Raw genomic sequence first — 55,780 nt, 5'->3', positions numbered from 1 at the left:
GTGTTTTCAGCGCCAGTGTTTTCAGCGCCGGTGTCATCAGGGGTTGCACCGTCAGCAGCGAGGCTCATTTCTCCATCCATTCGCCGGCGGCGGCGAGGGTGATCGCTTCGCCGACGAGCACGATTGACCCGGTGACGAGCACGGCGCGCCTGGGCGCCTCGGCGGCCCACTCGCGGGCGCTGTCGAGGGCCGCGGCCACATCGTCGAAGCGAAAAATGGCTTGGTGGTTGGTCCACTCGGCGATGTTGTCGGCGAGGTCGTCCACGCGCACGGCACGTTCGGAGTGCGGCTCGGTCACGTAGAACCGGTCGACCTGGGTCGTGAGGGCCGAGACGATGCCCTGCGCGTCCTTATCAGCGAGGATTCCGATGACCACGGCGATTTCAGTGAAGTCGAAGTAAGCCTCGAGCGCGGCGGCGAGGGCCGTGGCGCCGTGCGGGTTGTGCGCGGCGTCCACGAGAACGGTCGGTTCGATGCCGACGAGCTGCAGGCGACCGGGCGAGGTTGTGGTGCCGAGGCCTTCGGCGAGGAGGTCACCGACCAGCGCCTGGCTGCCCGCACCGAGGAACGATTCGACGGCGGCAATGGCGACCGCGGCATTGTGGGCCTGGTGGGTGCCGTAGAGCGGCAGGAACAGCTCGTTGTAGGTGCCGGCGAGACCGCGCACCGAGATGACCTGGCCGCCGACGGCGACGGTGCTCGAGAGCAGTTCGAAGCCCTCGTTCTCGCGCGCGAGGGTGGACTCGCTCAGTTCGGCGGCACGATCGAGTTCAGCCTGAACCTCAGGGCTCTGGGCTGCAGAGACGACGGATGCCGCCGGCTTGATGATGCCGCTCTTGGTGCGCGCAATTTCGGCGACGGTATTGCCGAGGCGCTGCGTGTGGTCGAGCGCGATCGGCGTGAACACGGCAACCTGCCCGTCGGCGACGTTGGTGGAATCCCACTCGCCGCCCATACCGACCTCGACCACGGCAACATCGACCGGCGCGTCGGCGAAGCACGCGAAGGCGAGCACGGTGAGCGCTTCGAAGAAGGTCAGCGGCACGTCGCCGGCTGCTTCGAGTTCGGTGTCGACGAGCTGCAGGTAGGGCTGGATGTCGGCCCAGTTGGCGGCGAGGATCTGGTCGCTGATCGGCTCGCCGTCAATGACGATGCGCTCGTTCAATCGCACCAGGTGCGGGCTGGTCAGCAGGCCGGTGCGCAACCCGTAGGCCCGCACGATGCTCTCCACCATGCGGCTCGTGCTGGTCTTGCCGTTGGTGCCGGTCAGGTGAATGATCGGATACGAGTTCTGCGGGTCACCGAGAAAGTCGAGGGCGCGGCGGGTCGGCGCGAGGCGCGGTTGCGGCTGAGCCTCCCCCACCCGCTGCATCAGCTCGGCGAAGACGGCATCGCCGGCCTCGCGGAAAGCGTCCAGCGGGGCCGGCTGGTTCATCGGCTCCTCGTCGTCGCCGCGCCCGGTGATGTTCTTCCAGTCGGCGCTGTCGGCGTCGTTATTCTGTGCTTCGGGGGTGTCGTTCTCAGACAAGGATGGCTCCGTTCACGCGTGCGACGGCCACGATGACGGCGCCCAGATTGACATAGTGGTCGGCTTCGAACCGCACGTAGTGTTCGACGGGAGCGCCGACTCGGGCTTCCAACCACTCCGACGGCAACTCGGCATAAAATTCCCCGGTCGACGGGCGGTGGGTGGAAAAGTTCGTGGCGAGGGTTTCGGCGGCCACATCGACCCCGCCGGCGAGGTCGAAAGAGTCGGCATCCGCTTCGTTCTGAAACACCACATCGAGACGGATGCGGTCGCTCACGTGAAAACCGGCCGACTTGCGGGTGTCCTGTACGGCCCGAATGAGGTCGCGGGCGAAGCCCTCGGCCTCGAGCTCGGGCGTGGTGCGCGTCGCGAGAAGCGCGAAACCGCCGCCGGGCAGTAGGGCGAGCGCTGCGGCCCCGTCTTCGACCGAGCTGTTCGCCTCGAGGGTCAGCTCGTACTCGTTCGGCTCAAGCGCGATCCCGCCCGCCGTGACACGGCCGTCGGTCTCGCTCCAGTCGCCGACACGAGCGGCTTTGATGACCTGCTGTACCTGCTTGCCGAGACGCGGTCCGGCGGCGCGGGCGTTGACGACGAGCTTGCTCGTGACCCCGTAGGCGGCGGCGCTGTCATCTTCGAGCTCGATCAGGGTGACCGTTTTCACGTTGAGTTCGTCGCGCAAAATGCCGACAAACGCGTCAAGTTCGGCGGTGTTGCCCGTAACGACGGTGAGGTTGGTCAGCGGAAGGCGCACCCGCAGGCCGGCCTGCTTGCGGAGCGACAGCACGGTGGAGCTGATCAGGCGCACTTGGTCCATCGCGGTGACGAGTACCTCGTCGGCGGGAAACAGGGTGGCATCGGGCCAGTCTTCGAGGTGCACGCTGCGGCCGCCGGTGAGGCCCTGCCAGATGCGCTCGGTGACAAGCGGCAGCAGCGGAGCGGTGACCCGGCAGACGGTTTCAAGAACGGTGTAGAGGGTGTCGAAGGCTTCGTGGGCGGTGGCTCCGTCGGCAGCGCCACCCCAGAACCGGTCGCGGGACCGGCGCACATACCAGTTGGTGAGTACGTCGGCGAAGTCACGCAGGCGCGCGGCGGCGACCGTGCTGTCAAGGGCTTCGAGGTCGGCCGTGACGCCGACGATCAGGTCGCGGGTCTTGGCGAGCAGGTAGAGGTCGAGCACGTCGGTGGAATCGGTGCGCCAGGTGGCGTCGTAGCCCGCGCTACTTTCACCGTTCGGCCCAGACGCGTTCGCGTAGAGCGAGAAGAAATACCAGGTGCTCCATAGCGGCAGCATGACCTGGCGGGCGCCCTCACGAATGCCCTCCTCCGTGACGACGAGGTTGCCGCCGCGCAGCACCGGCGAGCTCATCAAAAACCAGCGCATGGCGTCGGCGCCGTCGCGGTCGAAGACCTCGCTGACGTCGGGGTAGTTGCGCAGCGACTTGCTCATCTTCTGGCCGTCGTTACCGAGCACGATGCCGTGGCTGACCACGTTCTTGAAAGCCGGCCGGTCGAACAGGGCGGTGGAGAGCACGTGCAGCAGGTAGAACCAGCCACGGGTCTGCCCGATGTACTCGACGATGAAGTCGGCCGGGTTATGCGCTTCGAACCATTCCCGGTTTTCGAAGGGATAGTGCACCTGGGCGAACGGCATCGAGCCGGAGTCGAACCAGACGTCGAGCACGTCGGTGATGCGGCGCATCGTCGACTGGCCGGTGGGGTCGTCGGGGTTGGGGCGGGTGAGCTCGTCGATGAAGGGGCGGTGCAGGTCGGTGGGGCGCACGCCGAAGTCGGCCTCGATCTCGTCGAGCGAGCCGTAGACATCCGTTCGGGGATAGTCGGCGTTGTCGCTCTTCCAGACCGGGATGGGCGAGCCCCAGTAGCGGTTGCGGCTGATCGACCAGTCGCGGGCGTTGCCGATCCACTTACCGAACTGGCCGTCTTTCACGTTTTCGGGAACCCAGTTCACCTCCTGGTTGAGCTCGACCATCCGCGGGCGAAATTCGGTGACGCGCACGAACCAGCTCGAGACGGCTTTATAGATGAGCGGGTTGCGGCAGCGCCAGCAGTGCGGGTAGGAGTGCTCGTAGCTGGCCTGGCGGATGAGGCGGCCGTTGGCTTTCAGCAGCGCGGTGAGCGGCTTGTTGGCCTCGCTCCAGAGCTGGCCGGCCACTTCGGGAATGTCGCTGAGAAACTTTCCGCCATCGTCGAGCGAGAGGATGACGGGGATTCCGGCGGCCTCCCCGATCTTCTGGTCCTCCTCGCCGTAGGCGGGAGCCTGGTGCACGATGCCGGTACCGTCGCTCGTGGTGACGTAGTCGGCCACAAGGATGCGCCAGGCGTTCTGGGTGCCCCAGACCGATTCGTCGGCGTAGTAATCGAACAGGCGGTCGTAGCTGACGCCCTCCAACTCGCTGCCGAGCACGGTGCGGGAAACGGATGCGGTGGCGTCGGCCGCCGCGTCATAGCCCAGATCCGTGGCATAGTTGCCGACCAGGTCGATTGCGATGAGGTATTCCGCGCCAAGCACCTCGGCGGAGACGTCGGCCCCTTCCCTGAGTACCTCGGCATCGGGCGTGCCGTTCGGCCCGGCCGGCACGACGGCGTAGACGATTTCAGGGCCCACGGCGAGTGCGAAGTTCGTCGGAAGGGTCCACGGGGTCGTGGTCCAGGCCAGGGCGCGCACCGCGGTGAGACCGAGCGCTTCGGCCTTGGCACCGATCAGCGGAAAGGTGACCGTGACGGTCTGGTCCTGGCGCATCTTGTAGACGTCGTCGTCCATACGTAGTTCATGGTTGGAGAGCGGGGTCTGGTCGCGCCAGCAGTACGGCAGCACCCGGTACCCCTCATACGCGAGGCCCTTGGTGTGCAGCTGCTTGAACGCCCAGATCACCGATTCCATGAAGGTGATGTCGAGGGTCTTGTAGTCGTTCTCGAAGTCAACCCAGCGGGCCTGGCGGGTGACGTACTCTTCCCAGTCCTTGGTGTACTCGAGCACCGACTCGCGGGCGACGGCGTTGAACGCGGCCAGGCCCATCTCTTCGATCTGGCTCTTGTCGGTGATGCCGAGCTTGCGCTCCGCTTCGAGCTCGGCGGGCAGGCCGTGGGTGTCCCAGCCGAAACGGCGGTGCACCTGCTTGCCGCGCATGGTCTGAAAGCGCGGGAACAGGTCTTTGGCGTAGCCGGTGAGCAGGTGGCCGTAGTGCGGAAGGCCATTGGCGAAGGGCGGCCCGTCGTAGAAAGTCCACTCCTCGGCACCGTCGCGCGAGTCGATTGAGGCCTGGAAGGTTTCATCACTCTTCCAGAACGCGAGCACCTCGGCTTCGAGGTCGGGAAAGTTCGGGGACGGCACGATGGCCGCGCCGGTCGTGGTCTCGTCACCATTCGGGGCGTTACGGCTCTTGGGGTACAAAATGCTTCTCCTACCGGGACGGGTCACTGGGGCCCTGCTCCACGAGGACGAACGATTCTGTCGAAATCGCCGCGGTACCACCTCGCTTGCCACCCGTGGTTTCGACACGCTCAACCCACGACCGACCGCTTATTCACAGGCTGTAACGGGCCCGACTCGTTCGGTTCTACTGGAATGTCCACCCGAGGGTGGGCATCCGTTCTTCCGAAGACTTCCCGGTGATGGCCGGGTCACTGTCATTCGCGTTAATCGTACCGGATGAACAACCCGAACTCATCTGTTCTGAGCTACGCGGTGCTCACCTATCGAATGCCGGCCGGTCCTGTCACTGCCATCGATGAGCCGGGATACCGCCTGTCCCCCATTCGCCCGACGTGGCCTAACGTTGAGGAGTGCCCCGCACCGAACCCCTGTGACCAAATGCCCGGCGTGCACCCGCCGGGGAAAGAGAATCCTTATGCCCCTTCGGCACCCCGCCCGTACCCGCCGCCTTCTCGCCACCACCGCCGGCATCGTGGCCCTTGGCCTGTTCGTGGCCGGCTGCACCGCGACCGGCTCAGACAAACCCGTCGGTGAACCGATCAGCGGCGGCACGCTCACCTACGCCTCGGGCGACGCCGAACCGAGCTGCCTCGACCCGCACGTCGGCGGAAACTTTCCCCAGGCCCTGATCAGTGCGCAGTATTTGGAGTCGCTCGTCTCCCGCGATACCGACGGGCAGATCATCCCCTGGCTGGCCGAGTCGTGGACGGCGAGCGAGGACGGCCTGACCTGGGATTTCACCCTGCGTGACGACGTGACCTTCACCGACGGCACGGTTTTCGACGCCGCCGCTGTGCAGGCCAACGTTGCACACGTACAGGACCCGACGACACTGTCGTCAACCGGGTATCTCGCCCTCGGCAAGGTCACCGGCACCGAGGCGGTCTCCCCCACCGTCGTGCGCTTCACCCTCAGCGCGCCCGACAGCGCCCTGCTGGAGTCGCTGTCCCAGCCCTGGCTCGCGATCGAATCACCGACGGCGCTCGAACGCAGCCAGGACGAGAACTGTGCCGCCCCGGTCGGCACCGGCCCGTTCATCGTGGAAAGCTGGGTGAAGCAGAATGCGATCACCCTCGTGCGCAATGACGACTACGTCTCCCCGCCAGCGGATGCCGGCCACTCCGGCCCTGCCTACCTCGACAAGGTCATCTGGCGCTTCATCCCGGACTCGGCCTCCCGCTACGCGGCCGTGCAGTCCGGCGAGGTCGACGTGATTGACAATGCCCAGCCCGACACCATCGTGCAAGCCAAACAGAGCGATTCCCTCGAGCATCTCGATTCACCGCGCCCGGGGGCCTCCAACCGCATTGAACTGAACTCGGGCCGGGCCCCCTTCAACGATGTGCGCGTTCGTGAGGCATTCATGCGCTCCGCCAACGTCGACGACGCCGTGTCGAGCCTGTTCCTGGGCACCGCTACCCGGTCGTACTCGGCGTTGTCGAGTGTGGAAGCCACCGCCGTCTCGAATGCCGCACTGTTCGACTACGACCCTGCTGCCGCCGCGAAACTCCTCGATGCGGCCGGCTGGTCCGAAACGGATGCCGACGGCTACCGCGTCAAAGATGGCGTGCGCTTGACGGTGGAGTTTCCGGTGAGCACCAACCAGTCCATCCCGGCCGAGCAGAGTGTGTTCGAGCAGATTCAGGCCACGGCGAAGGAGACCGGCTTCGACGTGAAACTTCGCCCCCTGGACCTCTCCAGCTGGTACGCCGCCCTCGCCGCCAACGACTACGACGCGGTGAGCGCGCCGTACACCAAGGTCGGCCCGGACGTGCTGCGCATTCTGTACCACTCCGCCAGCATCGTGCCGGCGCCGAGCGGGTACTTCGCCAATCTCGCGCAGGTCAACGACCCCGCAATCGATGAGCTGCTCACGACGGCGGCCCGCGCAACGGATCCCGCCGCGCGCGCGTCCCTCTATTCCGACGCCCAGAACCGCATCCTGGAGGGCTTTTATATCCTGCCGCTCTATGACCAGCAGAACCACTACCTGCTGCGCAGCGACGTGGTGGGCCTGCGCACCCTGCCGACCGTGGCCGTGCCCACGCTGTACGACGCGTGGCTGAACCGGTAGGTCCCCGCGGGGCCACGCTGCGGGTGGTCCTGCGGGTGCTCGGCCGACTCGCTGCCCGCTTGGGTGGCGCGGTCTTTGTGCTGTGGGCGGTGGCCTCCGTGACCTTCTTTGCGGTGCGGCTCATTCCGGGCGACCCCGCCCAGGCGGTGCTCGGCGGCCCCGGATCGCAGGCCTCGCCCGAAGCCCTCGCGGCGGTGAGCTCCGAGTACGGCTTCGACCAGCCCGTGATCGTGCAGTACCTCACCCAACTCGGTCGACTCTCCACCGGTGACCTCGGCAGGTCTTACGCACTCAACATGGATGTCGGCCCGCTCGTGCTCAGCCAGCTCGGCAGCACCGTGCTGCTGGCCGTTCTCGCCCTCACCCTGGCCTGGCTGCTCGCCCTGGCTCTCGCCACCTGGTCGACCCGCGGCGGCACGATCGCTTTTCGGGTGGGGTCGAGCCTCGAAATCGTCGCGGCAGCGCTACCGCATTTCTGGCTCGCGACCTCACTGATCGTCGTGTTCAGTATCTGGCTGGGCGTGTTGCCACCGATCAGCACCAGCGGCGTCGCCGGACTGGTGCTGCCGGTGCTCACCCTGGCTGTTCCCCTCGCCGGCTTTCTGGGCCAGATCATGCGTGAATCGCTGCAGGTCGCCTTGGAAAGTCCGTTCGTGCTGTCGGCCCGCGCCCGCGGCGAGAGTGAGCGTGGAGTGCGCTGGGTCCACGCGCTGCGCCACGCCTCGCTGCCCGCGATCAGCCTATCGGGGTGGGCTTTCGGCTCGCTGATCAGCGGTGCGGTCGTCGTCGAGACCATTTTCGCTCGTCCCGGCCTCGGCCGCACCCTGCTCAATGCGGTCACCCTGCGCGACGTTCCGGTGGTGATCGGCGTCGTGATGATCGTCGCGGTCACCTACATTCTGATGACGCTGCTGACGGATGCCGCCAGTCGCCTGGTCGATCCCCGATTGCGTCTCCTGTGAGCGACCTCGAGGTACAGGCCGAGCTTGCGGCCCACTCCAGCCAGTCACGGCAAGCCGGCCCGGCGCGGCGCCTCGGCGTGGCCGAAGGAGCAGCCGGCGTGTTCGCCCTGTTCCTGCTGGTTGCAGCGGTCGCGCCTACGCTTCTCGCCCCGGGCGATCCCCTCCACATCGACCCGCTCTCAGCGTTTCAGTCGCCGAATTTCGCACACGGCTTTGGCACCGACGAATCGGGCCGGGACATTTACACTCGGGTCGTGCACGGCACCCAGTATTCGCTCGTCATCGGCGCCACCGCCACGGTGATCGGGTTGGGGCTCGGCATCGTGCTGGGCACCCTCGCCGGAATGCTCGGCCGCGTCGTCGACTTCACCGTGAACCGGTTTCTCGAGGTGTTGTTCGCCTTTCCCGGGCTGCTACTGGCACTGCTGTTCATCGTCATCTTCGGACCCGGCGTAGCGACCGCCACGATCGCCGTTGGGCTGTCGACGGCGCCCGGCTACGCCCGCATCATTCGCGCCCAGCTCCGTACCGTGCGCTCGGCCGCGTTTGTCGAGGCGGCGACCGTGCTCGGCCGCACCCGATGGCAGGTTCTGCTGCGGCACATTCTGCCGAACACCCTCGCGCCCCTGTTCGTGCTCGCGACCCTCGGCATCGGCCAGGCCATCGTCTGGGCGGCAACGCTCAGCTACCTCGGCCTCGGCGCCGAACCGCCAACCGCGGAGTGGGGCGCCATGCTCTCGGCCGGGCGCACGTACATCACCTCGGCCTGGTGGATGAGCTTCTTTCCCGGCCTGTTCATCGTGCTGACCGCCGTGACCGCCACGGTGCTAGGCCGCAGCATCGACCGTCGAATGAGGCACGCATGAGTGAGGTAGCGCTGACCGTGCGCAATCTGCGAGTCGTGTTCGGCGCGGCCGAACCCGTCGTTCACGGTGTGTCCTTCGACATCGCCCCGGGCGAGTGCCTCGCCATTGTCGGCGAATCCGGCTCGGGCAAGAGCGTGACCGCGCGCAGCCTGCTCGGGCTCGCCGGGGCGAACGCCCACGTCACCGCCGACCGTCTCGAGCTCGGCGGGCGCAGCGTGCTGGGCCTGACCGACCGCGCCTGGCGGGCTCGGCGCGGCAAGGACGTCGGCCTCGTGCTGCAGGATGCCCTGGTCTCGCTCGATCCGCTGCGACCGATCGGTCGGGAAATCGCCGACTCGCTGCGCCTGCACACCACCCTCGGTGCCGCAGCGCGGGTACGGCGGGTGCTCGAGCTGATCGAGGCCGTCGGGCTTCCTGACCCCGAATTGCAGGTGCGCAAACTTTCCGGGCAGCTCTCCGGCGGCGAACGCCAGCGGGCGCTCATTGCCGCAGCGATCGCAGTGGAGGCGCCGCTGCTCATCGCCGACGAACCGACGACGGCCCTCGACGTGACCGTGCAGGCGCAGATTCTGGGGTTGCTCGAGCAGATCGCCCTGGCGGGCACCGCGATACTGCTGATCAGTCACGACCTCGCCGTGGTGAGCCGCATCGCGCACCGGGTAGCGGTGATGCACGACGGCCGGCTCGTGGAGACCGGCGGCACCGCACAGGTTCTGGGGTCACCCCGGCAGGAGCAGACCCGGCGAATGGTGGCGGCGATCCCGACCGACAAGCCGCGCGGCACCCGGCTGTCTCTCACGGCCCGCCCGGCCGATGCCCCCGGCACGACCTGCGCTTTGTCCACACCGTTTCCCCGCGAGAGCACCGTCGTGCTCGAAGCCATCGGCCTGTCGAAGAGTTTTCGTCGCCCGGACGGCAGCCGACAGCTCGCCGTCGACGACGTCTCGTTCGCGCTACACCGTGGCAGCACCCTCGGAATCGTCGGCGAGTCCGGCTCCGGCAAGACCACGACCGCGCGCCTCCTGCTCGCGCTCCTGGCACCTGAGCACGGCGAGGTACAGGTGCGCGGCCAGCCGTGGAGCGCGGCCGGCGAGAAAACCCGGCGCGGGCTGCGGGCATCCGTTGGGGCCATTTATCAGGATGCCCTCGGCTCGTTCGATCCACGCTGGAACGTCGCCGAGATCCTCACCGACGCGCTGGGCTTGCGGCATGAGCGCCGCGCGCCGCAGACGACGGCGCGGCTCACCACCCTGCTCGACGAAGTGGGCCTCGCCGCTTCCGCTCTGCCCCGACGCCCGCTCGAGCTTTCCGGCGGGCAGCGGCAGCGGGTCGGCATCGCCCGGGCGCTGGCTGCCCGACCCGAGATTCTCATCTGCGACGAACCCGTCTCCTCCCTCGACGTGAGTGTGCAGGCCCAGGTACTCGATCTGCTCGACGACGTGCAGCGGGAGCACGCTCTGAGTCTGGTCTTCATCTCGCACGACCTCGGTGTCGTGGCGCATGTCAGCGACCAGATCGCTGTCATGCGGGCGGGACGCATCGTGGAGAGCGGGCCGGCGAGGCGTGTGTTCGCCGCGCCACAGCATCCGTATACCGCGCAGTTACTCGCCGCCGTGCCCCGCCTGCCAGCCTGAACCGGGTGCATTCGAGCGCCCGGGGAAGCCCCTATTCTGGGAAGAAGGCCCGATCGGGTAGATTGAATGGGCGCACTCAGGCACCTCACCATCGACACGGTGCCGAACATAACGAACCGGAGAGTCATGACCCACGCCGACCGCGTCCCCGAGAAGCCTGCCCTTGAGGGGCTTGAAGCCAAATGGGAGACCCGCTGGGAAAACGACGGCACCTACCGTTTCGCTCGCGAGAACGCCACCCGGGAGATGATCTACTCGATCGACACTCCCCCGCCGACCGCGTCGGGCTCGCTGCACATCGGCCACGTGTTCTCATACACGCACACCGACGTCGTCGCCCGTTTTCAGCGCATGCGCGGCAAGAACGTGTTCTACCCGATGGGTTGGGACGACAACGGGCTGCCCACCGAGCGTCGCGTGCAGAACTACTACGGCGTGCGATGCGACCCCTCCTTCGGCTACACCGAGAATTTCGTTCCACCGTTCGAAGGCGGCGACGGTAAGAGCTCGAAGGCCGCCGACCAGCTGCCGATCAGCCGCCGCAACTTCATCGAACTGTGCGAAACCCTCACCAAAGAAGATGAGAAGCAGTTCGAAGCGCTCTGGCGCACCCTCGGCCTGAGCGTCGACTGGACCCAGACCTACCGCACCATCGGCCAGGAGGCGCTGTTCACTTCGCAGCTGGCCTTTCTCGGCAACGTCGAACGCGGCGAGGCCTACCAGGCCATGGCGCCCACCCTGTGGGACGTCACCTTTCGCACTGCGGTGGCGCAGGCCGAGCTCGAAGACAAGGACATGCCCGCCGCGTACCATCGGGTGTCGTTCCGAAAAGCCGACGGCAGCACGATTGAGATCGAGACGACCCGCCCCGAACTGCTACCGGCCTGCGTGGCGCTCGTCGCGCATCCCGACGACGAACGATACAAGCACCTGTTCGGCACCACGGTGACGACCCCGGTGTTCGGTGTCGAGGTTCCCGTGCTCGCCCACCACCTTGCCCAGAAGGACAAGGGCTCAGGGATCGCCATGATCTGCACCTTCGGCGATGTGACCGACGTCGTCTGGTGGCGCGAACTCGACCTGCCCAACCGCGCCATCATGGGTTTCGACGGCCGCATCATCGCCGAGGCTCCTGAAGCGATCACGTCCGAAACCGGCCGTGCCGCCTACGCGCAGCTCGCCGGCAAGACCGTCTTCTCCGCCAAGCAGGCCGTCGTGGAGCTGATCCGGGCCAGCGGCGACCTGATCGGCGACCCCAAGCCGATTGTGCACGCGGTCAAGTTCTTCGAAAAGGGCGACAAGCCGCTCGAAATCGTCTCCACCCGGCAGTGGTATATCCGCAACGGGGCCCGCGACGAGAAGCTGCGCGCTCGATTGCTCGAGCACGGCACCGAGCTCGCCTGGCACCCCGAATTCATGAAGGTGCGCTACGAGAACTGGGTCAACGGTCTCACCGGCGACTGGCTCGTCTCCCGCCAGCGCTTCTTCGGCGTGCCGCTGCCGGTCTGGTACCCGCTCGACGCTGACGCCAACCCGGTGTTCGACCAGCCGATTGTCGCTACCCGCGACCTGCTACCGGTTGACCCCTCCTCGGATGCCGCACCCGGCTATACCGAGAGCCAGCGCGGACAGGCCGACGGCTTCATCGGTGAGGTCGACGTCATGGACACCTGGGCCACCTCCTCGCTCACCCCGCAGCTTGCCGGCGGCTGGGAGCGCGACCCGGAACTGTTCAACCTGGTCTTTCCGTACTCGCTGCGCCCGCAGGGCCAGGACATCATTCGCACCTGGTTGTTCTCCACCCTGCTGCGCGCGGAGCAGCAGCACGGCACGTCGCCGTGGCAGCACGCCGCGCTCAGCGGCTTCATCGTGGACCCGGACCGCAAGAAGATGTCGAAGTCGAAGGGCAACGTGGTCACCCCGGCCGACATGCTGGAACTGCACGGTTCCGACGCGGTGCGCTACTGGGCGGCATCCTCTCGCCTGGGCACCGACGCGGCCTTCGACCCGAAGAATCCGACGCAGATCAAGATCGGCCGTCGCCTCGCCATCAAGATTCTCAATGCGAGCAAGTTCGTCTCCATGTCGCAGGGCAGCCGTGACGCCCCGATCACCGAACCGGTCGATCAGAGCATGCTGGCCGGCCTCACCGCGGTCGTCGCCCAGGCCACGACCGCTTTCGAGAACTATGACCACGCTCGCGCGCTTGAGACCACCGAAAGCTTCTTCTGGACCTTCTGTGATGACTACCTCGAGCTGGTGAAGGAGCGCGCCTACGGCGAGCCCGGTCCGGAGCAGGCCTCGGCCGTCGCCGCGCTGCGCACCGCACTGGCCACCCTGCTGCGCCTGTTCGCGCCATTCGTTCCGTTCGCCACCGAAGAAGCCTGGTCTTGGTCCAACGACGGCTCGGTGCACACCGCGCCGTGGCCGGTCGCCGCCGATCTGCTCGGGAGCGACGAGGTGGCCGCCGGCAACATCGCCCTGCTCGATCTGGCCAGTCGCGCGCTGACCGGCATCCGTCGTGCTAAAACGGATGCGAAGGCGTCGCAGAAATCAGAAGTGGATTCCGCTGTAATATGCGGTGCACCCGCTGAGATCGCACTACTTACCCTGGCCGCCGCCGATCTCAAAGCGGTTGGTCGGATTCAAGAATTGACCTTTGTCGACGGCAGCGAACTCGCTGTGACCGACATCGTGTTCGCCACCGTGTTGGAAAGTTAGGAGACCAGATGTCAGTAACCGTGCGCCCGCTGGGCGACAAGGACTTTTTCGCTTGGCTGGGCCTGTTTGAGGGCTACAGCGCGTTCTACGAGAGCGAACTGACCGATCAGAAGGCTTTGCAGGTCTGGAGCTGGATCATTGACGCCGGCAACGACCTCAACGGTGCCGTGGCGGTCAACGACGATGGTGACTTCGTCGGTTTCGCGCACTACCGCAGCGTGCCGCGCACGCTCAGCGGCGACCTCGCCCTATTCCTTGACGATCTGTATGTTGCTGAGGACCACCGCGGTCAGGGGGTCGGCACACTGTTGATGGAATTCACCAAGAACTATGCGCGTCAGCACAAGCTGGCCCAGGTTCAGCTGTTGACCGCCGCCGACAACGCGACCGCGCAGGTGCTTTACGATCAGCTCGGCACTCGGACCGACTGGGTCACCTACGAGATCGACGTCTAGATCATGCAGCTGGGCACCCGGTGGACCCTCGGCGGAACTCTGCCGACCGGGCTTCCACACGTCGTCGAAATCGCCGTGCGCGCCGTCGAAGAGGATCTCACCGCTCTCGCCGTCGACACCAGTACGTGGCGCTGGACACTGACCTGGCTGGAGGCCAAACCGGTGATTGAGCTCGACGATGGGACCGTAATCCGCTTCAACCCGGTGGATGACAGCGCGACCATCACGCAGCCCTCAACCACCGCCGATGATGACGATGAGGAATGGATCTGAGCTCTCGGTCAGCCGCGGGCCAGAATTTCGCCGTGCGGTATTCCGAACCAACCGTTCGGGTCACGCACCCACTCGCGCCAGGCCACGGCTATCCGTTTGAGGTCGCCCAGGTCGGCCACTCCGGATTCGATGGCGTGTGCCGCGAAACTTGATTCGGTCACTCGCACCGCCCACGATTCACCCCACCACTCGCGTTCCGCATCGGAGGCAAAACACCAGACGGATGCGCTGCAGGTCACGTCGGTGAACCCGGCCCGTCGAGCCCAGGACTTGAGCGAACGCCCGGCATCGGGGTCGCCGCCGTTCCAGTAGTCCGGCGCGAGCCGACGCGCCAGATCGACGGTGATCGTGCCCGGGCCGCAGCCGACATCGAGCAGCACTCCTCCGGTGCACAACTCCGGAATCAGGTACGCGGCCGAGTTCGCCACCGTGCGCCAGGTGTGCGAGCGCAGCACGCTTTCATGTCGGCGGCCTTGGCTAGTGTGGAGGCATGGCTTCCACCGCGAACAATCCCTTTCTCGCCCGCAGCACCCTGCCCTACCAGCTGCCGCCCTTCGCCGAAATAGCCGACGAGCACTATCGGCCGGCCTTTCTGCAGGGCATGACCGAACAGCTCGCCGAGATCGGTGTCATCACCGGCACAGCGGATGCGCCCACCTTCAATAACACCCTCGTTGCTCTCGAGCGCAGCGGGCAGACGCTCGCGCGGGTCACCGAGGTCTTCTTCAACAAGAGCTCTTCCGACTCGAGCGACTTCACCAATGACCTCGAAGAGGAACTCGCGCCGCTGCTGGCCGCTCACGCCGACGCCATCCGGCTCGACCCCGCCCTGTACGCGCGCATCGCCGCCCTGCACGGGCAGCGTGCGAGCCTCGGACTCGACGCCGAGTCGCTCTACCTGATCGACCGCTACTTCACCGAGTCCACGCTCGCCGGGGCCGGCCTGGGCGACGACGAGAAGCACTCGCTGCGTGATTTCAACGCGCGGCTGTCGATCCTGACCACCCGCTTTGAGAAGAACCTGCTAGCCGATACGAATGCCCTCGCGCTCATCATCGATGACGTGGCCGAGCTCGACGGTCTCACCGACGGCGAGATCTCCGCCACCGCCGAAGCAGCCAGGGAGCGCCACCTCGACGGCAAATACCTGATCAGTCTCGTGCTCCCCACCTCGCACCCGTACCTCGCAAGCCTGACCAACCGGGGGGTGCGCGAGCGGTTGCTCGCGGCGAGCCGCGCTCGCGGCATCCGCTCTGATGCGGCCGGAGCGGCGAACGACAATCGGCCGCTCGTGATCGAGATCACACACCTGCGTGCCGAGCGGGCCCGGCTGCTCGGGTTCGACAGCCATGCCGCGTTCGTGACCGCCGACGAAACCGCCAAGAATCCCGGCGCGGTCTGGGAGCTGCTCGGCCGCCTCGCCCCGGCCGCTGCCCGCAATGCCCGGGTGGAACAGGCCGACCTGCAGGCTGTGATCGACGCCGAGGGCGGCGGTTTCGAGCTGGCCGCCTGGGACTGGGCGTTCTACACCGAAAAGGTGCGCCGGGCGAAGTACAACGTTGATGCCTCCGCCATGCGCCCGTACTTCGAACTTGACAGCGTGCTGGTCAACGGGGTCTTCTACGCGGCCAACCGGCTTTACGGCCTCACCTTCACCGCCCGGCCCGACCTGGTCGGCTGGCACCCCGAATCACGGGTCTTCGAGGTCAGTACCGAGACGGGTACCCCGGTGGGGCTCTACATTGGCGACTTCTACACCCGCGATTCCAAGCGTGGTGGGGCATGGATGAACGCTCTGGTCTCCCAATCCACCCTGCTCGGAACCGACACGACCGTGGTGTGCAACAACCTCAACGTGTCCAAACCCGCCACCGGCCAGCCCACGCTGCTCACCTACGACCAGGTCACAACCCTGTTTCACGAGTTCGGCCATGCCCTGCACGGGCTGCTCGCCCGCGCGACCTACCCCAAGTTCTCCGGTACCAATGTGTACCGCGACTTCGTTGAATTTCCTAGCCAGGTCAACGAAATGTGGATGCTCTGGCCCGAGATCCTCGCGAACTATGCCCGCCACCACGAAACGGGAGAGGCGATGCCGCAACAGCTCGTCGACCGCATCCAGGCCTCATCGGCCTTCAACGAGGGCTTTCTGACCAGCGAATACCTGGCCGCCGCGCTACTCGACCAGGCCTGGCACCGCATTGACGCCGGTACGACCGTCACTGACGTGGCCGGCTTCGAAGCGGATGCCCTCGCTTCCGTTGGCCTGGACAATCCCGTCGTTCCCACTCGCTACGCGAGCACCTATTTCGCCCACACGTTCTCGGGCGGGTACGACGCCGGGTACTACTCCTACATCTGGAGCGAAGTGCTCGACGCCGACGCGGTCGAGTGGTTCACAGAGAACGGCGGCCTTAACCGCACCAACGGCGATCGCTTTCGTGACCGCCTGCTCGGAGTCGGCGGCACCAAGGATCCACTCGAGGCCTACCGGCACTGGCGCGGCCGTGATGCTCACCTGCAGCCCCTGCTCGACCGACGGGGCCTGAACTAGGGTGCGAGTTCGCGTTCCGTTTTTCCCGCCTCGATCTCGGAGGGTTCCGGTCCCGACCAGAAACCCTCAAGAATAAGGATGCGCGGCTGGTCTGCCGCAGTGTAGTGTCTCCTGCCATGGACATTCCAGTGAGTCGAGACGAAGGTGCTGGTCGACGACGATTTCTGTGGATCACCGCCGTCGTTTTGGCCGCGATGCTCCTGATCGGACTCATCTTTCACTACCTCCGCGAGAATATCGACAGCTCGGTGCCGGGGTGGGGCGTTCTGAGCGGAGCGGCGAGTATGCTCTACGCAGATGGTGAAGCAAACCTCTGGGCCTGGATTTCCGGGCTTCTCCTGGCAGGCGTTGGTGTCGTCCTCTGCGTCATCGGTCTGAACGCCCGCAATGAGGGTGAGACCGGGCTTTCGTACGTTGTTCTCGGAGCTGTGGGCCTCGAGATGTCCGCCGATGAAATCGCTCAACTGCATGAGAAATTTGCCCGGTTCACCCCGGGGGCGACGTTCACCTTCGCCTGGCTAACCATCGGGGTGCCGCTGGCCATCGTCGCGGGCATCGTTGTGCTCTGGATTGCGCGAAGCATCGACCGACGTCTCCGTCGCCGCCTCATCGTCGCCGGCATCGTCTACCTGCTTGGCGCGGTCGGAGTCGAGGCAATCAGTGGCATTGTGGTTGGTGGGCAGCAGGACGACCTCGCTCGGGCCAGCCTTGAGTACCACGTGCTGCTCGGCATCGAGGAAGGGTTCGAGGCGACGGGTGCGCTCCTTGCCTTCGCCGCGGTTCTGTACGCGCTGAGCATCGAACGCACGGCGGCCGGAATCGTAATGCGCACAGGTTTCGGCGGCGCCAGCGCCGCACGCGGGCACCCTCGGCACATCGACTGAACACACGGGGCCAGCACTCGTCACAGTCGGCTACCCTGAGCGAGGCCGGTGCCAACCGAGCCACAGCATGCAGATACCTCCGACCACGAGGCCCCAGAACGCCGACCCGATTCCGACGATGGTCATGCCGGAGGCCGTCACTAAAAACGTCGCAATGGCACTGATGCGATGCTCGGGTTCCGCCAGCGCACCGGTAATACTTGTGACCAGGGCGCCGAGGAGCGCGAGACCGGCGACGGCGATGATGAGGATCGGCGGTGACGCCGCCACGAGGGCAGTCGCGAGCCCGGACCCGAGGCCGAGTATGAGGTAGCCACAACCCGACGCGACCGTCGCGACCCAGCGTTTCGCCGGGTCACGGTGGGCGTCTGGACTGGCCATCAGCGCCGCCGTGATCGCCGCCAGGTTGATGTTGTGCGCTCCAAACACCGAGCCAACCATGGTGCTCATGCCCGACCACACCAGCACCGAGCGCGGCGGAGGGCGGTAGCCGAAGGTCGACAACACGGCGAAGCCGGGCACGTTCTGGCCCGCCATCGTCACGACGAACAACGGAAGGCCCAGGCTCACGATCACCAGCGGGTCGAAGACCGGGGCGACCAGGGTCAGGGCTGGCGCGGATGTCGGTGCTGACAGCCAGTCCGTTCCAGCCGTGACCCCAATCCCGATCGCCGCGACGACCATCGCGGCCGGTACTGCCCAGCGCGGAGCCAGGCGGTACAGCACGAGCCAGACCAGCACGACGGGCAGAGCCAGTAGCGGTTGTTCAATCGATGCCTGGATGGGAGCCAGGCAGATGGGCAACAAAATGCCGGCCAGCATGGCGCCGGCGAGCGGTTTGGGGATGCTCGTGATGGCCCGGCCGAGCCGTGGCCACAAACCAGACACGACGATGAGCACACCACAGAAGAGAAAGGCCCCGACGGCAGCACCAAAATCATCGGTCGTGGCGCCGGCCGCGACGAGAAGGGCCGCGCCCGGGGTTGACCAGGCAAAAGAAAGGGGCATTCGAAAATACCAGGGCAGTGCAATGCAGAGCACTCCTACGAGAAGGCACAGCGCGAGAAGCCCCGACGACGCTTGAGACTCAGACGCACCAACGCCTCGCAGCCCGGCGATGACCAACACAAACGAGCTCGCAAAGCCCGTGATGGCCGCCACAATACCCGTCGACGCCGGCTGTAGGAGGCCACGTGGGCCGTCTCGCAGGCCACCACGCTGTGGCCGTTCGCTCATTCGTTGCTCCCCCAGTTAGGTTTTCCCAATCCAGGTCTGACGCCGCAGGCTGCCAAGTTCTCAGATCATCCTGTCGCGACCCCGCACACGGATAGTGGCGGAGCCTGTTTACCCTCCGCCCGGCCCAACGCCCGCAGACGGCGCAGTGCACCGGCCCGGTTGTCAGGCGGATTTTACCTGACGGGTCTTGTGGAGCACCATTTCAGCGGGTGCGTTGTTCAGCACGGTGTCGCGGGTGATGATGACACGCTCCACGTCGGTGCTGGAGGGCACCTCGAACATGACCGGGCCGAGAACCTCTTCGAGGATGGCCCGCAACCCGCGAGCACCGGTCTTTCGTAGTACGGCGAGGTCGGCGATGGCTTCCAATGCCGGCTCCTCGAATTCAAGCTCCACGCCGTCGAGCTCAAACATGCGCTGGTACTGCCGAACGAGCGCGTTCCTGGGCACGGTCAGAATCTGCATGAGTGCCACCTGATCGAGCTGGGTGACCGTCGTGACCACGGGAAGTCGACCGATGAACTCGGGAATCAGACCGAACTTGTGCAGGTCTTCGGGTAGAACCTCGCTGAACAGGTTGATGTCATCGCCCTTGATGTGCAGGGGCGCCCCAAAGCCGATGCCCTTCTTCCCGGCGCGGGACGAGATGATGTCTTCGAGTCCGGCGAAAGCGCCAGCCACGATGAACAGCACGTTCGTGGTGTCGATCTGAATAAATTCCTGGTGTGGGTGCTTGCGCCCGCCCTGCGGGGGGACCGATGCGATCGTACCCTCGAGAATTTTCAGAAGTGCCTGTTGAACGCCTTCGCCCGAGACGTCGCGGGTGATCGACGGGTTCTCGGCCTTGCGTGCAATCTTGTCGATCTCATCGATGTAGATAATGCCGGTTTCAGCCCGCTTGACGTCGTAGTCTGCGGCCTGAATAAGCTTGAGCAGAATATTCTCGACGTCTTCACCGACATAGCCGGCCTCGGTGAGGGCCGTCGCATCCGCTACGGCGAAGGGAACATTGAGACGCTTGGCGAGGGTCTGGGCAAGGTAGGTCTTGCCACAGCCGGTCGGGCCGATCAGCAGAATGTTGGACTTGGCGATCTCAACGTCGTCGTGAATGGCCTCGGCTGCGGTGAGCGTAGCGCGAGACCGCACGCGCTTGTAGTGGTTGTAGACGGCGACGGCGAGGGCACGCTTGGCGGGTTCCTGGCCAATGACGTATTCCTCAAGGAAGCCAAAAATTTCTCTGGGCTTGGGGAGGTCGAATTCACCGGGGGTGGCTTCAGAACCGGCTTCGGCCAGGCGCTCTTCGATGATTTCGTTGCACAGCTCGACGCATTCGTCGCAGATGTACACGCCGGGGCCGGCGATGAGCTGTTGTACCTGCTTTTGGCTCTTTCCGCAGAAGGAACACTTGAGCAGGTCGGCACTTTCGCCGATTCGGGCCATGTCAGCCTCCTCCATTGGTCTCTCTGCAATTGAGCCTAGCCTGTGCATCCGACAGTTACGTGCAGCACGCGACAAACCGAAACGGCGCGCCGCCCGAAGGCGACGCGCCGCTTGGACCGGTTCAGGTCACAGACTATTTGACAAGCATCGGAAGGTTCTTCCGGCTGGTCAGATCCTGGTCGATGAGCCCGTATTCGAGGGCATCCGCCGCGCTCATGATCTTGTCGCGGTCAATGTCCTTATTGACCTGCTCGACGCTCCGGTTGGAGTGCTGCGCGAGCGTCTCTTCGAGCCATACCCGCATGCGCAGAATTTCGGCCGCCTGAATCTCAATGTCGGACGCCTGACCTCCGCCCTGGCCGCCAACGGACGGCTGGTGGATGAGGATGCGCGCGTTCGGCAGTGCGAGACGCTTGCCCGCGGTGCCGCCGGCGAGCAGCACGGCAGCAGCGGATGCCGCCTGACCCAGGCACACGGTCATAACGTGGGGGCGAATGTACTGCATGGTGTCGTAGATCGCCGTCATGGCCGTGAACGATCCACCGGGCGAGTTGATGTACATCGTGATATCGCGGTCCGGGTCCTGGCTCTCGAGCACGAGGAGCTGAGCCATCACATCATCGGCCGAAGCGTCGTCAACCTGTACACCAAGAAAGATGATGCGGTCTTCGAACAACTTGGCGTAGGGGTCCTGACGCTTGTATCCGTAGGCGGTGCGCTCTTCAAAGGTGGGCAGAATGTAGCGGGAATCGGGCATGTTCGTGGTCGAGCCGCCCATCGAGCTGTAGGCAGTGCCACCGAATGTGGGGATAGTCATGATTTCTTCCTGTTCAGTTTCGGTGGACTACTTGGTGGCGTCGGGGTCGGTGCCGCCGCCGCCGATGACATCCGAAGCGGATGCCCGAAGGTGGTCGACAAAACCGTATTCGAGGGCTTCCTGGGCGCTGAACCAGTTGTCGCGGTCACCGTCGGCGTTGATCTGCTCGGCGGTCTTGCCGGTCTGCGCTGCCGTGATCTCCGACAGTCGTTGCTTCATGTCGAGGATGAGGCGCGCCTGGGTCTGGATGTCGGCGGACGTGCCACCGAATCCGCCGGACGGCTGGTGCAGGAGCACGCGAGCGTTCGGGGTGATGTATCGCTTGCCCTTGGTACCCGAGGTGAGCAGGAACTGGCCCATCGACGCCGCCATGCCGATTCCGACGGTGACGATGTCATTGGGTACGAACTGCATCGTGTCGTAGATCGCCATTCCGGCGGTGATCGAACCGCCCGGAGAGTTGATGTAGAGATAGATGTCGCGCTTCGAGTCCTCGGCTGCCAGCAACAGGATCTTGGCGCAGATCTCGTTGGCATTTTCGTCACGGACCTCTGAGCCGAGCCAGATGATGCGGTCCTTCAGCAGTCGGTCAAATACACCGTTAGTGGGTGTCGGGTCGGCCATGTCGTGCTCCGTTTCAGTTGTCGCTTCTCAATGAATCTATCGGAGCGCGTGCGGCAAAACGGCTCTGTTCGCCCTCGGCAGATTACCGGCTGCCGCACACAGCTCCTGCAGCATGCGACAGGCCGACGGGAAAGAATCCAGCCGGCCCGTGCGTGCATTCAGACGCTACTTCTTGGCAGCGGCTTTCTTCTTCTTGGGCTTCTCGTCGATCTCAGCGTCAGCCTCGGCGACTGGAGCGTCATCGGCGTCGCCGGGTGCGGCATCCGCTACGGCTGCACTGTCGACGCCGGCGTCGACCGGGCCGGTGAACTCGCTCAGGTCGACCGGCTTGCCGTTGGAGTCAACGACCTCGGCCTTGCCCAGGGCAATGGCGAGAGCCTTGTTGCGGGCAACCTCGGCGACCATCGACGGAATCTGACCGTTGGTGTTGAGCGTCTGCACGAACTCGCTCGGGTCCATGCCGTACTGGCTGGCGCCCTGAATGAGGTACTGGGTGAGCTCGTCCTGGCTGACCTTGACCTGCTCCGCTTCGGCGATCGTATCGAGCAGAATCTGCTGACGGAACGTCTTCTCGCTGGCTTCGGTGACCTCGGCGCGGTGTGTGTCGTCTTCGAGGCGGCTTTCGCCTTCGAGGTGACGGTTCACCTCGTCGAGGATGATCGCGGCGGGAATCGGAACCTCGACCGATCCGAGGAGCGTCTCGATGAGACGCTCGCGGGCCTGGCTGCCCTGGCCGAAGACCTTGGACTTCTCAACCTGAACCTTGAGGCTCTCGGTCAGTTCGGCGATCGTGTCGAACTCGCTCGAGATCTGAGCGAAATCGTCGTTGGCCTCGGGAAGCTCGCGCTCCTTGACGGCGATGACCGTTATCGTGATCTCGGCCGTCTCACCCTCGTGGTCTCCACCCATCAGGTCGGAGTTGAAGGTGGTGGTCTCGCCGGCACTGAGCGAATCGAGCGCCTCGTCGATGCCGTCGATGAGGTCGCCGGAGCCAACCTCATAGGAGATGCCGCTCGCTGTGTCGACTTCTTCGCCGTCGATTGCGGCGTTCAGGTCGATCTGGGCGAAGTCGCCGGTCTTGGCGGGGCGGTCGACCGTGATGAGAGTGCCGAAGCGGCTGCGCAGCTTGTCGAGTTCTTCGGCAACTTCTTCGTCGGATACCTCGACGGCATCGACGGTGAGCTTGAGGCCGGCGTAGCTGGGCAGGTCGATCTCGGGGCGCACGTCAACCTCGATGGCGAGGAGCAGGTCACCAGAGAAGTCGGTGTTGCTCGGCCATTCGACAATGTCGGCCTCGGGGCGACCCAGCGGGCGAAGCTTGTTCTCTTCAACGGCCGCACGGTAGAAACCGTCGAGACCCTCGTTGACCGCGTGCTCCAGAACCGCAGCTTTCCCGACGCGCTGATCGATGATGGCCGGCGGGATTTTTCCCTTACGAAAACCGGGGACGTTGATATCTTCGGCAATGTGGCCGTAGGCGTGGGTGATGGCTGGCTTCAGTTCGTCGGGGCTCACCGTGATGGTGAGCTTGGCGCGCGTGGGGCTCAGTTTTTCGACCGTGGACTTCACTCGAGACTCTCCTGTGTATTGAAACGGTGTGCTGCGGGTAATGTCGGGGCGACAGGAGTTGAACCTGCGACTTCTCGCCCCCAAAACGAGCGCTCTACCAAGCTGAGCTACGCCCCGGATCTACTTCGACCCGTTGGTACTACTTTGTTGGGGAATCAATCTGGTGGCGCAGGCGAAAGCTCGCGACAGGCGGAATGACCTCAGTAAGTCTAATGCACGCCTTTCGAGCGGATGCGCCCGCACCGGCATCCGGTACCCGGTTTCCTGTACTACGATGTTTCCGTGCCCAGAAGTCTTGGGTCTGGGGATGTAGCTCAATGGTAGAGCCTCAGTTTTCCAAACTGATGGCGCGGGTTCGATTCCCGTCATCCCCTCCACACAACGAAAGTCGTCGGCCGAGAGCCCGCGGCTTTCCCCTTCTAACGGCCCCACGTCAGCTGCTGCGAACAAACTCAATGGCCGTGGGTCGGAGCGAGCAGCCGTGGCCCACTGCCGACGGCCAGGTTTGATTCCGACCTGACGGCGTCGTGCGCGGTCGGCGGAGTGCCGGCCTGGTCGCCGGGCTTGACCACAACGAACTGGCCCATCATTCCCGCGTCCTCGTGCGCGAGCATGTGGCAGTGGAACATATAGGGAAAGTTGGGATCGGTATATTCCGCGAACTGCATGATCAGTTCGTAACGCACGCCGGGCTCAAGGTAGATCGTGTCTTTCCAGCCCGAGAGCTCGGGTGGCGGAGACTCGGTACCCACCCGGAGCACCTGAAACTGCACGGCGTGTACGTGGAAGTTGTGCGGTAACGGCATGGCGTTGTCGACGGTCCACACTTCGGTCGCACCGGCCTCGACGGTCTCGTCGATGCGCGCCATGTCCATCAACCGGTTGTTGATGGTATATCCGTTGAGGGTGAAGGAACGGTCGGCGGAAGCATCCGTTTTCTTGAGCGGTTCGATGCTCGCCAGTTTCGTGGACACGGCGCCGATGCTGCTGAGCGTGTCGGCCGCGCGCAGCTCCATCACGTCGAGCGTGTCATCGCCGGCGTTGCGGGTTGCGGCTCCGGCCGAGGTGCCAAGGTCGGGTGGGGTGGACTGCAGGTTCACGGTCTCGCCCGGCACCAGCCGCACGAGCACTTCGGCGCGCTCCCCCGGTGACAAGCGGATGCCCTCCATCGCTGCCGCCTCGTTCAGCAGTCCCCCGTCGGTTCCGATCAGGTCAAACGACCGGCCGTCGCTGAACCCGAAGTCATACATGCGCGCCGTCGACCCGTTGACGAGGCGAAGGCGCACCACCTCGGTTGTCACGTCGAGGTACGGCGCGCGGGTACCGTTGACGAGCAGCTGGTCGCCGATCGGGCCGATGTAGCCGCGCACGTCGGTGACGAACTGACCGTTCGCATCGAAGCGACGGTCCTGCAACATCACGGGAATGTCATCGACGCCATAACTGCGGGGCAGGGTGAGCGCCGCCTCAGCGGCATCCTGCACCAGGAACAGACCAGCCAGGCCCATTTCGACCTGGTGCTCGGTCTTTCCGGCGGGGTGCGGGTGGTACCAGAGCGTCGATGCGGGCTGGTCGATCGAGAAGTTCGGGCTCCACTCTGCGCCCGGCTCGACCATCTGGTGCGGGCCGCCATCCATTTCGGCGGGCAGGTTCATGCCGTGCCAGTGCACGGTCGTGGCCTCATCGAGGTGGTTCTTGACGTTGATGCGCACGTTCTCGCCGCGCTCGGCAACGAGGGTCGGGCCGAGATAACTGCCGTTGTACCCCCAGGTGTCGGTGACTACTCCCGGCATGAACTCGGTCGTTCCGGCCTGGGCCGTGAGATCGAAGACGCGCTCACCGTCGTCAGTGACGGTTGACTCGGCAAGCGGCGGGATTGCGAGCGGGTTCACGAAGTCAATCGTGCCGACGGTGTCGATGACGCCGGCGCCGTTGTCGCTTGAGCAGGCGGTCAGGCCCACGGCGAGTACGACCGCGCCGACCACGGCACCGCTAATCAGGGTGGCAACACGACGGCGCGGCCGGGTAAATCGACGAAAGATCATGAGCTTATTTTCGCAGCTTGCCCGACGCACTCACACCACGGAGCCGTGGAGCCTGGGCGAGGTCAGGCCTGGCACCGCGGGCACCAGTACAGTTTGCGGGCCGCCATCTCTTCGAGCACGATATGGGTGCCGCAGGCCCGGCAGGGCAGGCCTTCCCGCTTGTAGACCCAGTGCCGGTCAGCGCGATTCTTCATGGCGAGCCGGTATCCGGCACCCTCAAGCTTGTCCATCGTCATCATCTGGCCGGTCGCGACGCCGATGTGCAAGAGGTGTGCCCAGTCCTGCCAGAGCGCCCGCACGGTCTCGTTACTCAGCGACTTGCCGGGGGTGTGCGGGTTCAGACCGGCACGAAAGAGCATCTCGGCACGGTAGACGTTGCCGATGCCGCTGACCACGCTCTGGTCCATCAGCAACCGGCCAATCGGCGTGGGCTTCGTGCGCACAACGCTCACGAAGCGTTCCTCGGCTTCGGGGGTGTTGCCCAGCTCCGGGTCGGGTCCGAGCTTGCCGATGACCGCTTCGACCTGGGCCGGGTCGAGCACCTCACACGCGGTCGGTCCGCGCAGGTCGGCGCACACCGTGCCTGTCAGCAGGCGAACCCGCACCTGGCCGACCGGCTCGGGCGGAAAGGTGTCGGCGAGGTCGACCTCCTTTTCCTGCTCCGACATGCGCACCCGGGTGCGGCGTGGCGCTCCGATGCTGAAGATTGAATTTTCGCCGCCCGCGTCGAAGGTCGGGGCTGCAGCTTCTGCAGCGAGGTCGGTGCCGTGCTGATTGGTCTGGCCCATCCGGCCGTTGGCCGAGGCCATAGTGGCATCCATCAGAATCTCGCCGGTGAAATCCCACGCGCCGTACATTCCCAAGTGGATGCGCAACCACAGTCCGTGGTCAAACTCCAGAAACATTTGCTTTCCGACGGCGCGGGCATCCGTTATCGTGTGCTCGTTGAGCTGCGCTGCACCGGCCACAAATCGACCCTGCGGGGAGGAGACGGCGACCCGGCGACCGACGAAGTTACGTTGAAATTGCCGGGTAATGCGGTGGACGGAATGACCCTCTGGCACCTCAGCTCACCTGCCGTCGACGTTCACGCCTTTTCCGGCGATCGTTCCGGTTCGCTCGTATTCGCCGAGCTGACGGATGCGACGCGCGTGGCGCTCCCCGTCACTGAACGGCTCGGCAATGAACGCGTCGATGAACCCGGTGGCTTCCGCGATCGTGTGCTCGCGAGCGCCGATCGAGATGACGTTGGCGTCGTTGTGTTCGCGGGCGAGCCGTGCTGTGCTGAGGTTCCAGACCAGGGCTGCGCGGGCACCGGCTACCTTGTTGGCGGCCATCTGTTCTCCATTGCCCGAACCGCCGAACACGACGCCGAGCGCTTCGATGCCGCTCTCACGGTCGTCAACGGTGGCCTGTGCGGCGTTGATGCAGAAGGCCGGATAGTCGTCGAGGGCATCGTAGGCCTGTGGTCCGTGGTCGATGACGTCGTGGCCGGCCGCACGCAGGTGCGCGATCAGGTGGTGGCTGAGGTCGAGTCCGGCATGGTCCGTGGCGATGTGGATGCGCATGTGAGCAGTCTATTTAGTGCTGACCGCCGCTGTGAAAAATGGGTTCGCGGGTGCGGCTGCGCTTGAGCTCGAAGAATCCGTCGTAACTGGCGAGCGCCACGACGCCGTCCCACAGAGAAAGAGCAGCGTCACCCATCGGTGCTGGAGAGATAACGGGGCCGAAGAAGGCGACACCGTTGACCGCGATCACCGGGGTGCCGACGTCCTGGCCGACGCGGTTGATGCCGTCGAAGTGGCTGGTCCGCATCTCCAGGTCGTATTCGTCGCTGTCGGCGAAGGCTGCAAAGCCGGCGGGCAGGCCAACCTCGGCGAGCGCAGCCGGAATGACTTCGTCGGGATTGCTGTTGCCGCCGGGGTGAATTTGCGTACCAAGCGCGTCGTAGAGCGCCTTGATCATCGGCTGGCCGTGCAATGCGCCGGCGGCAGCAACGAGGCGAGTGTACCTGAGCGCCCGCGGAAAGAACGCCGCGTACTCCTCGCTCACCTCCTGGTCTTCATTGAGAACCGCGAGGCTCATCACGTGCCAGGTCACCTCGAAATCACGCAGGCGGGCGACCTCGTCAACCCACCGCGAAGTCATCCAGGCCCAAGGGCAGGAGGGGTCAAACCAGAAGTCAACGGAATCAGTCATGCCACCAGCCTAAGCAGAACTGCCTGAGTCATTCCCGACTCTGAGGATTGCCATTAGGGCAATGCCCCCCGTGTGGGGGTATTATAAGGAGGTTCAAAAAAATCTGCACCACGCAGTACAGCTTTGTCTTTGCACGCACAATATCTCCACGGGAGAATTTAACATGCCATTTGACCGAAGCACGCCCAAGACGAATTCGGGCGCAATGAGCGCCGCGGCCGCCCGGCTCAAGCCCACAAAAGCTCTCCGTCGCCGCCAAATCGCCGTATCCGACGTCAACGTCGTCGACAAACCCATCATGAAGCGCGCCCTCGGCGGCACCATCGTGGGAAACACCATGGAATGGTACGACGTGGGTATCTTCGGATACCTCATCACCACCATGGGTCCGGTCTTTCTGCCGGAGGCGGACGCATCCGTCCAAACACTCTTCCTCCTCGGCACCTTCGCCGCGACCTTCTTCGCCCGTCCCCTCGGCGGCGTGTTCTTCGGGTGGCTGGGCGACCGGATCGGCCGCCAGAAGGTGCTCGCGACCACGCTGATTCTGATGGCCGCCTCGACCTTCGCCGTCGGGGTTCTGCCCGGCTACGCACAGATCGGCATCTGGGCGGCGGTGCTGCTGGTGTTCGTCAAGCTCGTCCAGGGCTTCTCGACCGGTGGCGAGTACGCCGGTGCTACGACCTTCGTCAGCGAGCATGCTCCCGACAAACAGCGCGGCTTCTTCGCGAGTTTTCTCGACATGGGCAGCTACCTCGGTTTTGCCATCGGCGCCTCGCTCGTCTCGGTGCTGCAGCTCACGCTCGGTCAGAACATCATGCAGGAGTGGGGTTGGCGCCTCCCGTTCCTCATTGCCGGGCCGCTCGGCCTGGTCGCCATCTACTTCCGCATGAAGATTGACGAGTCTCCCGCATTCCAGGCCACCCTTGATGCCCAGGAGAAAGCGCAGAAGAACCCCGCTGGAGGCACAGCCGAGACCTCGAAGAGTCCGATTGCCGTCTTCAAGGCGCACTGGCGCAACATCGTCATCGCCATGATCCTCGTCGCGGCCGCGAACACCGTCGGTTACGCGCTGACGTCGTATATGCCCACCTACCTCACCGAGAACAAGGGCTATGACGAGCTGCACGGCACGGCATTGACGATTCCGATTCTCGTGGTGATGGCGCTGTGCATTCCGCTGGCCGGCCGTCTGTCGGACCGCATCGGGCGTCGCCCCGTGCTCTGGATCGGAGCCATCAGCACCGTCCTGTTGTCGTACCCGGCATTCCTGCTCATCGGCGTCGGCGCGGTCTGGTCGACCCTGCTCGGCTTGGCGCTCATCGCGTTCCCGGTCACGTTCTACGTCTCCAACCTTGCCTCCGCCCTGCCGGCCCTGTTCCCGACGGCGAGCCGTTATGGTGCCATGGGCATCTCGTACAACTTTGCCGTGGCCATCTTCGGCGGGACCACGCCGTTCATCATCGCAGCGCTCATCGCGGGCACCGGCAACGACATGATGCCGGCGTTCTACCTGATGGGCACCTCGTTCATCGGGGCGATCGCCATCTTCTTTCTACGGGAATCGGCCAACCGACCACTGCCGGGCTCCATGCCGAGCGTGAACACCGAGGAAGAAGCGCACGAACTGGTCAAGACGCAGGACGACAACCCCCTGCTCGACACCGACAAAATGCCGTTCGATCACACCTACGAGCCGCCGACGAACGCCATTCCGATTCGAGAGCCGGCCGAGCACTAGTATTCGTGTTCGCGGGCGTGCGTCGCCGGCTCCCGGTCACGCACGCCCGCTGCGTACACGTCAAACGGATGCTCCCAGTCGCCCGACGTAGAATTCTCGGATGACCACTGCACCAATCAGTACGGCGCCCATCGGTGCGGCGCCCACGAGCACTGCGCCCACCGCTGTCGAGTCAGACGCTGTCGAGTCAGGCGCTGCGGTCGAGTCAGGCGCTGCGGTCGATTCAGGCGCTGCGGAGTTGAGCGCGCCAGCAGCCGAATTTGCCGGTATTGACCCGCACGACCTCGAGGTCACCCTGCGGGTGCTCGCGTCCCTCAGCGACATCGACCCGGACAACGCCGACTTCGTCACCGTGCGCCAGGCCACCGCCAAGATGTTCAAGTCGGTCAAAATGGTGCGCCGCATCGAGAAGCGCGCGGTGATCGCCGACGCCGATCGCAGCGTCATCGCCGCCACGGCCACCGGTGCTCCCACCCGCATCGACGACGAGACCCGCGGCGCCCAGCTCTCCCTCGGCACGAACGCGGCGACGGCCGGCGAGTTGCTCGTTCCGCGCGCCTGCTATATCTGCAAGCAGAAGTACACCGTGGTCGACGCGTTCTACCACCAGCTATGCCCCAGCTGCGCCTTGTCGAGCCACGCCAAACGAGATGCCCGAACGGACCTCAGCGGCAAGCGTGCACTGCTCACCGGCGGCCGTGCCAAGATCGGCATGTACATCGCCCTGCGCCTACTGCGCGACGGCGCCCACACCACCGTCACGACCCGGTTTCCGCGTGATGCGGTGCGCCGCTTCGCCGCCATGCCGGATTCCAAGGGTTGGCTGCACCGTCTGCGCATCGTCGGTATCGACCTGCGCGACCCGGCTCAGGTGATCGCCCTCGCCGACTCGGTCGCCGCCCAGGGCCCACTGGATATTCTCATCAACAACGCCGCCCAGACCGTGCGCCGCTCGCGCGGGTCCTACTCCCCCCTCGTCGAGGCAGAGGATTCGCCGCTGCCCGATGGACCGCTGCCCGAGATCGTATCGTTCGGGCACACCAACGATGCGCATCCGCTCGCTCTCGCCGCGTCGGTCAGTGGTCACCCGCTGCTCGCGGCTGCATCCGGCGCCGGCGCCCTCACAGCGGATGACCTCACCCGGTTGGCCCTCACCGCCGGCTCCTCGTCGCTCGAACGCCTCGCCGCCGGCACCGCCATCGACGCCGGCGGCCTCGTGCCCGACCTGCACGAGGTGAACAGCTGGACCGCCAACGTCGAAGACATCGACCCGCTCGAGATGCTCGAAGTGCAGCTGTGCAACACGACCGCGCCATTTCTGCTGGTGAGCCGTCTGCGGTCCTCGCTCACGGCATCCGCTGCCCGGCGCACCTACATCGTGAACGTGTCGGCGATGGAAGGGGTGTTCGGTCGTGGTTATAAGGGGCCGGGCCACCCGCACACCAACATGGCCAAAGCCGCACTCAACATGCTCACCCGCACCAGCGCGAAGGAGATGCTCGACGACGGCATTCTTATGACCAGCGTCGACACCGGCTGGATCACCGACGAACGCCCGCACCCGACCAAGGTGCGTCTGGCCGAGGAGGGCTTTCACGCCCCGCTCGACCTGGTCGACGGTGCCGCCCGCGTGTACGACCCGATCGTGCGCGGTGAGGCCGGCGAAGATCTCTACGGCGTGTTTCTCAAGGATTACAAGCCCGGAGCCTGGTAGCGCGTCGTCGCCCTGCAGCTCGCGCGCCAGCATCTCTCGGGCGCGCGTGCAGTTTCCGACAGCGCCACCCGGCATCGAGCCGACGCCTGGCTCACGGTGATGCCGAGGAAACCAGAGGTCAGGGATTAAAAGATGCGGCTATCGGGTGCGGCGATACGGCTGTGTTATCTCGGCTCCGGGGGGCTACGCCGCGGTTGAAATTACGGTGAGCACCATCTTCTTCGGCATCGGCGAGGCCCACCGGTTCGCCTCTAACATGGGCGTGACAATCATTACGGGCTGTCAGGTTCGAGAGGAGCACGATATGACCGAGGACACCTTCGATCGAGACGTTGTTCGGGCCTTCAAGTCCTTCATGGACCGTGTGGTCAGTGCAGCGGATGACCGGGGCCGGCCGGGCCTGTCGCCCCTCGGCGAGGTGGTCACCGCGCACCTCGGTAGGGACGCGTCGACCCTGCCGGTCGTGTCGGAGTCTCTGGCCGATCATCGCCTCGTTGACGCCGACATTGCCCTGACCACCCTGACCGATTCGGATCCGGCCAATCTCCTCGGGGTGTCCGGTGGGCAGCAGCGGTTTCACTCGACACTGTCCGAGCTGGTGGCGAGCCCGTTTCAGGGCTTTGGTCCCGGTCCGGTGGACTACTCCGCTCGCGCGACCGGTGCGACGTCGACCCGTCAGGTGGTCTCGTTCGGACTCCGGCTCATCCGTTTCCATGACCAGCCGATCGCTGTGCTGCAACGCGCCGCGAACCCGCAATTCGGGCGATACTCCGCCGAACTCGAAATCATGGCGGTGTCACCGCAGATGGTCACGGACTTTCTCGAGCACCTGCGGAAGCTCATGATCGAGCACAGCGTGCTGCGCGGTCAGGTGCTGTCGTTCGTGCAAACCGAATACGGGGCCGGGGCCGGAATCACATTTTTGGAACGGCCCGTCGTACCGCCAGCGGCCATCGTGCTGCCGGAGGGAATCCTCGGCACCATCGCCGACCACGTCATCGGAATCGGTGAACAACGCCTCGCGCTGCTCGCCGCCGGGCAGCACCTCAAGCGCGGTGTACTGCTTTACGGACCTCCCGGCACCGGTAAAACCCTCACGGTGCGCCATCTGCTGAGCGAAACACCGGGTATCACGGCCGTGCTGCTTACCGGGGCCAGCATCGTGCACATCGCTGCGGCCGCCGAGATCGCGCGCACCTTCGCGCCGTCAATTGTCGTTCTGGAGGACATCGACCTCGTCGCGATGCAGCGCAACGCGACTCCGCAACCGCTGCTGTTTGAGGTGCTCGACGCCCTCGACGGACTCGACGGCGACGCCGATGTGGCCTTCGTCATAACCACCAACCGGGTCGAGGTACTCGAGCGGGCCCTCGCCGAACGTCCAGGCCGGGTCGACCTCGCCGTTGAAGTGCCGTTACCCGAGCTCGCGGAGCGCGAGCGGCTGTTTCGCCGCTACGCTTCCGGGCTGCCGTTCAGCCCGGCAGCCCTCGACGCGGCCGCCCTCCGCTCGGAGGGCGTGACCGGTTCCTTCGCGAAGGAGCTCATTCGCCGTGCCGTGCTGCGCGCGGCCCTCCGCGCCGAAACCGTCGACGATGACGACCTGCAGATCGCCCTCGACGACCTGTTGTCGGCGGGAGAAGACCTCACCCGACGACTCCTCGGCACGAGCAGCGGCGATACCCCGCGTTGGCAGCCGCACGATGCCCCGTTCGACGCCGACGTGTCACCGAATCCAGTGCAGTGACCGGCCGTGCGGCTGGGTGAAGGCGATCGGCTCACTGCCCTGCGCCAGAATGAAAGCGGATGACTCCGCCGGCGTCGCCGTGAGTCGCTCCGCTACCCCCGGCACCACGCTGTATCCCTCGTTCGAGAGCCAGCGCACCGGCAACCGCGTCATCTGCCCGGCGAACCGATTACGGTCTGTCTCGTTCAGGTAGGCAAGCACGGCGGTGTGGAATACGACGACGGTCGCCTCAGCCGGAGCCCGAGCCACGAGCGCCTCGATCTCGTCGTTGAGATCACCGCGCACGATCTCGACCGGGTGCTGCCGGGCCACCGCAACTGCGGCCCGCAGCCGGGACCGCCGATCGTCGTGCTCCGGCCAGATGAGCGCCTCGAGCCACGCCACGTCCGCGTCACTGTGCACGTCGAGCGGGTTGAGGTCGATGCCGGCGCGCCAGACGATGTCGGGCATCCGTTCGGGTAGTGGCACGGGGCCGCTGACCACACAGTCGAGCAGCACCGGGCTGGGACCATCGACAGGATGCAGCATCCGCTCGTCGCCGCCGCCACTGCCACTGCCACTGCCACTGCCACTGTCACTGTCACTGTCACTGTCGGCGAACCGATACCGGTAGCTGTACCGGTCGGGATGCAGGCAGAGACCAGCGGATGCCCTCACCTCGATGAGCGCAAGCGGTCCGGCGAGCGCCGCCAGAGCCGGCAGCAGCACGGCGCAGCGACCGGGCTCGTTGGTCTGCGTCGCGTGGGTCAGGCACGTCGCGGCGACGTCGGCCCAGTGTTTCGGCAGCCACGCGGCGAACGGTGCATACTCCCCCACCGGCGCCCCGTGAAACCGGGCCGCGCTGAACATCAGGTTCGGCTGCCGCTTGGCCGCGGGCAGCTCGTCTATCAATGACACGAGCTGGGGGTCGTCCGCAATGCCAACGGCCCACCGTTCGTAGCAGGCGCTCAAGCCGCGGGCTTCGACCTCGGCGAAGGCCCGGTAGCGCGCGCTGGTGGCGACCAGCGGATCGGTGCTCTCTCTCATGTGCACATCGTAATCATGGTTAGGCTTGCGAGGTGCGATGGCTCCACGAGTGCCAGAGCTTCACAATCGCGAATCGAATCGTGAATCGAATTGGAGAACCTGTTGCCTGGAGAAAACCTCACCCGCATTGAAGCGGCGGAGCGCGCAGCGCTCGTAACCGTAGCGAGCTACAACGTTGTGCTCGACCTCACCACCGGTCCCACCACGTTTGGCAGCACGACCACGGTCAGCTTCACCGCCACCCCAGGCGCCTCGACCTTCATCGACGCCATCACGGCGCAGGTTCACTCGGTGACCCTCAACGGTGCCGCGCTCGACCCGGCCGTCGTGAGTGACGGCATCCGTATTGCGCTTGACGGTCTGAAGACCGAAAACGAGCTCGTCGTCGTCGCCGACGCGCTGTACACCAACACTGGAGAGGGCCTGCACCGCTTCGTCGACCCGGTCGACAACGAGGTCTACCTGTACAGCCAGTTCGAGGTGCCGGACTCCCGCCGGGTCTTCGCCGTGTTCGAGCAGCCCGACCTCAAGGCTAAATTCTCCTTCACCGTCACGGCGCCGAGCGCGTGGCAGGTCATCTCCAACTCCACCACCCCCGAACCGACCGATGCCGGCAACGGTGCCAGTACCTGGGCGTTCGAGCCGACGCACACCATCTCGAGCTACATCACCGCGCTTATCGCTGGTCCCTACGCCGTCGTGCGCAGCTCACTCACGTCGAGTGACGGACGCACCATTCCGCTCGGTGTGTTCAGCCGCAAGAGCCTCAGCGAATACCTCGACGCCGACTACATCCTCGAGAAGACCCGCCAGGGCTTCGCCTACTACGAGGAGAAATTCGGCTACGCCTACCCGTTCGACAAGTACGACCAGCTGTTCGTGCCGGAGTTCAACGCCGGAGCGATGGAGAACGCCGGCGCGGTCACTTTCACCGAAACGTACATCTTTCGCTCCAAGGTGACCGACGCCATCAAGGAACGCCGCGTCGTCACGATTCTGCACGAGCTTGCCCATATGTGGTTCGGTGACCTGGTCACCATGACCTGGTGGAACGACCTCTGGCTCAACGAGAGCTTTGCCGAGTGGGCGTCGACCATCGCCACCGCTGAGGCCACCGAGTGGCACGAGGCGTGGACCACCTTCGCCGTGATGGAGAAGAGCTGGGCCTACAAGCAGGACCAGCTGCCGTCGACCCACCCGGTCGTCGCCACTATCCGCGACCTCGACGACGTGCTCGTCAACTTTGACGGCATCACGTACGCCAAGGGTGGGTCGGTGCTCAAGCAGCTCGCCGCTTGGGTGGGCATCGAGGCGTTCTTCACCGGCGTCGGCTCGTATTTTCAGAAGCACCAGTGGGGCAACACCGAACTGCGCGACCTGCTCGTCGAGCTGGAACTGGCCAGCGGTCGAGACCTCAGCGGCTGGGCCCAGCTCTGGCTGGAAACCGCGGGCGTCAACACCCTCAGCCCCGAGATCGCTGTCGACGACGCCGGCATCATCACCGGCTTCACGGTACTGCAGACCGCAGCGGCCGACTATCCCACCATTCGCCCGCACCGCCTCGCGATCGGCTTCTACACCTTCAACGATGCACACAAACTCGTGCGCACGCACCGGGTCGAGCTCGACGTCGACGGTTCGCGAACGGATGTCCCCGCCCTCGTCGGCCACGCGCGTGGTGACCTGATCCTGCTCAACGACGACGACCTCAGCTATGCCAAGGTGCGCCTCGACCCGGCCTCGCAGGCCTGCGCCCTCGAGCACCTCGCTGCTATTGAAAGCCCGCTCGCCCGCGCCTTGGTCTGGGGTTCGGTCTGGGACTCCACCCGCGACGCCGAAACCACGGCGCGCGACTTCGTGCATCTGGTGCTGAAGAACGTTGCCACTGAAACCGAGTCGACCACGCTGCGCACCGTGCTCGGCCAGGTCGTGCTCACCGCCACCTACTACGTGGCCGCACCGCACCGCACCGCCGTCACGACCGAGGTCGCCGACGCGCTGTGGACGCTAGCGCAGGGAGCGGCGGCCGGTAGCGATGCCCAATTCCAGTTCGTGAAGTTCTTTGCCTCCGTCGCGGCCACCTCGGCGCAGCTCGACAACGTAGCCGCCCTGCGCTCGGGCAGCACCATGCTTGACGGACTCACGGTCGACACCGACCTCGCCTGGGAGTTGCTCACCGCCCTCGTCGCCGGCGGCCACGCTGACGCGACCGAGATCGACGCAGCGCTCGCGGCCGACAACACGGCCACAGGCGCCCAGTCGGCCGCCCTGGCCCGGGCAGCTCTGCCCACCGCCGAGGGCAAGCTCGCCGCCTGGTCGTCGCTCATCGACGTCGATACGGCCGCGACGACCATCGTGCGCACGACGGCCGCCGGGTTCCTGAGGGTGAACGACTCGGGGCTGCTCGAGCCGTTCGTCGCGACCTACTTCGACATGCTGCAGGCGGTGTGGGCTGCCCGCAGCTTCTCGATCGGCGAGAAGCTCGTGATCGGCCTCTACCCGGCACCGCTGAACAGTCAGGCTCTCGCCGACGCGACCGGCGCCTGGCTCGATGCGAACCCCGAGCCGGCCGCCCTGCGCCGCCTCGTGGTTGAGAACCTGGCCGGTGTCGAACGTTCACTCAAGGTACAGGCGCGCGACGCCGAATAGTTCGCCAGTCCTGCACGACTGCGAACCCCGCGACCGTCCATAGGCTGGTCGCGGGGTTTTCACTTTCGCCCCGACGTTCACAGCAAACTCCACGCAAACCGAGAGGATGTCGCTGCTGTGCTGCCTGCATCGGGTTGCGCCGGCCGCATAGCGGGGCCCGGCTAGCAGCGCCGAGGCCACGTCACGGATGCCGCCGAAGCCCCTCGGTAGACTGGTTCTGATATGAACTGGAAAACTTTCTGGACCGACCTCGGTGCCTACTTCGCTCAAATTCGGTGGACTGCCTATGGGGAAAAGATCTTTGCCGTTGCGGCGATCATCGTCATCGCCTTTGCCCTGCGCTGGGCTCTGCAATTCGTCATTCGGCGGGTCGTGCAGCAGATCGTCTCCGGCGTCAAGAAGACGCAGAAGGTCGATGACACCCAGGCGCTGAACGTGTCGCCGATGGCGGCGGTGCGCGTCGTGCAGCGCTCGCGCACCCTCGGCGCCGTGCTGGCGAATATCGTGAACGTGTTTATTCTGATCACTGCTCTGCTGCTGATCGTCACCACACTGAACAAGGACATTCTCGGCTCCTTCGCGCTGCTCACGGCGGCAATCGGTGCCGGCCTCGGTTTCGGTGCGCAGAACATCGTCAAGGACATTCTCAACGGCCTGTTCATGGTCGTGGAAGACCAGATCGGCGTGGGCGACATTGTCGACGTGGGATTCGCATCCGGTATCGTAGAAACGGTCGGCATTCGCATCACCCAGGTGCGCGACATCGACGGCACACTCTGGTTCGTTCGCAACGGCGAGATTCTTCGAGTCGGCAACATGTCGCAGGGCTGGGCCCGCGTCATCATCGATCTCGCCATTCCCTACAGCTCCGACGTCGAGGCCGTGCAAGACGAGCTTCTGCGCGTGGCCAGAGCCCTCGCGTCGAGTCGCAAGTGGCGCGCGTTCATTCTCGAAAAGCCCGAAATCTGGGGCCTCGAGTCGATCAGCGCCGAAGCCCTCGTCACCCGGCTCGTGGTCAAGACCCGGGTTTCGGCCAAGTGGGACTTTGCCCGCGATCTGCGCCTGCACATGAAGAAGGCCCTCGATGGCATGGGCGTGCCGCTTACCCCTCTCAACAGCGTGGTCATGACCTCCGGCGACGGCACCATCGACGGATCGGCCATTGAACCGGCCGAGGGCGCCATCGACGCGGCCGAAGGGGCCGCGGCCGCCGTGCCCGACGTCGTTGACGGCGTGCGCACCGGCCCCGTCTCGGTGCGGAAGCCGCGCAAGGCCAAAAACGTTCCGGCTCCGATGAAGACGCCCGACCCCGAAACTCGCGGTGACGGCATTGGCTGACCCTGCCCCACAGAACGAACCCACAGAACGAGCCCACAGAAGAAAGCTGCCCCACGTGACCTCTGAACGACACCCCACCGATCAGCCGACTGCCCCCGCCGCCGTGCACCTGCGCGAGGGTGAGAACGGTACTGCCGCAGTGCCGACGTTCTTCGACGAGGTCGGCGGAACTTCGTTCTTTGAAAAGCTCGTGCACGACTTCTACGTGGGCGTGGCTACCGACCCGGTATTGAAACCGATGTACCCCGAAGACGACCTCGGCCCCGCCGAACACCGGCTGGTCATGTTCCTCGAACAGTTCTGGGGCGGCCCCGGGACCTACAGCGAGCAACGCGGTCACCCGCGGCTGCGCCAGCGGCATGTGCCGTTCAAGGTCAATCCGGATGCCCGCGACCGGTGGCTGGGCCACATGCGCGTTGCCGTCGACGCGGCCAATCTGCCGCCGTTACAGCAGGGCATTCTCTGGGATTATCTGGAGCGCGCCGCGTTCGCGATGGTGAACAGCTTCCAGGAGTAGACCGCACCGCGTTACCACAGGCGCATGGTCGCCCCTGATCGTGACCAGCTCTCGATAGGCTCGCCCTCGAGCGGCACGCTTCGCACACGCGGCCAGCTGACGCGCGGGATCCGCGTACACGAGCACCACGCCACACGGCAATCACGGTCGTCTTGCTTCGACTGCCCCGAGCACTGCCTCACTCCGGCCCTGACCCTGTTGCCGCCGCGATCGAGGCCGGTGACGACTATCGGTTCTCCGAACCAAAGGTGCTGCAGCGCGTCACGGCCCATCGCGCACCGGCCTGATGAACTGAACCTCGAGGTGGCCCGGCACCGGGCACGGTGAGTCCGTTGCAGCGCGAGAGGGGCTATCTGGCCCGCAACATCGCCGACGACGCGGTGGCGCTGCTGCTGGTCGTGGCGGTGCAGGCCGACCCGCCTTTTCATGAGGCTCGGTTCTTCGCGGTGGGGTTTGCAAGTGCCATCCTTCCGCTGGGACTTCCCGCCGCGGTGAACACGGCACTCACGCAGGCGGCGGGCGCGCTCGCGCAACAACGCCCCGGTCAAGCGGCTCAGTGCGGTCGAGACCCTCGGCGCCACCGAGGGCGAGGGCATCCGCTCCCGCCCGGGTTGCGATTCAGCCGACCAGAGACCTCACACGGTCGGGCTGGCGACCAGCTGGCGTGTGGCGATGATCGCCGCGGCAACGTCCTGCCCGACCCGGATGGCGCCGTCAACGTGCTGGTATCCCTTGCCGGCAATGTCGCTGCACGAGAAGGAGATCGGGCCGACGGGGCTGCGTAGTTCGGCACCGTACCGAACGAGTCCGCCCATGTCGAAGCTGGCCGCGTAGGCGCCGCGGGTCCATTCTTCGGAACCCCAGTCGCTTTCGTAGTAAACAACCGGGTGCAGCGCCTGCTCGCCGTAGTAGTGCGACAGTGACTCGAGGACACGCGCCTTGCGCTCGTCGGCGCTCAGCGCGAAGACGGCATCCGCTTCTTCGTCGGAGACGAAACCAACGAGGGTGCCGCGCGGGTCGTTGAAGTTGGTGTTGTCGTAGGCCTCATGAATGAGCTCGTAGGGGCTGAACGCGGTGCCCGAGAGGTCGTCGGCACGCCAGAACGGTGTCTCGTAGACGGCGTGCACCTTGATCACACAGCCCATCGAGAGGTGCTGGTGCAGCTGTTGCTGGCGTCGCGGCAAGGCTGGCACGAAGCTGATACGGCTGATCAGCGGCGGCGGAACGGCCACGATGGCGTGTCGGGCGGTCACCGTCATGCCGTCGGCGACGACCGTGACGTCCCCGTCGCTCCAGGCCAGGCTGCGCACCGGCTGCGCGAGGTAGACGTCGCCGCCGAGTTTCTCGGCCAGTAACAGCGGCACCTGCGCCAGCCCGCCGACAACACGCTCGTCGAGAATGAAATCTGCGTCGACGAGATTGCTGAACGACCCGGCACTGGCAGCCATGAGCAGAGCTTGCAACGCCGAGAAGGCGTGGGCGGGCTTGGTGAGCATGGCCCCGGCGATGAACATGCCGATGTTGTCGCGAGCTTCCTGGTCATCGGTCTGCTTCTCGAGCCAGCGGCTGAATGACACCTCGTCGAGTTCTTTGGCGAGCGGATGCTCCCACGGGCTATCCGGGTTGATTTCAGCCACGAGGGCGTCGAGTTTGTCGATCAGGCCGACGATCTGCGCCTCGGTCCGGGCCGGTACCGGAAAGATGTCTCCGTCGAACCGGCTGACCACGCCGGCACTGTTGATGTAGACGTTTCGACCGGCCCGGTAGCGCGGATAGGTGGCCAGGCCTAACTCGGCCAGCGTGCCTTTGAGTGCGTGCTGGTCGGGCGAGACCCACTGGCCGCCGATCTCGAGCATGGCTCCCTCGATCCGGTCGGTCAACAGGCGCCCGCCGACGCGGTCGCGGGCTTCGAGCACGGCAACGCTGAGGCCGGCTTTCTGCAGCGTGGTCGCGGCGGTGAGACCCGATGCCCCGGCGCCGATAATAACGACGTCACGATCGATCGTGGTCATGGTTGCTCCTGTATTGTCTGGCGGGTTAGGATCCGGGAATGAGGGTGTACTTGATCGAGAGGTATTCGTTGATGCCTTCAAGGCCGCCCTCACGACCGAGCCCGGACTGTTTGACACCGCCAAATGGTGCTGCGGCGTTCGATACGAGACCCGTGTTGAGGCCCATCATTCCGGTGTCGATACTGTCGATCATACGGTGCCCACGGGTCATATCGTTGGTAAAAATATAGCCGATCAGTCCATATTCGGTGTCATTTGCCAATTCAATGGCCTCTTCATCTGTTTCGAAGGTGGTGATTCCGACGACCGGGCCGAAGATCTCTTCCCGCACCATGCGACTGTCGGCACTTACGCCGGTCAGCACGGTGGGGGCGTAGAACGAGCCGGGCCCGTCGGGTCGAATGCCGCCGGTGAGCAGCGTGGCGCCGCGCGAGAGGGCGTCCTGCACGAGGGCAACGATGTTGTCGACGGCCGCGTCGGTCACGAGCGGCCCGAGATTCACTCTTGGGTCGGTGCCGGGTCCCTGCACGAGGGCGTTGACCCGGTCGGTCAGCTGACGGCTGAAGTCCTCGGCGATCGATGCGTGAACGATGAACCGATTGGCTGCCGTGCAGGCCTGGCCGGTGTTGCGAAACTTCGCGAGCATGGCGCCGGTGACGGCCTTCTCGATATCTGCATCGGCGAAGACGAGGAACGGGGCGTTGCCGCCGAGTTCCATTGACGTGCGCAACACGTTCTGGGCCGCCTGGGCGATGAGCGCTCGCCCGACAACCGTGGATCCGGTGAAACTGAGCTTGCGCAACCGGGGGTCGGCGATGATCGGGGCCGACACCGCTTGCGACTGCGTCGTCGTGATCACGTTGACGACGCCGGCCGGCACGCCGGCATCCTCGAGCAGCTGCACAAACAACAGTGTGGTCAGCGGAGTGAGTTCGGCGGGCTTGACGACGACCGTGCAGCCCGCTGCGAGCGCCGGGGCGATCTTGCGGGTGGCCATGGCGAGGGGAAAGTTCCACGGCGTGATCAGGTAGCACGGGCCGACCGGTCGATGGGTGACCACCATCGTGCCGGTACCCTCCGGGTTGGCACCGTATCGACCGCTGATGCGCACGGCTTCCTCGCTGAACCAGCGCAAGAATTCGCCGCCGTAGGTGACTTCCCCGTTGGCTTCAGCGATCGGTTTGCCCATTTCGAGAGTCATGAGCAAGGCGAAATCTTCGCGACGCTCCTGCAGCAGGTCAAATGCTCGGCGCAGTATCTCGCCACGCGCGCGAGCCGGGGTGGCCGCCCAGGAGACCGCGGCCGCAACGGCCGCATCGAGCGCGCGGGCGCCATCAGCGGCGGATGCGTTCTGAATTCGTTTGAGAACACGCCCGGTCGCCGGGTCGGTCACCACGATGGGTTCCCCGGTGCCATTTTGCCACTGCCCATTGATGTAGAGCTGGTCGGGTATGCGGGCGAGCAACGCAGTGCTGCGTTCCTTGACGGAGAAGGCAACGGCGCCCTCCAGCAGGACGCTCATGCGGCGGCCAGGCCGTCGGCCAAAACCTGCAGGCCCTCGAGCAGCAGGTGGTCCGGAATGCTGAGCGGTGGCAGAAAGCGTATGACGTTACCGTATGTCCCGCAGCCCAGCAGGATCACGCCCTGCGCGTGGGCGGCTGCGATGACCCGACCGGTCAGTGCGGCGTCTGGTTCCCCCGTGGCGGGGTCGACGAGCTCGATGGCCATCATGGCGCCGCGGCCGCGCACCTCGCCGATGCGGGGGTCGGACGCGGCGAGCGCACCGAGGCGCTTGCCCATGATCGTTCCGATGGTGGCGGCCCGTTCGACCAGGTGCTCAGCTTCATACGTGTCGATGGTGGCAAGCGCGGCGGCGCAGGCAAGCGGGTTACCGCCGTAGGTGCCACCGAGGCCACCGGCCTGCGGCGAGTCCATGATGTCGGCGCGTCCGGTGACGGCCGACAGGGGCAGTCCGCCGGCGATGCCCTTGGCGGTGCAGATCATGTCGGGCACGATCCCCTCGTACTCGCAGGCGAACATGTGTCCTGTACGGGCGAAGCCGGTCTGGATTTCATCGGCGATGAACACAACCTCGTTGGCGCGGCACCAGGCAAGCAGGGTGGCGAGAAAGCCCCGGGCGGGAACGATGAAGCCGCCCTCGCCCTGAATGGGTTCGATGATGACGGCGGCAAGGTTGCTCGCCCCGATCTGCTTCTCGATCTGCGAGATGGCACGGTTCGCCGCCACGACGCCGTCGAGGCCGCCGTCTCGCAACGGGTACGACATGGGTGCCCGGTACACCTCGGGCGCAAAGGGACCGAAGCCATTCTTGTAGGGCTGGTTCTTGGCTGTCAGGCCCATGGTCAGGTTCGTGCGGCCATGGTATGCGTGGTCGAAGGCCACGATGGCCTGCTTGCCGGTGAAGTGGCGGGCAATCTTGACAGCGTTCTCCACCGATTCGGCGCCGGAGTTGAACAGCGCGCTGCGCTTCTCGTGGTCGCCGGGCGTGAGACGGTTCAGTGCTTCGGCCACCTCGATGTAGGAGTCGTAGGGCGCCACGGTGAAGCAGGTGTGAGTGAACTGGGCCAGTTGGGCAGCAACGGCCTCGACGATGCGCGGGGCGCTGTTGCCAACACCGGTGACGGCGATCCCCGACCCGAGGTCGATGAGCGAGTTGCCGTCGACGTCGACGAGCACGCCCCCACCGGCGGCCACCACGTACACCGGCAGCGAGATGCCGACGCCGGCCGAAACCGCCTGGGCTTTGCGTTCACTCAGCGCACGCGATTTCGGCCCGGGGATGTTCGTGACCAGCGTGCGTTCCTGTGCCAGGGTAGGGCCGCCAAGCGGCGTGCCGGTGAGACGAGGAGTGTCTACAAGTGTCATAAGAGTGTCCGATCCAAAAAAAACGGCGGTATCGCGGCCACGATGCCAGTTCGGTAAGGCTAGACAGATGGGAGTTTCGATGACATGTCCCAGCTGTATAGTTGAATGACTAACTCTCGCCAACTCGTATAAGGCATCATGCTTCCCACCCTGCGCAGGCTCGTCGCCCACCCGAACCTCGGACTCACGGTGCTCGGCGACGCCGACCCGGCCGCGCTCGAGACGATGCTCGATAAAGCCGTCGACTGGGTGCACAGCTCCGACCTGGTCGATCCGACCCCGTTCCTGTCAGCCGACCAGGTACTGCTCACGACCGGTACACAGTTCGGCAGCGACCTGACAGCGCCCGCAGACTACCGCTCCTATATAGAGCGCCTGCAGGAGCGGGGCATCACGGCGCTCGGTTTTGGCACCGAGGTCATTAGGGACGGCACGCCCGACGGGCTGATCGCGGCCTGCCGCTCGATCGGGCTGCCGCTGTTTGAGGTTCCCTATCGCACTCCGTTCATTGCCGTGGCCCGGGCGGCCGCCGACCTGGTGGCCGAGGATCGGTATGCGCGCGCTACCTGGGCACTGCGGGCACAGCGTGCCATCGCGCTCGCCGCGCTCCGACCCGACGGTTTGAGTGCGACACTCGCCGAGCTGTCGGCCCAGCTCGGCCACTGGGTCGCGCTGTTCGACGCGAGCGGCACACTCGACCGGGTGTTTCCCCGCGCCACGTTCACCGCTGCCCCCGAAGCTCTTGCCACCGTTCAGCACGAGGCCCGGCGTTTGCTCGCCCGCGGGCAGCGTTCCAGCAGCGCAGTTAACGCGAATGGAGAGACCCTCACCCTGCAAACCCTCGGTGGCCACGACCGCCTGCGCGGTGTGCTCGCCCTCGGCGGTCCGCGAGCGCTCGACCGGGCCAGCACCGAAGTCGTCACGAGCGTTATCGCACTTGCCGGGTTGGCCCTGGAGCAGAACAACGCGCTCGATCGCGCTCAGGGATTGCTGCGCTCCGGCCTGATGCACACCCTGCTCGGGGGTGACCAGAAACTCGTCGATCAGATCTCCCGGCAGATGTGGGGTGCGCTCCCCGTTGCACCGGTGCTGGTCGCGGTCGTCGATGCGCCGGCTCTCCGCCGCGACGCGATCACCGAGTATCTGGAGCTACGCGTCGAGGACTCCCCCGGCCAGCTGTTCTTCGCCCGCCAGGACGACACCATCGTGCTGTGTCTGGACCGGGCGGCCCACGGCATCCTGGCAAATCTGTGCGCCTTGTTTGAGTTGCACGCCGGACTGTCTGAGCCGACCACCTATCGACAGCTGCCCCGCGCGCTCGATCAAGGCCAGCAGGCGCTGGCCCGGGCGCGGGAGAGCGCACCGGGCGTGACCGAGTTCAGTGTTGTCGCCCGCCAGGGTGTGCTGGCACTGCTGGCAAGAACCGATGCCCGCGAGGTCGGCCTGGCAACACTCGCACCGGTTCTGGCACACGATCGGGCGCACAACACCGAGCTTCTGAGCACCCTGCGGGTCTGGCTGCTCTGCAATGGGCATTTCGGCGAAGCCGCCACCCAGCTCGGGGTGCATCGCCACACGGTGCGCAGCCGCATTCAGCAGGCGGAACAACTGCTGTACCGCGATCTGGGGTCGTTTCCGGCGCGCGCGGATGTCTGGGCGGCGCTGCTCGCGACCGACACCGCCGGTCTGTAGCCGGCTAGGCCTTGAGGGTCCACGGCTTGCGCCGCACCAGAACATGGCCGCGACTCGTGCTGAGGCGGGTCCACAGCCCCGACTCGAAGAGCTGCACCGGTTCGTCTTCGGCGAGAAACCCCAGGCTGAACGCGGCAAAACCGGCGCCGGTCGGCACGAACTCGAGGCCGTCGACGTGACGGCCCCAGACCTCGGACCGCACGCGTTCGACGATCAGCTCTCCAGTGCCCTCCGGCAGGGCGGCGGCGACCTCGTCGATACCGGTCCGAGCGGCCGCTTCGAGGTGCGCTGCTGGCGTCTGGCCGTGCGGTTCCCAGCCGCCCTTCGGCGGTGAGATACCGGCCCAGGTGACGGTGTTCACCTCGAGGGGAACGGTCACGATGACCGGCCGGGTCAGATCAGGCGCGGTGGATTCGAGGCGTTTGAGGCGTTCCAGCAGGGACCGCACCGGCACGACCTTGTCGAGGTCAACCGGCTCCTGCAGGGAGAAGGTGCGCAGGCCGAGCACGGTCGGACTCGCGTCGAGCAGACCACGCGGATAGAAGATGGCGGTGTACACCGCAAGAACGCCCTCGGACGCCATGAGGCGCACGGAACCGTCGAGAACACGCCCGGAACGTGAGAGAAACACGATCAGGTCGCTGAGGGACTGGGAATCGGTAAGAGTAAATGACTGGCTCATCATCTCCTAAACTACCAAGATACGAAACACCCGCATGCCGCGGTCGCGAACTTGCCCGAGGAGACAGCATGCACAAGCCGATGGAAGGCCTTCTGGCCGTCCTCGATCTGACGGACACCGGTGCCCGCACCAACGAGGACATCTTCACCGGTCCGTCCCAGTGGATGCCGCTCGGCCGCGTGTTCGGGGGGCAGGTGCTGGCCCAGTCGCTCGTCGCCGCGATGCGTACCGTGCCCGACGAACGGCACGTGCACTCGATGCACGGCTATTTTCTGCGCCCCGGCGACGTCAACCAGCCGATCACCTTTTCGGTCGAGCGCATTCACGATGGTCGCTCGTTCTCCACCCGCCGCACGCAGTGCTACCAGGACGGCGTGCCGATCCTGTCGATGATCGCGTCCTTCCAGGACACCGACGAGGGTCTGGAACACCATCTGGAAATGCCGACGGATATCCCCGATCCGGAAGGCCTGCCGACGGCATCCGCCTCGCTTGCGCACATCGACCATTCGGTGGCGCGCTATTGGGCGAGCGAGCGCCCCTTTGACATGCGGCATGTTCCCTCACCGATCTATCTCAAGGTCAACGGTGAACACACCTCCCGCCAAATGGTGTGGATGAAGACCTTCTCTGCGCTGCCCGACGACCCCGACCTGCACCGCGCGGCGTTGGCCTATGCCAGCGACTACTCGATCATGGAACCGATCATGCGTCGGCACGGCGTCGCCTGGTCCTCTCCCGGCCTCAAGGTCGCGAGCCTGGACCACGCCATGTGGTGGCACCGCTTCGGTCGGGTCGACGAATGGCTGCTCTACGTGCAGGATTCCCCGAGCGCGCAGGGCGGTCGCGGTCTGGCCACGGGCAGCATCTTCAGTCGCGAGGGCGTACTTCTGGCCACCGTGGCGCAGGAAGGCATGCTGCGCGTCCCCATCGTTCTGGAGTAGCGCGCCAGCTACCAGCTCGGTCTGGACTTTAAGAGCACGCGTTCGTCGGGCATCCACCGAATATCAACCCTCGCAATGTCATTTTCGGCCACGGTCGTCGTGCCGGCCGCGCTGATTGTGGTGCCGGGCCCGAAGATCCAGCCGGCGACGATTGTCTCGCGGCCGGCCCGGTCGGTCACGAACAGGGCATAGGGCTGCGCACCGAAGTCAGCACTGTTGTGCGCATAGCTGCAGTTCGCGTCGATGCGGGTACCCCAGTCTTCCCCGGTGAGGCGGAATGTGGCTTTGAGTGGGCTGGGTACCATCGCGGTCATGGCCACGGCCGGTTCGCCTGCCCCGATGCCGGGCTGCTCGAGCCAGCCAGGCAGGACCAGTGCAGCGGATGCAGCGACCGCGGCGGCCACGACCACGCCTCCGGCGACCAGCAGGCGGGCCCGCCGAGAGCGACGAAGCGGTATCCGATGTCGAATCGGCGGAAAGGCCGAGCAGTAAGGCCTGTTCGCTCGGTACCTGGGCGAGCAGCCCGGGCAGACCCACGAGGTGCGCGACCGCCTGGCTGCAGCCGGCGCAGTCATTATTCGTTCGTAGTCATGGCGGTCCCCCGATACCAGGGCGCCGAGCACGTTGGCTCCATCCCACTCGCTGTACCGATCCGCTGGAGGGTTCCTCGCTCCGTCACTCCTCACTCCGTCGCTCCTCGCTCGTGCAGTGCGAGTCGCCGGGCTCGCAGGCCATAGTGCAGCCTCGATTTCACGGTGCCTTCGGGAATGACGAGGTCCCGCGCGGTTTCGGCCACCGACTGGCCCCGAAAATACGCACAGACGATGACCGCCCGGTGGTTGGGTGAGAGGTCATGGCGTGCGTCCGAGACCAGCCAGGCGTCCAGCAGCGCGTCGGTCTGGTCGCCGGTGGGCACGTCGGGTAGCTGATCTGTCACAATCTCATGCCGGGTCCTGGCCGAGCGCCGATCGTCGATCACGAGGTTGCGGGCCACCGTGAACAGCTAGGCCGCCACATCGGTCTGATCGACTGGTCGGGGCCGTAGCCGGGCACGCAGTAACGTTTCTTGCACGACATCGTCGGCGAGGGCAGAATAGTGGGTCACCCGTACCACGTAGTGCTACAGAAGTGATCCGTGTTCGTCATGGAGGGCCGGTAACAGTTCAGCGCGCTCAACCGTCATGGCCTACCTCCCCTGCTGACACGGTTACTGTGCGATTAAAGTTTAATTGCAGCGCTAATGTAGTGAACAAAATCGCCAGTCACTTCGTTATCAGCTGAAGCAGCAGCGATTTACCCGCGAACTCGTGTATTGAGGAGCACCATGACACCGGAACTCAACCTGACCCGTCGCAACATCATCGTGGCCGGAGGAAGCGCTGCTACAGCCGTGGCCTTGGCCGCCTGCAGCAGCACGCCGGACGCTGGCACCACCGATCCGAGTCGGTCGGGCACCGATTCCGGCTCGCCGACCACGGCAACCCAGATCGCCAAGCTCTCCGACGTCCCGGTTGGCGGCGGCATCGCGGTCACGCTGGATGGACAAGCAATTCTGCTCGCCCAACCGACATCCGGCACGGTCGTTGCTTTCAGCGCAATCTGCCCCCACCAGGGCTGCAAAGTGAAGCCGGCGGCGACCGAATTCGATTGCCCCTGTCACCAATCGCGGTTTGACTTCGCGACCGGGAATGTACTCGGCGGTCCGGCGCCGCGGGGGCTCGACACGGTGACCGTCACGGTCGACGGCAACGCCGTCATGTCTGGTTGACGACAAGCCTGACCAGTCGCCAGCGGGTCCTCAGCGCCGGGAAAACTCTACCGGGGCGTCGAGGTACGGCGCCCAGGCCGCGCGTTCGGTGTCGTTGATGCGACGCGGACGCTCGCTCGCAGCGTCGACGAGCACAATCGTGGTGTTCGCCCGCGCATACAACACCTCGGGTGAGACCCCTTCGGGGCTGCACACCTCGTAACACACCTCGAGGCTGGCCCCACCGAGCTTGCCGAGCCACAGTCGCACGTCCAGCGGCTGGCGCAGGTACGGCACCGGCGCCAGGTACTCGATCTCCTGCCGCGCTATCAGCGTCAGGGTCGCAGCTCCCGGTCGACCGTCGAGCACGGCCGTGCTCGCGCCGATCGCCCCGTCGTCGGTCGCCCAAAAAGCCAGGATGCGCGCCTCCTCGAGTAGGCGCAGCATCTCGGAATTGTTCACGTGACCGTACGCATCGAGGTCGGACCAACGCAGGCGAATCGGTACGTGCAGCTTCATAAGGTCTCCCGGTCTGTCTTAATCGCGGGTGAGCTTGCGGTAGGCGGAGCGGTGCGGCTTGGCCGCATCCGGGCCGAGCCGCTCGATCTTGTTCTGCTCGTACGACTCGAAGTTGCCCTCGAACCAGTACCAGTTGGCCGGGTTGTCGTCGGTTCCCTCATACGAGAGAATATGCGTGGCAACCCGGTCGAGGAACCACCGGTCGTGAGTGATCACCACGGCGCAACCGGGGAACTCGAGCAATGCGTTCTCAAGCGAACCGAGGGTCTCGACGTCGAGGTCGTTGGTGGGCTCGTCGAGGAGCAGCAGGTTGCCGCCCTGTTTGAGGGTGAGCGCCAGGTTCAGGCGGTTGCGCTCACCACCGGAGAGTACACCGGCCTTCTTCTGCTGGTCGGGGCCCTTGAAGCCGAAAGTCGACACGTAGGCGCGCGAGGGGATCTCGATCTTGCCGACCTGGATGTAGTCCTGGCCGTCGGAGACGACCTCCCACAGCGTCTTGTTCGGGTCGATGCCGCCACGGTCCTGATCGACGTAGGAGATGTCGACCGTTTCGCCGATCTTCAGCTCGCCGCCGTCGAGCGGTTCCTTGCCGACGATGGTCTTGAACAGGGTGGTCTTTCCCACTCCGTTCGGGCCGATGATGCCGACGATGCCGTTGCGCGGCAGGGTGAAGCTGAGGTTGTCGATGAGCATGCGCCCGTCGAAGCCCTTCTCCAGCTTGGTCGCGTCGATCACCTGGGCGCCGAGGCGCGGGCCGACCGGAATCACGATTTCTTCGAAGTCGAGTTTGCGGGTGCTTTCGGCGGCGGTGACCATCTCTTCGTAGCGAGCCAGGCGGGCCTTCGACTTCACCTGACGGCCCTTGGCGTTGGAGCGTACCCACTCGAGTTCGTCGGCGAGACGACGCGACAGCTTCGCATCCTTCTTGCCCTGCACGAGAAGGCGCTCCTGCTTCTTCTCGAGGTAGGTCGAATAGTTGCCCTCGTACGGGTACAGGTGTCCGCGGTCGATCTCTGCGATCCACTCGGCCACGTGGTCGAGGAAGTACCGGTCGTGCGTCACGGCGAGCACAGCGCCCGGGTACTTGGCGAGGTGCTGCTCGAGCCAGAGCACGCTCTCCGCGTCGAGGTGGTTAGTGGGCTCGTCGAGAAGCAGCAGGTCGGGCTTCTGCAGCAACAGTTTGGTCAGCGCCACCCGGCGCTTCTCACCGCCCGACAGGTTGGAGACTTCGGAGTCGCCCGGCGGAGTGCGCAGGGCGTCCATGGCCTGTTCGAGCTGGGAATCGAGATCCCAGGCATCCGCTGCATCGATGGCTTCCTGCAGTACGCCCATTTCCGCGAGCAGGGTATCGAAGTCGGCATCGGGTTCGCCGAGGGCGAGGCTGATCTCGTTGAAACGGTCGACCTTGGCCTTGATCGGCCCGACACCCTCCTGCACGTTCTCCAGCACGGTCTTGCCCTCGTCGAGCTGCGGCTCCTGCATGAGGATTCCGACGGTGTAACCCGGGGAGAGTCTCGCCTCACCATTGCTCGGGGTGTCCAGGCCCGCCATGATCTTCAGGATGGTGGATTTTCCGGCACCGTTCGGGCCGACCACACCGATCTTGGCGCCGGGAAAGAAGGACATGGTGACGTCGTCAAGAATCAGCTTTTCGCCGATCGCCTTGCGAGCGCGGACCATTGAGTAAATAAATTCGGCCATAGTGGTTACCAGTCTATTTGCCGGGTGGACCCGACAAGACACAATCCGGTCGACAGAATGGGCGCGACCACGCTGTGGAAGCCGTCGCTAGCCGGCCCAATCTGGCCGATCAGGCATTCGTTGGCGAAACGCAGCGAGAACTGGACCGAGTCCGCGGCGAGATCAGCCTGGGTGCGGTCGAAGGTCACTTCCATGGCGTTTCGGTCGAACCCGCCGGCCACGAGCGCGTCGATGTAGGCGCGTCCGTCGGCGGCAGGGTTCGCCTTGGTGACGGCGGCGGCGAGAAAGTTGAAATAGACGAGGTTTTCGGCGGCGGTTCCGGTCGGCAACAGGGTCGGGTCGGGCTCCGGTATGCTCGAGGGCTCCGGTGTGGGCGAGGGCTCCGGTATGGGCGAGGCGTCTGGTGTAGACGAAGTGGACGGCGCCGTCCCGCTGGCGGCGGGCTCGGCCGGGCCGCCGGTGCACGCGGTCAGGCTGAGACCGAGGATCAGCACCGCGCCCACCGCACCCACGGTGAACCACGAACAGCGGGCGCGCCGTTTTACCGTACTCGCGTTCATATTCTGCCGTGCTGCTTCTGCCACGCTCACGAACTGCCTCCCCCAGTCCACACGCGTGGACAATATTACGAGTCTAAACGCGCATACTCGTCCCGATCTGCGTCGGTGTCGATCGGAACAAAGCCGTCTCCGGAACGGTCGGTGTGCGCCCGCTCCGCCTCATCTGCGGTGGCCGATTCGACGGATTCCGCGGATTCCGCGGATTCGACCGGTTCCGGCCCGGTCTGCCCAGCACCCGCAGGGTCCGGCGCACCACTCCGCACCGACGTCGTGGTGTACCAGGTCAAATCGTGGCCGACGGAGTCAGCAACAATTTCAACGTCCGTTCCAGAGCGTTCTGCGTTGGTCCAGCTGCGAATGATCAACCGTCCCGACACGATGACATGCTCGCCCTTGCTGAGGGATTGAGCCGCATTCGTGGCCAGCTGGCGAAACATCGCGACGGAGTACCAGCTGGTGTCGTCGTCGACCCAGTCGTTCTTGGCCCGGTCAAAATGACGTTGGCGGGCGGCCAGCCGAAAAGACGTGATCGGAGCTCCGTTTTTGGCGAAGGTCCGGCGGGGGACGGTACCGATGATTCCGGATACCGTGATGTGCTCGCTCATAGTTTCTCCCGGCACGGTTATCGCGTAAACACGATCGCGCAAGCGCCGAACAAACAGTCGGCGCACACGCCCCGGGAACGGCAACTCGTGCCAGTCTTCGCCGTTCCCGGGTCGCACACTGCGAGTGTGCCGCCCGAAACGACCTCTCGGTTGAAGCCATCCCAATCAGTGGAGAATCCCGCAGCCGAGCGACTGTGGAGGAGAAACTAGCTCACGAGGTAGTGGGAGTACGACTTGCGAATCTTATTGACCTTCGGCACGGCGACCGCCATGCAGTAACCCTGACCGGGATGCTTATTGAAGAAGTCCTGGTGGTACTTTTCGGCCTCGTGATAGTCGCCGAGCGGCTCGATGGTGGTCGTGATGGCGGAGCCCCACCACTCGTTCGCCCGATCGCGGGCGGTTTCAAACAGCTGCTTCTGCTCGTCGTCGGTGAAGAACATCGCCGACCGGTATTGGGTACCGACGTCGTTGCCCTGGCGGTTGAGCTGGGTCGGGTCATGCAGCGTGAAGAACACGTCGAGAATAACACTCGCCGGAATGACGTCGGGGTCAAAGGTCACCGCGACGGCCTCGGCGTGACCGGTGCGCCCGCTGCAGACCGCTTCGTAGGTCGGGTTGGCGGTTGTACCGCCGGTGTACCCCGACACGACATCGCTCACTCCGCGCAGCACCCGATACACGGCATCGAGACACCAGAAACATCCACCTGCGACCACGAAAGTTTGCACCGGGCCAGCCTAACTGGTCGGTCGCTGCGGCCACAGGTCGAAGCGGCACTCGCGGAGCGCGTTCGCCCGAAGCGGATGTCAGTGGTCGCCCATACGGTGAAAGAAACACCCGCGGCCGGCTGAGTCGCCACCACGAAGGAGCACGTATGACCACTCTCAGCGCACCGATTGCTCACGCAGTAGTTCCCGAAGTTCGTGGCCGCAGTTTCATTCTCGTGCGCGACGGGCTGTGGCGCATCGTCGATCCGGCTGGCGCCGTCATCGGCTATCTCGAACGCCATGCCGGCGTCGACGGCGACCGATTCAGCGCCAGACGCGTGGTTTTCGCGACCCGCACCCGAGACCTCGGCGTCTTCTGTCGCATCGACGACGCGGTTGACTGTTTTCGCTAGAGCGTCATCTACTAGAGCGACATGTAATAGTGGCAACTGCGCGGGGGCACGCCGCGGCTGGTCCCCGCGAACAGGGTTCGACGCGGATAAAATCCACCACATGGAATGGTGGAATAGCTTCGTAGCCTGGTTTACCGATGTCAGCACCCAACCGATGGTTTTCACCGCGGTCGTGTTCATCGGCGCGATCGTCATTGCCAGCGTGCTGGCGGCGTTGATCTCCCGCGGGGCCGTCAAACGGCTCCTCACCCAGCGGGATCGTGAGATCAAGGTCGCCGCGATCTCGACCCTTATCGATGCCGCCACCGAAGCATCCGTCTGGAATTCTTTGACACCGCAGGAGCAGGTCATGAGTGACCGGGCGGTTGGCCAGGCCGACATTCAGGTGCGGTTGCTGCCGATCCGCGGATCGGGAATCGCCGCGAACTGGGCCGCCCACGAGCTCTATGAGCTCAAGCGCACCTCCGCCACCTTCGGGTACCAGCTGGAGCCGGCCCTGGTCGAGTTTCGTGACCGCTTGGTGGACTGGCAGAACAAGCCGGCCCGAGCACGCAAGATTTTTCAGAGCGATCTGGACCGCTGGAAGGCGCAGAACTCCTCCACCGAGAAGAGCCTGCTCGCTGAACAGGAAGCCTGGGTGGCCCAGCAGCACCACGACCAGTACAGCGCGACCGATTTCGCGCCGGCTCCGCTGCGGGCCGCGCCGCTCACGCCTGCGGCCGTCAACCGCACCCCGGCATCCGTTTCGACAACATCGCCATCAAGCGCGTCGCCGTCTACCGAGACCCAGCGCCTGCTCGACGACGTGAACAAGCTCGAGGTGCGCAGCACAGACCCGCTCACGCGGTCGTCGGCGGCCCCGACGCTCTAGAGGCAGCTCGACACGCTGGATGGTGTCGACATCACTGCCACCACTCGTCGAACAGCGAGGCGGGTACCCGCCGCTTATGCTCGGTGCTGAGGTAGCGCGTTTCGATCGCCGCGGCGACCTCGTCCTCGACCGGTTGGCCCTCGAGATAGTCGTCAATGTTCTCATACTGCAGGCCGAGATTGGCCTCATCGGTCTGGCCGGGAGTGTGGTCGAGCAGGTCAGCCGTGGGGTCTTTCAGATAGAGCTGTTCGGGCGCGCCCAGCTCCGTCAGCAGGGCGCGGCCCTGACGCTTGGTCAAACCAGTCAGCGGCAGAATGTCCGTGCCGCCGTCGCCGTACTTGGTGAAGAATCCGGTGACCGCTTCGGCGGCATGGTCGGTACCAACCACGAGCAGACCGAGCTGGCCTGCCAGCGCATACTGGGCGATCATGCGGGAGCGCGCCTTGACGTTGCCCTTGGTGAAGTCGGTCATCGCAACGTCGAGGCTCGCCAGGAACTCGCTCTCGAACCCGTCGACGGCGAGTTCGATATTGAAGGTGGCCTGCGATCGCGGGCGGATGAATTCCAACGCGAGTCGGGCATCTGCTTCGTCGCGCTGCACCGCGTAGGGTAGGCGCACGGCCACGAAGGTCGCCGGGTGGCCCTCGTCGACGAGTTCGTCGACTGCCAGTGCGCAGAGCCGGCCGGCGAGGGTGGAGTCCTGGCCTCCGCTGATGCCGAGCACGAGTCCCTGGGCGCCCGTGTCCTTGAGGTATTCCTTGAGAAACTTCACCCGGCGACGCACTTCTGAGGCAGGGTCAATGGTGGGTGAGACGTTGAGTTCCGCGATGATTCGCGCCTGAAGTTCTCGCATACTTGAATCTAGCAATCCTCGACAATTCGCGCAGCGACCGCACCCGAAAAAACGCCCAGAACAGGCCAACCACGCCTGGTCATCGACGAGCGCTCAAGGCACGCCGCACTCCGGCGCCCCGCACTCCGGCACCCCGCCGAAGCGAGAAACGATTCTCTCGCGGTGCCCTCGGTAGGAATCGAACCTACGACAATCGGATTGCGGCCGGCCCCTTTTGACCGAGCGACTCTCGTTCCGAAACCTAGACCAATCTCGTCTGATCTCAACCTGATCAGGAGTTCCCTGTGATATCTGCCACAATTCTATTTCGACACATCGGCGCGTCTCGGCCGGTCTCGACGTAATAAACGTTGAATAAACGTGCGCGCATCAAGTCCCAATGCTCGGCCCCAAACCCACGCGTTCGACATCTGATACCAAGCGCGAGCCGAACTCCTGGTCTCGGGCTGCACACCTGATGTGGTGACCGGCTCTGACTAGCACAGAGCTTCCGTACAACGGTCGCGACCGCGCTTGACCGATCTGGACAGGCGTCTAGGGAGATCGCGAAATCCGCCCACATCCAGAGTGTGGCAAGCCAAAGGCCAGTTACCCGACTGACCGTCGGTGAATCCGTTCGTCTCCCGCGTCCGGACGAGCTTGGAAAGACATCGCAATGCGCAGCTTCGCGACGTGGGCAGCGTTCCGAGCATCCTCGATTGTCAGCCTGTTCGTGGGCACGCGCCCAATGACCTCCTGCATCGCAAGCTGCACGACCAGTAATTCGACGGGCACACGAGGCTTTCCCCGATGAGTCCTAGCCTGGTTATCCATCTCCGCGTCGACGCGAAACCGCGCACTATTGCGGTGCGCATGGGTCACGACTGTTCTTATGAGTCCATCGAGCTGCCACAGCCGCTCTTTTCTCTGAACCTCCGCATTCGTACTCCGCACGGCCGCGGCGACGTCGCGGCTGGTCAGCAGGTCGACCCGCCGCATCCGCTCTGCAACGACCTCGGCAGCTCGGGCGTAGACGATGTCCTCCACCGACACCGACGGCAGCCCGATGCGGGCGCGCGACGATACATATGCCTCGGCGAACTCCTGCATGCGGGCGCCGTTCTTGAGAATCTGCTCGGTCAGTGATTCGGCGAAGACGGTGAACTGCAGCAGATGCTCGGGCCTCGACGGGTCATTGAAATACGCGTCGGCTTCGCGCTCGTTGGCCCGGCGCTCTGCCGCAGTCGTCGCGTGCAGAAGTTTCGGCGGGAGCCCGGCCCGACTGAGACTGCGCTTGAAGCGTCGCGCGGCAGCGTTGGCCTCTAGCTCGGACTGGTAGATCTCCGGATTGCTGCGCCGGGTGCGCTGCAGCTCGGCCCGGCGCTCCTTGTTGCGCTCGGCCCACTGCCGCGTGATCTGCTTCGTGCGCTCGGGATCCGCATCCCGCCTGGCCGAGGCCCGGGCATTCACCTCGTCGCGATGGGCCTCGTAGTAGCGGTTGTAGTACTCGCGTACCTTCTCGCGCTTCTCCGCCCCCCCCCCCGGCGG

46 protein-coding genes and 2 tRNA genes are annotated in these 55,780 nt (G+C 65.1%); 21 read left to right on the top strand and 27 right to left on the bottom strand.

Annotated elements, in window-relative coordinates; all coding sequences use genetic code 11:
* Positions 1-64: 64 nt before the first annotated feature.
* Together LH475_RS07935 and ileS are read right to left on the bottom strand one after the other, a co-directional pair.
* A complete protein-coding gene (locus tag LH475_RS07935) occupies positions 65-1,435 on the bottom strand; it encodes a folylpolyglutamate synthase/dihydrofolate synthase family protein (RefSeq protein WP_297413297.1) in 1,371 nt (456 codons plus the stop codon).
* Between the two features lie 85 nt (positions 1,436-1,520).
* Entirely contained in the window at positions 1,521-4,937 is a 3,417-nt protein-coding gene (gene ileS, locus LH475_RS07930; RefSeq protein ID WP_297413292.1) for an isoleucine--tRNA ligase, read from the bottom strand.
* A 457-nt stretch (positions 4,938-5,394) separates the two neighbouring features.
* Between ileS and LH475_RS07925 the strand changes: the two genes are divergently transcribed.
* The 7 genes from LH475_RS07925 (at position 5,395) to LH475_RS07895 (ending at position 13,964) form a co-directional block, all read left to right on the top strand.
* The gene (locus LH475_RS07925; protein WP_196843953.1) at positions 5,395-7,053 is read left to right on the top strand and encodes an ABC transporter substrate-binding protein; all 1,659 of its coding nucleotides are present in this window, start codon (positions 5,395-5,397) and stop codon (positions 7,051-7,053) included.
* The gene (locus tag LH475_RS07920) at positions 7,038-8,015 is read left to right on the top strand and encodes an ABC transporter permease (protein ID WP_297413289.1); all 978 of its coding nucleotides are present in this window, start codon (positions 7,038-7,040) and stop codon (positions 8,013-8,015) included. The genes LH475_RS07925 and LH475_RS07920 overlap by 16 nt, the downstream gene beginning before the upstream one ends.
* Positions 8,016-8,092: 77 nt before the next feature.
* Entirely contained in the window at positions 8,093-8,881 is a 789-nt protein-coding gene (locus LH475_RS07915) for an ABC transporter permease (RefSeq protein WP_196844013.1), read from the top strand.
* On the top strand, positions 8,878-10,515 hold the full coding sequence (locus tag LH475_RS07910) for an ABC transporter ATP-binding protein (protein WP_297413287.1): 1,638 nt from the start codon (positions 8,878-8,880) through the stop codon (positions 10,513-10,515). Before LH475_RS07915 ends, LH475_RS07910 begins: the two co-directional genes overlap by 4 nt.
* Positions 10,516-10,641: 126 nt before the next feature.
* Positions 10,642-13,236 (top strand): valine--tRNA ligase, encoded by a 2,595-nt coding sequence (gene valS, locus LH475_RS07905; protein ID WP_196844014.1) that lies wholly within the window; start codon positions 10,642-10,644, stop codon positions 13,234-13,236.
* An 8-nt stretch (positions 13,237-13,244) separates the two neighbouring features.
* The gene (locus LH475_RS07900; RefSeq protein ID WP_297413285.1) at positions 13,245-13,691 is read left to right on the top strand and encodes a GNAT family N-acetyltransferase; all 447 of its coding nucleotides are present in this window, start codon (positions 13,245-13,247) and stop codon (positions 13,689-13,691) included.
* A gap of 3 nt (positions 13,692-13,694) precedes the next feature.
* Positions 13,695-13,964 (top strand): hypothetical protein, encoded by a 270-nt coding sequence (locus tag LH475_RS07895; RefSeq protein WP_196843957.1) that lies wholly within the window; start codon positions 13,695-13,697, stop codon positions 13,962-13,964.
* Between the two features lie 8 nt (positions 13,965-13,972).
* Here the strand turns inward: LH475_RS07895 and LH475_RS07890 are convergent, their stop codons facing one another.
* Positions 13,973-14,419, bottom strand: coding sequence for a hypothetical protein (locus LH475_RS07890; protein WP_297413283.1), 447 nt, complete (start codon positions 14,417-14,419; stop codon positions 13,973-13,975).
* A 35-nt stretch (positions 14,420-14,454) separates the two neighbouring features.
* Between LH475_RS07890 and LH475_RS07885 the strand changes: the two genes are divergently transcribed.
* Entirely contained in the window at positions 14,455-16,518 is a 2,064-nt protein-coding gene (locus LH475_RS07885; protein WP_297413282.1) for a M3 family metallopeptidase, read from the top strand.
* A 128-nt stretch (positions 16,519-16,646) separates the two neighbouring features.
* Positions 16,647-17,402 (top strand): hypothetical protein, encoded by a 756-nt coding sequence (locus LH475_RS07880; RefSeq protein ID WP_196843960.1) that lies wholly within the window; start codon positions 16,647-16,649, stop codon positions 17,400-17,402.
* Between the two features lie 30 nt (positions 17,403-17,432).
* On the opposite strand, the gene LH475_RS07875 is transcribed toward LH475_RS07880, so the two are convergent.
* The 6 genes from LH475_RS07875 to LH475_RS07850 all read right to left on the bottom strand — a co-directional run bounded on the left by LH475_RS07875 (position 17,433) and on the right by LH475_RS07850 (position 23,205).
* On the bottom strand, positions 17,433-18,638 hold the full coding sequence (locus LH475_RS07875; protein ID WP_196843961.1) for a benzoate/H(+) symporter BenE family transporter: 1,206 nt from the start codon (positions 18,636-18,638) through the stop codon (positions 17,433-17,435).
* Between the two features lie 162 nt (positions 18,639-18,800).
* Entirely contained in the window at positions 18,801-20,078 is a 1,278-nt protein-coding gene (gene clpX / locus LH475_RS07870) for an ATP-dependent Clp protease ATP-binding subunit ClpX (RefSeq protein WP_196843962.1), read from the bottom strand.
* A gap of 133 nt (positions 20,079-20,211) precedes the next feature.
* The gene (locus LH475_RS07865) at positions 20,212-20,895 is read right to left on the bottom strand and encodes an ATP-dependent Clp protease proteolytic subunit (RefSeq protein WP_297413279.1); all 684 of its coding nucleotides are present in this window, start codon (positions 20,893-20,895) and stop codon (positions 20,212-20,214) included.
* 27 nt (positions 20,896-20,922) lie between these two features.
* Positions 20,923-21,519, bottom strand: coding sequence for an ATP-dependent Clp protease proteolytic subunit (locus LH475_RS07860; protein ID WP_196843964.1), 597 nt, complete (start codon positions 21,517-21,519; stop codon positions 20,923-20,925).
* Between the two features lie 165 nt (positions 21,520-21,684).
* Positions 21,685-23,088 carry a trigger factor gene (gene tig / locus LH475_RS07855; protein ID WP_297413276.1) on the bottom strand — a complete coding sequence of 468 codons (1,404 nt, stop codon included), beginning with the start codon at positions 23,086-23,088 and terminating at the stop codon, positions 21,685-21,687.
* Between the two features lie 43 nt (positions 23,089-23,131).
* Positions 23,132-23,205 (bottom strand) — tRNA-Pro (locus tag LH475_RS07850).
* 186 nt (positions 23,206-23,391) lie between these two features.
* Between LH475_RS07850 and LH475_RS07845 the strand changes: the two genes are divergently transcribed.
* A tRNA-Gly gene (locus tag LH475_RS07845) sits at positions 23,392-23,465 on the top strand.
* Between the two features lie 75 nt (positions 23,466-23,540).
* On the opposite strand, the gene LH475_RS07840 is transcribed toward LH475_RS07845, so the two are convergent.
* The 4 genes from LH475_RS07840 to LH475_RS07825 form a co-directional block, all read right to left on the bottom strand.
* Positions 23,541-25,133 (bottom strand): multicopper oxidase domain-containing protein, encoded by a 1,593-nt coding sequence (locus LH475_RS07840; RefSeq protein ID WP_196843966.1) that lies wholly within the window; start codon positions 25,131-25,133, stop codon positions 23,541-23,543.
* A 62-nt stretch (positions 25,134-25,195) separates the two neighbouring features.
* Complete coding sequence (locus LH475_RS07835) at positions 25,196-26,197, bottom strand: Fpg/Nei family DNA glycosylase (RefSeq protein ID WP_196843967.1); 1,002 nt, start codon at positions 26,195-26,197, stop codon at positions 25,196-25,198.
* Positions 26,198-26,203: 6 nt separating this feature from the next.
* Positions 26,204-26,701 (bottom strand): ribose-5-phosphate isomerase, encoded by a 498-nt coding sequence (locus LH475_RS07830; protein ID WP_196843968.1) that lies wholly within the window; start codon positions 26,699-26,701, stop codon positions 26,204-26,206.
* A gap of 13 nt (positions 26,702-26,714) precedes the next feature.
* Positions 26,715-27,332, bottom strand: coding sequence for a DsbA family protein (locus LH475_RS07825; protein WP_297413272.1), 618 nt, complete (start codon positions 27,330-27,332; stop codon positions 26,715-26,717).
* Between the two features lie 163 nt (positions 27,333-27,495).
* On the opposite strand from LH475_RS07825, the gene LH475_RS07820 reads away from it, so the two are divergent.
* The 3 genes from LH475_RS07820 (at position 27,496) to LH475_RS07810 (ending at position 32,528) form a co-directional block, all read left to right on the top strand.
* Complete coding sequence (locus LH475_RS07820) at positions 27,496-29,070, top strand: MFS transporter (RefSeq protein WP_196843970.1); 1,575 nt, start codon at positions 27,496-27,498, stop codon at positions 29,068-29,070.
* Positions 29,071-29,170: 100 nt separating this feature from the next.
* Entirely contained in the window at positions 29,171-30,784 is a 1,614-nt protein-coding gene (locus LH475_RS07815) for an SDR family oxidoreductase (RefSeq protein WP_196843971.1), read from the top strand.
* A gap of 304 nt (positions 30,785-31,088) precedes the next feature.
* A complete protein-coding gene (locus tag LH475_RS07810) occupies positions 31,089-32,528 on the top strand; it encodes an AAA family ATPase (RefSeq protein ID WP_297413270.1) in 1,440 nt (479 codons plus the stop codon).
* Here LH475_RS07810 and LH475_RS07805 read toward each other — a convergent pair.
* The gene (locus tag LH475_RS07805) at positions 32,508-33,554 is read right to left on the bottom strand and encodes a DUF2332 domain-containing protein (RefSeq protein WP_297413268.1); all 1,047 of its coding nucleotides are present in this window, start codon (positions 33,552-33,554) and stop codon (positions 32,508-32,510) included. The two genes, LH475_RS07810 and LH475_RS07805, sit on opposite strands and share 21 nt — an antisense overlap.
* A gap of 102 nt (positions 33,555-33,656) precedes the next feature.
* Here LH475_RS07805 and pepN point away from each other — a divergent pair, with 102 nt between their 5' ends.
* The 3 genes from pepN (at position 33,657) to LH475_RS07790 (ending at position 38,058) form a co-directional block, all read left to right on the top strand.
* A complete protein-coding gene (gene pepN, locus LH475_RS07800) occupies positions 33,657-36,203 on the top strand; it encodes an aminopeptidase N (RefSeq protein WP_196843974.1) in 2,547 nt (848 codons plus the stop codon).
* A 222-nt stretch (positions 36,204-36,425) separates the two neighbouring features.
* Positions 36,426-37,541, top strand: coding sequence for a mechanosensitive ion channel domain-containing protein (locus LH475_RS07795; RefSeq protein WP_297413266.1), 1,116 nt, complete (start codon positions 36,426-36,428; stop codon positions 37,539-37,541).
* A 109-nt stretch (positions 37,542-37,650) separates the two neighbouring features.
* Positions 37,651-38,058, top strand: coding sequence for a globin (locus tag LH475_RS07790; RefSeq protein WP_297413294.1), 408 nt, complete (start codon positions 37,651-37,653; stop codon positions 38,056-38,058).
* A 635-nt stretch (positions 38,059-38,693) separates the two neighbouring features.
* Here LH475_RS07790 and LH475_RS07785 read toward each other — a convergent pair.
* The 3 genes from LH475_RS07785 to gabT are packed head-to-tail and all read right to left on the bottom strand — an operon-like array spanning position 38,694 to position 42,956.
* Entirely contained in the window at positions 38,694-40,070 is a 1,377-nt protein-coding gene (locus LH475_RS07785; protein ID WP_196843976.1) for an NAD(P)/FAD-dependent oxidoreductase, read from the bottom strand.
* Positions 40,071-40,095: 25 nt separating this feature from the next.
* The gene (locus tag LH475_RS07780) at positions 40,096-41,592 is read right to left on the bottom strand and encodes an NAD-dependent succinate-semialdehyde dehydrogenase (RefSeq protein WP_297413261.1); all 1,497 of its coding nucleotides are present in this window, start codon (positions 41,590-41,592) and stop codon (positions 40,096-40,098) included.
* A complete protein-coding gene (gene gabT, locus LH475_RS07775; protein WP_196843978.1) occupies positions 41,589-42,956 on the bottom strand; it encodes a 4-aminobutyrate--2-oxoglutarate transaminase in 1,368 nt (455 codons plus the stop codon). The genes LH475_RS07780 and gabT overlap by 4 nt, the downstream gene beginning before the upstream one ends.
* A gap of 138 nt (positions 42,957-43,094) precedes the next feature.
* On the opposite strand from gabT, the gene LH475_RS07770 reads away from it, so the two are divergent.
* On the top strand, positions 43,095-44,648 hold the full coding sequence (locus LH475_RS07770; RefSeq protein ID WP_196843979.1) for a PucR family transcriptional regulator: 1,554 nt from the start codon (positions 43,095-43,097) through the stop codon (positions 44,646-44,648).
* Positions 44,649-44,652: 4 nt separating this feature from the next.
* Here the strand turns inward: LH475_RS07770 and LH475_RS07765 are convergent, their stop codons facing one another.
* The gene (locus tag LH475_RS07765) at positions 44,653-45,330 is read right to left on the bottom strand and encodes a hypothetical protein (protein WP_196843980.1); all 678 of its coding nucleotides are present in this window, start codon (positions 45,328-45,330) and stop codon (positions 44,653-44,655) included.
* 68 nt (positions 45,331-45,398) lie between these two features.
* On the opposite strand from LH475_RS07765, the gene LH475_RS07760 reads away from it, so the two are divergent.
* Positions 45,399-46,274, top strand: coding sequence for an acyl-CoA thioesterase II (locus LH475_RS07760; RefSeq protein ID WP_297413258.1), 876 nt, complete (start codon positions 45,399-45,401; stop codon positions 46,272-46,274).
* Positions 46,275-46,282: 8 nt separating this feature from the next.
* Here the strand turns inward: LH475_RS07760 and LH475_RS07755 are convergent, their stop codons facing one another.
* Together LH475_RS07755 and LH475_RS14550 are read right to left on the bottom strand one after the other, a co-directional pair.
* On the bottom strand, positions 46,283-46,678 hold the full coding sequence (locus LH475_RS07755) for a hypothetical protein (protein WP_297413256.1): 396 nt from the start codon (positions 46,676-46,678) through the stop codon (positions 46,283-46,285).
* A 278-nt stretch (positions 46,679-46,956) separates the two neighbouring features.
* Entirely contained in the window at positions 46,957-47,211 is a 255-nt protein-coding gene (locus tag LH475_RS14550) for a sigma factor-like helix-turn-helix DNA-binding protein (RefSeq protein WP_366145591.1), read from the bottom strand.
* A gap of 387 nt (positions 47,212-47,598) precedes the next feature.
* On the opposite strand from LH475_RS14550, the gene LH475_RS07745 reads away from it, so the two are divergent.
* On the top strand, positions 47,599-48,042 hold the full coding sequence (locus tag LH475_RS07745) for a Rieske (2Fe-2S) protein (RefSeq protein ID WP_196843982.1): 444 nt from the start codon (positions 47,599-47,601) through the stop codon (positions 48,040-48,042).
* Between the two features lie 30 nt (positions 48,043-48,072).
* Here the strand turns inward: LH475_RS07745 and LH475_RS07740 are convergent, their stop codons facing one another.
* The 5 genes from LH475_RS07740 to msrA all read right to left on the bottom strand — a co-directional run bounded on the left by LH475_RS07740 (position 48,073) and on the right by msrA (position 52,137).
* The gene (locus LH475_RS07740) at positions 48,073-48,540 is read right to left on the bottom strand and encodes a thioesterase family protein (RefSeq protein ID WP_196843983.1); all 468 of its coding nucleotides are present in this window, start codon (positions 48,538-48,540) and stop codon (positions 48,073-48,075) included.
* Between the two features lie 18 nt (positions 48,541-48,558).
* Entirely contained in the window at positions 48,559-50,241 is a 1,683-nt protein-coding gene (ettA, locus tag LH475_RS07735) for an energy-dependent translational throttle protein EttA (RefSeq protein WP_196843984.1), read from the bottom strand.
* A gap of 5 nt (positions 50,242-50,246) precedes the next feature.
* Entirely contained in the window at positions 50,247-50,831 is a 585-nt protein-coding gene (locus LH475_RS07730; protein ID WP_297413253.1) for a hypothetical protein, read from the bottom strand.
* A 35-nt stretch (positions 50,832-50,866) separates the two neighbouring features.
* Positions 50,867-51,406, bottom strand: a complete 540-nt coding sequence (locus tag LH475_RS07725) for a single-stranded DNA-binding protein (protein WP_297413251.1) — start codon at positions 51,404-51,406, stop codon at positions 50,867-50,869.
* Positions 51,407-51,612: 206 nt separating this feature from the next.
* Positions 51,613-52,137 (bottom strand): peptide-methionine (S)-S-oxide reductase MsrA, encoded by a 525-nt coding sequence (msrA, locus tag LH475_RS07720; RefSeq protein ID WP_297413249.1) that lies wholly within the window; start codon positions 52,135-52,137, stop codon positions 51,613-51,615.
* Positions 52,138-52,283: 146 nt separating this feature from the next.
* Between msrA and LH475_RS07715 the strand changes: the two genes are divergently transcribed.
* Positions 52,284-52,529 (top strand): DNA mismatch repair protein, encoded by a 246-nt coding sequence (locus tag LH475_RS07715; protein ID WP_196843988.1) that lies wholly within the window; start codon positions 52,284-52,286, stop codon positions 52,527-52,529.
* 100 nt (positions 52,530-52,629) lie between these two features.
* Positions 52,630-53,400, top strand: coding sequence for a hypothetical protein (locus LH475_RS07710; RefSeq protein WP_196843989.1), 771 nt, complete (start codon positions 52,630-52,632; stop codon positions 53,398-53,400).
* 31 nt (positions 53,401-53,431) lie between these two features.
* Here LH475_RS07710 and nadE read toward each other — a convergent pair whose 3' ends face one another.
* Together nadE and LH475_RS07700 are read right to left on the bottom strand one after the other, a co-directional pair.
* Complete coding sequence (gene nadE, locus LH475_RS07705) at positions 53,432-54,253, bottom strand: ammonia-dependent NAD(+) synthetase (RefSeq protein ID WP_196843990.1); 822 nt, start codon at positions 54,251-54,253, stop codon at positions 53,432-53,434.
* 588 nt (positions 54,254-54,841) lie between these two features.
* Positions 54,842-55,780: hypothetical protein (locus tag LH475_RS07700; protein WP_297413245.1), on the bottom strand; the 939-nt coding region annotated here is incomplete at its 5' end.

Source organism: Cryobacterium sp. (assembly GCF_026786305.1).
In the GTDB taxonomy this organism is placed as follows: Bacteria; Actinomycetota; Actinomycetes; order Actinomycetales; family Microbacteriaceae; genus Cryobacterium.
Note: the sequence above shows the minus strand (reverse complement) of the source record. Positions and strands in the feature narration are given on the sequence as shown.

Coding starts and splice junctions, on each gene's coding strand:
- LH475_RS07935 (WP_297413297.1), bottom strand. CDS start 1,435: ATGAACCAGCCGGCCCCGCTGGACGCTTTCCGCGAGGCCGGCGATGCC.
- LH475_RS07925 (WP_196843953.1), top strand. CDS start 5,395: ATGCCCCTTCGGCACCCCGCCCGTACCCGCCGCCTTCTCGCCACCACC.
- LH475_RS07910 (WP_297413287.1), top strand. CDS start 8,878: ATGAGTGAGGTAGCGCTGACCGTGCGCAATCTGCGAGTCGTGTTCGGC.
- valS (WP_196844014.1), top strand. CDS start 10,642: ATGACCCACGCCGACCGCGTCCCCGAGAAGCCTGCCCTTGAGGGGCTT.
- LH475_RS07900 (WP_297413285.1), top strand. CDS start 13,245: ATGTCAGTAACCGTGCGCCCGCTGGGCGACAAGGACTTTTTCGCTTGG.
- LH475_RS07895 (WP_196843957.1), top strand. CDS start 13,695: ATGCAGCTGGGCACCCGGTGGACCCTCGGCGGAACTCTGCCGACCGGG.
- LH475_RS07885 (WP_297413282.1), top strand. CDS start 14,455: ATGGCTTCCACCGCGAACAATCCCTTTCTCGCCCGCAGCACCCTGCCC.
- LH475_RS07875 (WP_196843961.1), bottom strand. CDS start 18,638: ATGAGCGAACGGCCACAGCGTGGTGGCCTGCGAGACGGCCCACGTGGC.
- clpX (WP_196843962.1), bottom strand. CDS start 20,078: ATGGCCCGAATCGGCGAAAGTGCCGACCTGCTCAAGTGTTCCTTCTGC.
- LH475_RS07865 (WP_297413279.1), bottom strand. CDS start 20,895: ATGACTATCCCCACATTCGGTGGCACTGCCTACAGCTCGATGGGCGGC.
- LH475_RS07860 (WP_196843964.1), bottom strand. CDS start 21,519: ATGGCCGACCCGACACCCACTAACGGTGTATTTGACCGACTGCTGAAG.
- LH475_RS07840 (WP_196843966.1), bottom strand. CDS start 25,133: ATGATCTTTCGTCGATTTACCCGGCCGCGCCGTCGTGTTGCCACCCTG.
- LH475_RS07830 (WP_196843968.1), bottom strand. CDS start 26,701: ATGCGCATCCACATCGCCACGGACCATGCCGGACTCGACCTCAGCCAC.
- LH475_RS07825 (WP_297413272.1), bottom strand. CDS start 27,332: ATGACTGATTCCGTTGACTTCTGGTTTGACCCCTCCTGCCCTTGGGCC.
- LH475_RS07820 (WP_196843970.1), top strand. CDS start 27,496: ATGCCATTTGACCGAAGCACGCCCAAGACGAATTCGGGCGCAATGAGC.
- LH475_RS07815 (WP_196843971.1), top strand. CDS start 29,171: ATGACCACTGCACCAATCAGTACGGCGCCCATCGGTGCGGCGCCCACG.
- LH475_RS07810 (WP_297413270.1), top strand. CDS start 31,089: ATGACCGAGGACACCTTCGATCGAGACGTTGTTCGGGCCTTCAAGTCC.
- LH475_RS07805 (WP_297413268.1), bottom strand. CDS start 33,554: ATGAGAGAGAGCACCGATCCGCTGGTCGCCACCAGCGCGCGCTACCGG.
- LH475_RS07795 (WP_297413266.1), top strand. CDS start 36,426: ATGAACTGGAAAACTTTCTGGACCGACCTCGGTGCCTACTTCGCTCAA.
- LH475_RS07785 (WP_196843976.1), bottom strand. CDS start 40,070: ATGACCACGATCGATCGTGACGTCGTTATTATCGGCGCCGGGGCATCG.
- LH475_RS07780 (WP_297413261.1), bottom strand. CDS start 41,592: ATGAGCGTCCTGCTGGAGGGCGCCGTTGCCTTCTCCGTCAAGGAACGC.
- gabT (WP_196843978.1), bottom strand. CDS start 42,956: ATGACACTTGTAGACACTCCTCGTCTCACCGGCACGCCGCTTGGCGGC.
- LH475_RS07770 (WP_196843979.1), top strand. CDS start 43,095: ATGCTTCCCACCCTGCGCAGGCTCGTCGCCCACCCGAACCTCGGACTC.
- LH475_RS07765 (WP_196843980.1), bottom strand. CDS start 45,330: ATGAGCCAGTCATTTACTCTTACCGATTCCCAGTCCCTCAGCGACCTG.
- LH475_RS07760 (WP_297413258.1), top strand. CDS start 45,399: ATGCACAAGCCGATGGAAGGCCTTCTGGCCGTCCTCGATCTGACGGAC.
- LH475_RS07745 (WP_196843982.1), top strand. CDS start 47,599: ATGACACCGGAACTCAACCTGACCCGTCGCAACATCATCGTGGCCGGA.
- LH475_RS07740 (WP_196843983.1), bottom strand. CDS start 48,540: ATGAAGCTGCACGTACCGATTCGCCTGCGTTGGTCCGACCTCGATGCG.
- ettA (WP_196843984.1), bottom strand. CDS start 50,241: ATGGCCGAATTTATTTACTCAATGGTCCGCGCTCGCAAGGCGATCGGC.
- LH475_RS07725 (WP_297413251.1), bottom strand. CDS start 51,406: ATGAGCGAGCACATCACGGTATCCGGAATCATCGGTACCGTCCCCCGC.
- LH475_RS07715 (WP_196843988.1), top strand. CDS start 52,284: ATGACCACTCTCAGCGCACCGATTGCTCACGCAGTAGTTCCCGAAGTT.
- LH475_RS07710 (WP_196843989.1), top strand. CDS start 52,630: ATGGAATGGTGGAATAGCTTCGTAGCCTGGTTTACCGATGTCAGCACC.
- nadE (WP_196843990.1), bottom strand. CDS start 54,253: ATGCGAGAACTTCAGGCGCGAATCATCGCGGAACTCAACGTCTCACCC.